The organism is Vibrio sp. B7, assembly GCF_963888765.1.
In the GTDB taxonomy this organism is placed as follows: domain Bacteria; phylum Pseudomonadota; class Gammaproteobacteria; order Enterobacterales; family Vibrionaceae; genus Vibrio; species Vibrio anguillarum.
The window spans coordinates 115,343-173,013 of record NZ_CAWPKR010000039.1 but is presented as its reverse complement, the minus strand read 5'-3'; the positions used below and the strand labels follow the sequence as shown (position 1 = coordinate 173,013).

Genomic DNA, 57,671 nt, shown 5'->3' with positions numbered 1-57,671 from the left:
TGCACTGTATGCCTTAGCCATGGGCATGGGGATTCCGCTGATTTTGGTCGCCGTATTTGGTAACAAACTACTCCCCAAAGCCGGTGGCTGGATGGAGAGAGTCAAAACACTATTTGGCTTTATTTTACTGGCTGCGCCGATCTTCTTACTTGAACGCTTATTGCCACCAGTGTGGTCAACGGCGCTCTGGTCCGCGCTTGGGATCGCCGCGTTTGGTTGGCTCTATCATTGTAAAAACAGCTTGCCGTTTGGTGGCTGGAAACAGAGCATGGTTGGCATTATTGCGGTATTGGGTCTGTTTGCTTCAGCGCAACCCGCACTGGATGTGTGGTTTAAGCCAGAACAAACCAACCTAGCAAGCCCTAGCCATGTCGAGTTCATTCGGGTGAATAATATTGCCGAGCTCAACTTGCAGTTGAGCCAAGCCAAATTAGCAGGTAAACCCGTCATGCTCGATTTCTACGCCGACTGGTGCGTGGCGTGTAAAGAGTTTGAAAAGTACACTTTCCATCAGCAAGAGGTCGCGCAGAAACTGCAAAACTTTGTGCTATTACAAGCGGACGTCACCAAAAATCAGCCACAAGATATTGAGCTGCTCAAGGCGATGAACGTGCTAGGGTTACCGACGATTGATTTTTGGAATGCGCAAGGTGAACGCGTTTCAAACGCACGTATCAGCGGTTTTATGCCAGCCGATCGCTTTTTAGCACACCTCATCGCCCACCAGCTTTAAGGTACCCGTTATTGCCGCCTGTTTGAGCAGCCATTGCAACAGTCGGCAATAATGGCGCGTGAACACCATCACTTCTTCTCGAACCGCCTGACATACACCACTCTCAGATCAGGCTCAGTCACTACTAAGTATCAGACAAAAAGTGGATACAGTTCAGACTTTTAGCGTATAAAGATTGTTCAGTGAGAGATCGCGGTCAATAATCGATTTAACGACATTGCTAAAAGTGTAAAACGTCATGGATTCGACCTACACCATCATCATTGCTGACGACCACCCTCTGTTTCGCAATGCGCTATTTCAATCGGTGCATATGGCGATAAGCGGTGCCAATTTATTGGAAGCGGATTCGCTAGATGCCCTGTTAGCCTTATTAACCAAACAGAGCGATGTGGATTTGCTATTGTTGGATCTCAAAATGCCAGGCGCAAATGGGATGTCAGGGCTGATTCACTTGCGAGCTGAATACCCTGATTTACCGATTGTGGTGATTTCAGCCAGTGAAGAACCTTCGGTGGTGGCGCAAGTAAAAAGCCACGGTGCCTTTGGTTTTATTCCTAAATCGAGTGACATGCGCGCGCTGATCTCGGCGCTCAATCAAGTCCTAGCCGGTGACCCATTTTTCCCTGAAGGGCTAATTGCCAATCACGCCGCATGCAATGATTTAACCAAGAAAATTGCCGCCTTAACCCCGCAACAATACAAAGTATTAGGCATGCTCTCTGATGGGCTACTCAACAAACAAATCGCCTATGAGCTTAATGTTTCTGAGGCAACCATCAAAGCGCACATGACGGCTATTTTCCGTAAACTTGGGGTTAAAAACCGCACTCAAGCAGTAATTTTACTCAATGAGTTGGGCGAGTAGTCGGCTACTCGCTCGCTTCATCTAACGTCTCTTCTAAAGGTAATCGCAAACCGACTTTGGTTGCTTGCCAATCGGCCACGTCCGCCACGACCAGATACAGACCTTGCCATTCAAAATGGTCACCCAGTACTTGTGTGGCTCCGAGCTCTTGGATCAGCAAATCGTTGAGCGTCATCTCTTGATTGAGGTGTTCAATCGTCAAACCATAATAGGCAGCAACGTCAACGAGTTTTGCATCCACATCCAAAAAGAAGTCACCAAAGAAGCGCTCTAACGAGGCTTTTTCTGGCGCTTCACTGAATAGGTTGCTCAGTGATTCGAGATCTTTCTCCTGTGCTAACACGCACAAGACATCGCCCTCTTGCAACTTAGTGCTGCCCGATGGGTGAAGCAGTTGTTCATCACGAAACACGGCGGTAATACGTGTTCCTTCAGGCATAGAGAGATTGCGTAATGGCTCACCAATACACCATTTATCTTGTTTGAGTTTATAGACCAACATTTCCCATTCGCTGCACGGGTATATCTCAACACCGGTACGTGAAATTGGCTCAGGTTTGGGCGGTAGTTCAACGCGAGCCAAAGCGGCCGCTTTCATCAAGGTTCCCCCTTGTACCACTAGCGACACCATCACCACGAAGAAGGCTAAGTTGAAATAGAGCTGCGCATTCGGTAAACCGGCCATCATTGGGAAAACCGCTAAAATAATGGGCACAGCGCCGCGCAGTCCAACCCAAGAGATAAACCACTTTTCACGCGCAGTAAATGCTTTGAATGGCAATAAACCAATCCATACAGAAATGGGGCGCGCAAACAAAATCATACCAAAGGCAAGCGCAAAGCCCGGCACCGCAATGGTCAGCAATTCAGAAGGTGTGACCAATAACCCAAGCACTAAGAACATACCAATTTGGCTAAGCCACGTCATCCCATCCAGTACGTTCAAAATGGAATAGCGGCAACGAGTCGGTTTATTGCCCAGCAATAAACCCGTCAAGTAGATGGATAAAATACCACTGCCGCCGAGTGAATTGGACAGCGCAAAGATAATCAAACCGCCACTGATGGCCAAAATGGAGTAGAGCCCTTCTGGAAGTTGATTGCTATTAATTAGCTTCCAGAGCAGCCAACCTCCGGCCAATCCAAATAAAGCCCCGAGGCCAAATTGCTGGATAAAACTCAGCAGCAAGAATCCTGCGTTGAGATCATCGCCTTGGCTACCCAGTACCGCAATTAATGTCACGGTTAAAAACACCGCCATTGGATCGTTAGTGCCCGATTCAATCTCTAACGTTGAACCGACGCGCTCATTCAAGCTTCTCCCTTTAAGCAGGGAAAAAACCGCCGCCGCATCGGTTGAGCCAACTATCGCACCCACCAAAATACCTTGCAGCAATTCCAAATTAAACAGCCACGCCGCCATCAAGCCGGTGAGAATGGTGGTGATCGCCACCCCAAACGTCGCTAACGAAACTGACGGCCAAAAGGCAATCCGAAAACTGGCAACACGGGTACGCATGCCGCCATCCAATAAGATGATGGCAAGCGCTAAGTTACTGACTAAATAAGCAATCGGATAATTATCAAATAAGATGCCACCGGGGCCATCCTCCCCAGCCAACATACCCACCAATAAAAAAACGAGCAGAATAGGAATTCCTAACTTAGAAGAGACTGGACTTAACAACACACTTAATGCAATCAGCAAAGCACCTACGAGAAAAAAACCATTGATAGCAATTGCATCCATATTCCTTCCTTATTGATTTAATTATTATTGATTGAATAACCAACATAAATTCGCGTTCCATTGTGCCTTAGTTTAATCCGTTTTTAAGACAACTTTATGTAAACATTGATCGTTTTTATCGCGGCATGAATAACCAACCACATAAAAAATCGTTAACTCGCCATGAGCGATTTTCCAATCAAGAGCTTATGATCTTATACTTTTGGCTAATTTAACATTTACTCAACATAAGAAAGGCCTTCTAAATTGAGGAATTTCATTTAGTTACAATGAATTGGAAAAAACAACCTCCCGACTAAAGTTGCACAGACCCACCCCCCTTTCACTGCTATCTTAATTTCGTAACATTAAATTAACACTACAATATGCAAACCGAAGGAGAAGGTCATGGCGTTCCAATCAACCGAACATGCTCAAGCCTACTGGAAGGAAAACTTGGGAATTATGGGCTCACTGCTGGCAGTGTGGTTCTTGGTATCATATGGTGCAGGCGTTCTTTTCGTCGACGCACTTAATACGATTCATTTAGGCGGGTTCAAACTAGGGTTCTGGTTCGCACAACAAGGGTCCATCTATACCTTTGTCGCCTTGATCTTTATTTACGTTGTGCGCATGAATGCGCTCGACAAGAAATACAACGTGCAGGAAGACTAAGAGGTTTACGAAATGGATATTCAAACTTGGACGTTTATTCTGGTCGGTATTACGTTTGCACTCTATATCGGCATTGCCATTTGGGCCCGTGCAGGATCGACCAGTGAATTCTATGTTGCTGGCGGTGGTGTTCACCCTGTTGCCAACGGCATGGCAACCGCAGCGGACTGGATGTCAGCCGCTTCATTTATCTCAATGGCGGGTATCATCTCGTTCATTGGCTATGATGGTACCGTGTACTTGATGGGCTGGACAGGCGGCTATGTGTTATTGGCACTTTGCCTTGCACCTTACTTGCGTAAATTTGGCCAGTTCACCGTGCCAGATTTTATCGGTGAGCGATACTACTCAAAGACCGCGCGTATGGTGGCGGTATTTTGCGCCATCTTTATCTCGTTTACTTATGTTGCGGGGCAAATGCGCGGCGTCGGCGTGGTATTCTCTCGCTTCCTCGAAGTGGATATTAACGTTGGTATCGTCATCGGTATGGGGATCGTGTTCTTCTATGCGGTACTCGGTGGCATGAAAGGCATCACTTATACGCAAGTTGCACAGTTCTGCGTGCTCATTTTCGCCTTCCTTGTTCCCGCCATTTTCACCTCGATCATGATGACAGGTAACCCTCTGCCACAAATTGGTATGGGCTCAACCATTACTGGTACCGATGTTTACCTACTCGATAAACTCGATGGCTTAACTCAAGAGCTCGGCTTCACCGCTTATACCGAAGGCAACAAGAGCAAGGTTGACGTGTTCTTTATCTGCGCAGCCTTGATGGTGGGTACTGCTGGTCTTCCTCACGTCATTATTCGCTTCTTCACTGTGCCTAAAGTGCGTGATGCGCGTATCTCAGCAGGTTGGGCATTGCTGTTCATCTCTTTGCTATATACCACAGCGCCAGGTGTTGCTGCTTTTGCTCGCGTGAACATGATTGAGACCATTAATGGCCCAGACATGCAAGGCGTACCCGCAACAGACGCGCCTACTTGGTTTAAGAACTGGGAGAATACTGGCCTTGTAAGCTGGAAAGATAAGAACAACGACGGTCGTATGTTCTACTCTGGCGATGAGCGCAACGAGATGAACATTAACCGTGACATCATCGTATTGGCGTCTCCTGAATTGGCAAAACTGCCAAACTGGGTGGTTGGCTTGCTCGCAGCTGGGGGTTTAGCTGCTGCGCTTTCGACAGCTGCAGGTCTTTTATTGGTTATCTCGACGTCAATTTCTCACGACTTATTGAAGAAAGGCTTCAAACCAAACATGACCGATAAACAAGAGCTGTTAGCCGCACGCTTAGCCGCCATCATTGCGATTGTGGGTGCTGGTTACCTAGGCATTAACCCACCGGGTTTTGTGGCTCAGGTGGTAGCGTTTGCCTTCGGCTTGGCAGCCGCCTCCTTCTTCCCGGCCATTATTTTGGGCATCTTCTACAAGAAGATGAATAAAGAAGGCGCGATCGCGGGCATGGTCGCAGGGATTATCTTTACTGCAACCTACATCATCTACTTCAAATTCATTAACCCGGCAGCCAGCACGCCAGATAACTGGTTGTTTGGTATCAGCCCTGAAGGCATTGGTACGTTAGGTATGTGTTTGAACTTCGTGGTATCGATTGTGGTGAATAAATTTACCGCAGAAGTTCCAACCGAAGTGCAAGAAATGGTGGAGTCAATCCGCTTCCCGAAAGGCGCGGGGCAAGCTCACGACCACTAATCTTCACCTGCGAGCGTCATGCTCGATGTTCGCTCCGCAGTGAAGTGTGATAACAACCATAAAGCCGATGCCCACGCATCGGCTTTATGCTGCATGCTTAACTGACTCGATTCAACAGCGCGCGCAGTTTGAGTGGTTTTATCGGTTTGGGAATAAAGCTAAAGCCATTGGATTTAATCGCATCCATCATCTCTTCAGTACGATCAGCGCTGATGATGACCCCTTCAAAGCTATCTCCAAGCCGCAAGCGACACTGCTGCAACACTTCTAAACCAGTGCGACCATTATCTAAGCGGTAATCCGACAAAATAACATCAGGCAACCAATTGTTTTCTAATGCTTTCAGGCTTTGCAGTAAGTCCGCTGCTACTTTGACATCACACCCCCACCTTACGAGCAGATCGTTCATGCCGACTAAAATATCAGCTTCGTTGTCCACACACAGTACGCGCAGATGATTGAGATCAGATGGGATACCTTGCTCTATCGCCAGGGTCGGAGCCTGTTTGACAGCTTCAGCGCGCGTCAAAGAGAGCGAAAACACGCTGCCTTTTCCATGCCAAGAGCGCATCGAAATTTCATGACCCAGCACATATGCAATGCCTTTTGAAATCGCTAAACCGAGCCCCAAACCTTGGTCAGAACGGACTTGACTACCACGGTTAAACTCTTCGAAGATTTCTTGCTGCTTATCTTGCTCGATACCAATGCCATTATCCCAAACATCAATCCTGACCTGATCTCGCACTCGGCGTACACCCAGCACCACTTTACCTTTAGGGTTGTAGCGAAAAGCGTTAGTGAGAAAGTTTTGTACCACGCGACGTAATAATTTAGGGTCAGACATCACATAGAGCGAGGATGGGATCACTTTAAAATCAATCCCTTGCTGCTTAGCTAAGGCGCTAAATTCAGCGTTAAGATTCGAAAATACATCATTAATAGCAAAGCTATGAGAATGCACATCGAGCTTACCGGACTCTAAACGTGAAATATCCAGCAAATCACCAATCAGATCTTCAGCCGCGCCCAGAGCACTCTCTATATAACCCGCCAACGTTTTCACTTCCGTCTCTTTGGCCACCTCCGAGAGCGAAGAGGCAAACAGGCGCGCAGCGTTCAACGGCTGCATTAAATCGTGGCTGACAGCGGCCAAAAAGCGCGATTTTGATTGCGATTCTTGGTCTGATTTTTGAGTTGCCGCCACCAAGCGTTTGTTGAGGGTTTCAAGCTCTAGGGTTCGTTGGTGCACGCGCTCTTCCAAGGTTTCATTGGCCTCTTTTAATGCCTGCTCCGCTTCGCGAAAAACGGTGATGTCGCTAAAGCTCATCACAAACCCGCCGCCCGGCATCGGATTGCCTTGCACTTCAATAACTCGTCCATCAGGACGAATACGCGCCGAGGTGTGTCTGGTTCCTTGCTCAAGGTGATACACCCGCCGCCGCACGTGATCCTCAGGGTCACCAGGGCCGCATAATCCGTGTTGCGCGTTGTGCCGTATCACATCCGCAATCGGCCGCCCCACTTGAATCAGCCCAGCGGGAAACTCAAACAGTTCGAGATAGCGTTGATTCCACGCCACCAGCCGTAGCTTTTTATCGACCACGGTAATTCCTTGACCAATATGCTCAATGGCCCCTTGCAATAAGCCGCGACTAAAGTCGTACAGTTCGGATGCTTCATCAACAATAGTCGCCACTTCCTCAAGCTGCATGTTGCGTCCTTGTAGTGCGGAAGTGAGCACCAATTTGGCCGAAGAAGCACCAAACACCCCCGCCAGCACTCTTTCTGTATGACGGATTAAGGTAGATGGCGCTTGTTGGTTAGGTAGTAACGTCTCTCTCTGCTGGCTCCAATATTGGCGAAAGGCAGTGCGAACGCGAGTGCGCCCCACAAAACGAGCGGCCAACATTTCAAGCTCAGCCACTGTCACGCGGCTTTGATACAAGCTGAGATTCTCACTCTCAGGCAGCGGCGTACCGACAAAAGAGGCCGATTGTAAACGCTCACTCAAACTCGGACGAGTCACCATAGAGACAATAACGTAGCAGAATGTGTTGAGCGCAACACTGAGCATCATGCCCCAATCTGAGTTTTTCAGCCCCATCTGCACCAACCAATCCGGCGGGGTGATCATCCATAACAGAACGTTAGTTTGTGCATCGCCCGCCAGCATGTCGGTTTGGCTCATTAAGGTTACTAGCCACACAGTAAAACCGACCGCCAATCCAACATAAACGCCTTTGCGGTTGCCTTCACGCCAGTACATGCCACCAATCAATGAAGGGGCAAATTGGGTAATCGCCGCAAATGAGAGAAAACCGATCGCCGATAAAGAACCAATCGCATCCAACGCCTGATAAAAGCCCCAAGCACCAAGCAGCAGCAACAGAATCAACCCGCGACGGATGTTGAGCAACAACCCAGATAAATGACGGTAGTTGCGCTGAGTTAAGCGCATGCGGCGCAGCAGAAGCGGCATCACCAAATCATTAGAAACCATGATAGCCAATGCGATGGTCGAGACAATCACCATGCCGCTGGCCGCTGATGTGCCACCTAAAAACGCCAGTAAGGCTATCTGCTCTGCGCCCACCGACATAGGCACGCTGAGTACATAAGTATCGGCAGGGCTGCCGCTTAACAAACTTTGCCCAACCCATGCAATAGGTAGAACAAATAACCCCATCAAAGTCAGGTAAAGAGGAAATAACCAGCGCGCCGTGTGTAGATCTTGCGCGCGTTCATTTTCTACCACCATGGTATGAAACTGACGCGGTAAGCAGATGATCGCCATCATGGTTAATACGGTGTGGATCAACAGCGTTGGCCAGTTGGGCGCTTGATACGTCTGCTGAGCAATCGCACTTAGATCAACCGTTTCACGGCTTGAAGCCAGATAAATGATGAAACCGCCCACGGTTAAAAAAGCGACCAATTTAACAATCGATTCAAACGCAATCGCCATCATCATGCCGCGGTGGTGCTCGGTGTTATCAATATGCCGTGTACCAAACAGCATAGTAAATAGCGCTAAAGCCGCGACCACAAACCACGAGACGTGATAATTCTGATAACCAAATTGCGTAGCGAGGTTGGGGGCGACAATCTCAAGCCCCATAGTGATGCCGCGCAGTTGCAAGGCGATGTAAGGTAAAATGCCCACCACGGCAATCAAAGTTACGGTTACCGCTAATCCTTGCGATTTTCCGTAGCGAGCAGCAATAAAATCGGCGATGGAGGTAATATGTTCGCGCTTCGCAATCAAAATCAGCCGCGCCAACATACGCCAGCCAAGGGTAAACACTAAAATAGGCGCAATGTAGATAGGCAGAAATGACCAAGGGTTGCTAGCCGCTTGACCCACAGTGCCGTAAAAAGTCCAAGAGGTGCAATAGACCGCGATCGATAAGCTGTAGATCCACGGTCGCCATTTCGCCAGCCATTGGCTTTGCCTATCACCATACCAAGCGACGAGAAACAGCACGCCTAAGTAAGCGAGCGAAACGGGAACGACGATCCATCCTTGCATTTGATATCCTTATCGGTTCAAAAAAGCCTCTTCAAAGAAGAGGCTTCATTTAACTAAGGATAATTTTTAATCTCAATCAGTTAAGGTTAATTCTGTGCTTCAGGCTCAGCTTTGATTACCTCAGTACCTGACTCATTGGATGATGTGGGTTCGACTTTAATCAACAGCGCCAAAATGCCCATTGCCGCCATCGCCCAAAATACATTCGCGCCCCAGCGTTCATAACCCCAGCCACTCAAGGTGGTCATCAAAGCAATAAATGCCCCAAGTGGAATGGCGTTATACAGCGCTTGCATAGCCACCATTTTGCTTTGCGGTGCGTGCTGAATGTATTGAATCGCCGCTATATGCGCCATCGCAAACGTCACCCCATGCAGCAGTTGAATCGTCCCTAGCGCAAGCAGCGCGGTGGTCGACGCCATTAAGGTCCAACGCACCACAACCCCAATCGACGCGACAACAAATAATGTGCGTAGTGACCAGCCTGAAAAAAGGCGTTTGCTGAGCGCAAATACCGCGACTTCAGCGGCAACCCCTAAACTCCATAAATAGCCAATCAGCTCTTCCGAATGCCCCGCCGCTTTCCAGTGAATCGAACTGAAACTGTAATACGCCGCATGACTGCCCTGTATTAGCGCCGCTAGAATCAAGAATTTTATCACTGGCCACTCACGCAATAACTGCGTCAGTTTCGGTCGGACGGCATGTGCATCACCAACCGTCACGGGCATTGGGTTGGGATTGCGCAAGCTAATCAATAGTGAAACAAACACCCCAGCCAAGGCGGTGTAGAGGATCATGTCAGAACCATAACGTGCCACAAGTACGCCAACCACAGTAGAACCAGCGATAAAAGCCACCGACCCCCATAAGCGAGTGCGACCATAATCGAGCATTTTTAAGCGTGCATAATAGTTAGCCATCGCATCGGATAGCGGCACCACGGGGCCACAGCAAAGGTTAAACAACACAGTAGCTAACGCCATCAGCCAGAAACTGCCGCCCGTAAAGAAGTGAAAACCAATAAATAAAAACGCCGCAAAACTTAACCAACGCAGTGCTGGTAGAAGAAGCTCGGCCTTATGGATACGCGGCGTAATCACCAAATTAGCGACGCAACGCGTGGCAAAGCCCATACCGATTAATACGCCAATATCGGTTGCAGACACACCTTGGGTTTCAAACCACAGCGCCCAAAATGGCAAGTAAACGCCATACGCAAAGAAGAAACCAATAAAGTACTGCGATATCCAACCATATGGAGAGGGGTTAAGCATGATTCATCCTGAACAAAACGAGGGAGAGAAAACGGCCGTATTATGCAGGCAGTTTAAGATTCTAAAAAGGGAAGTTTACTGATAAATCTGTTTCCTTATTCACAACCTTGCGGGTCATATCACTCATTAGACCAAAGTCGTCTGGAGGTAGTGGCGATTTTTGTCACACTTAGATAGGAATTTCTTCTGAGTGACGATCGTTATGCCTGACAAATTCAACATGCAGTCACCGCCCTTTGACCGCTTAACATTGCCGCAGCAACAGCGACTTCGCTCATCCTTGGATGTGGCGTATTTTCGTAGCAACGATCTGCTGCAGGCCAGTGACAGAGCCAGCTTGTATCTGCACGTACTGATCAAAGGCGCGGTCGAAGAACGCTCGCCAGATGGCAAAGAGATTTTTGCTCACTACGCCAACGATGACATGTTTGATGTACGCGCACTGTTTGAAGAAAAAGCCAAGCATCAGTACGTGGCGCTGGAAGATACCTTAAGCTATCTGCTGCCGAAAGCCGTCTTTCTCGAACTGTATAACGACAACGGCCAGTTCGCCGCCTACTTCGACAATAACCTTGCCAAACGCCAAGCTCTGCTTGATGTGGCACATCAGCAGAAGAATTTAGCCGAATTTATTTTAACTAAGGTTGATGACTCGATTTACCATCCACCGATGATTTTAAACCCAGATCAACCGCTCAACCAAGTGACACAGCAATTACGCGATAACGGAGTTGATGCGGCCTTAGTTCGTCTTGCTGAGCATGATCAACGCTTAATCGAAAACCCCAGTGCGCACCCCTATGCTATCGTCACGCGTACCAATATGCTTCATTCCGTTATGCTCGATAACCATCCGCTCGATACCCCTGTTGGGGAAATTGCTACCTTTCCTGTGCTGCACATCAACGATGGCGATTTTCTGTTTAATGCGATGATCGCCATGACGCGCAACCGCATAAAACGAGTGATGGTGTGTGATGGCCATCAAGCCGTTGGCATGCTGGACATGACACAAATTCTCAGTGCTTTCTCCACTCATTCTCACGTGCTGACATTAAGTATTGCTCGCGCCAACTGCGTGGAAGAGTTAGCTCTCGCCTCCAACAAACAGCGGCAACTGGTTGAAAGCCTAATCAACAATGGCATTCGCACTCGTTTTATTATGGAGCTGATTTCAGCAGTCAATGAACAGATCATCGAAAAAGCCTTTCATTTGGTTGTGCCGCCCGCGCTGCATGATCACTGCTGCTTGATCGTACTCGGCTCCGAAGGCCGTGGAGAGCAGATCCTCAAAACCGACCAAGATAACGCGCTGATCATCAAAGATGGCTTGCAGTGGCATCAAATGGGTGTGGTCATGAACACGCTCACCCACACCTTACAGCAGCTCGGCTATCCACTTTGTCCGGGCAATGTGATGGTCAATAATCCCAAATGGGTTAAAAGCCAAACTGAGTGGAAAACAACGCTTAGCCAATGGGTGAAAGCGGCCAAACCCGAGCAAGTGATGGACATTGCGATCATGGCCGACGCACACGCAGTTGCGGGCAACAAACACTTATTGGCCCCTATTAAACAGCACCTGAGCCATTTAATGGCCGACCAAGAATTGATTTTGATGGAGTTTACTCGCCCCGCGCTGAGCTTTTCTGTGCCGCTCACGCTGTTTGGCACCGTAAAACACTCCAAATCTGGCTTAGATATTAAACAAGGTGGCATTTTCCCGATTGTGCATGGCATTCGCGCCCTAAGCCTTGAACATCAAGTTCAACAAAACAACACCTTTGAACGCATCGAGGCGCTAGTAGAGCAACGGGTTTTGGAAAAAGAAACCGCCGATAATCTCAGTGAAGCACTCAAGCAGTTCTTTAAATTGCGCTTAGCTCAGCAATTGAGCAATCAACACAGCACCAATAAACTCGATTTAAAACAGCTCGACCGAACCGAGCGTGACCTGCTCAGGCACAGTTTACACGTGGTGAAAAAATTCAAGCAGTGGCTTGGCTATCACTATCAAATTCGCGAATAGTGGAGTCTGAAAATTGAATTGGTTTACACGCCATTATTGGTTTCACAAACTAAAAGACTCGCCTTATCAGCCGCTGTTTGCAACGCCGATGCAAGGGGAATATGTGTCGCTCGATTGCGAAACCACCAGCCTTGACCCGAATCGCGCCGAGTTAGTGACGATTGCCGCCACCAAAATTATCGACAACCGTATTTTAACCAGCCAGCCATTTGAAGTGCGTTTGAGCGCGCCACAATCGCTCGACTCGGGTTCAGTCAAAATCCACAAAATTCGCCATCAAGATCTGGTCGATGGCATCGACGAGCAAGAGGCCATCACTCACCTATTAGACTTTATCGGCAACCGACCTTTAGTGGGCTATCACATTCGTTATGACAAAAAAATCCTCGACCTCGCTTGTCGGCGACATTTAGGCTTTCCACTGCCCAATGCTCTCATCGAAGTAAGTCAGATCTATCATGATCAGTTAGAGAGAATGCTGCCGAATGCGTACATCGACCTCAGCTTAGAGGCGATTTGTCGCCATCTCGACTTGCCGATGCAGGATAAACACGACGCGTTGCAAGATGCCATCGCCGCGGCATTAGTGTTTGTGCGCTTGACCAAAGGTGATCTGCCTCCCTTCGTTGCACCTTACTCGCGCTAGCACTTACCCCACACTCATCCTAAAGTCTAATTGTAGAAAATCGCACTCTGACTGACAGTTACCCACATACAGATTTTCCTTTCAGCGCAATTTGATCGCCAATCAACAGGGAAATTGTTCGAATTCACAAGGAGAAAAGCAATGAGTGAAGCCCACGTTTATCCGGTAAAAGAGAACATTAAAGCCAAAACACATGCGGATAATGACACTTACCTAGCGATGTACCAACAATCAGTGACCGACCCAGAAGGCTTCTGGAGTGAACACGGCAAGATTGTGGATTGGATTAAGCCTTTCACTCAAGTGAAACAAACCTCGTTTGATACTGGCCATGTAGATATTCGCTGGTTTGAAGATGGCACATTAAACGTCTCTGCTAACTGCATCGATCGCCACCTTGCCACTCGTGGTGATGAAGTGGCGATTATCTGGGAAGGTGACGATCCGGCTGACGATAAAACCCTCACCTTTAAAGAACTCCATCAACAAGTGTGTCGCTTTTCTAATGTGTTAAAAGATCAAGGAGTACGCAAAGGAGATGTGGTCTGTCTTTACATGCCTATGGTGCCAGAAGCAGCCGTTGCCATGCTCGCTTGTACCCGAATAGGTGCAGTGCATACTGTGGTGTTTGGAGGCTTTTCACCAGAAGCCCTTTCCGGTCGCATCATTGATTCCGATTCCAAAATAGTCATCACTGCCGACGAAGGTGTACGTGGCGGTCGCGCAGTGCCCTTGAAGAAAAACGTCGATGAAGCCTTGACCCACCCTGAAGTGAAAAACATCAGCAAAGTGATCGTCTTTAAACGCACTGGTGGCCAAATTGACTGGCACGAACATCGTGATGTGTGGTGGCATGAAGCAACCGCAAAAGCTTCCGACCACTGCCCAGCCGAAGCCATGAAAGCGGAAGATCCCCTCTTCATCCTCTATACCTCGGGTTCAACGGGTAAACCCAAAGGTGTGCTGCACACAACCGGTGGCTACCTTGTTTACGCGGCGATGACCTTCAAATATGTGTTTGACTATCAACCGGGCGAAGTGTTTTGGTGTACCGCCGATGTGGGCTGGATCACTGGCCACACCTACTTGGTTTACGGTCCTTTGGCCAATGGTGCAAAAACCGTTCTGTTTGAAGGGGTTCCCAACTACCCAGACACCAACCGCATGAGTCAAGTGGTGGATAAACACCAAGTCAACATTCTTTACACTGCGCCGACCGCTATTCGCGCCTTGATGGCGAAAGGCAATGAAGCCGTCAAAGAGACGTCACGCACCAGTTTGCGCATTATGGGTTCGGTGGGAGAACCAATTAACCCAGAAGCGTGGGAGTGGTACTACAAAACCATCGGTAACGAAAAATCACCGATTGTCGATACATGGTGGCAAACCGAAACGGGTGGCATTTTAATTACGCCACTGCCGGGCGCGACGGCACTTAAACCAGGTTCGGCCACACGACCATTTTTTGGCGTGCAACCAGCCTTGGTCGATAACATGGGCAACATCATTGAAGGAGCTGCCGAAGGTAACTTGGTTATTTTAGATTCATGGCCGGGCCAAATGCGCACCGTTTATGGCGATCATGACCGTTTTGAACAAACCTACTTCTCAACCTTCAAAGGTATGTATTTCACCAGTGATGGCGCACGCCGCGATGAGGATGGCTACTACTGGATAACGGGCCGCGTGGATGACGTGTTAAACGTTTCTGGCCACCGCATGGGCACCGCGGAAATTGAATCAGCTTTGGTTGCTTTTGATAAAATTGCAGAAGCGGCAATTGTCGGCGTGCCACACGATATTAAAGGCCAAGCCATTTATGCTTACATCACCTTAAATGATGGCGTCTACCCCAGTGCCGAGTTGCACAAAGAGGTCAAAGATTGGGTACGAAAAGAGATTGGCCCAATTGCAACTCCCGATGTACTGCACTGGACCGATTCACTGCCCAAAACCCGTTCTGGCAAAATCATGCGCCGTATTTTGCGTAAAATCGCCACCGGCGACACCAGCAATTTGGGCGATACCTCAACACTGGCCGATCCTAGCGTAGTGGATAAATTGATCGCCGAAAAAGCAGAATTGTCTTAACGCTAACGATTCTACCTGCCGCGAGGCATTGAGATGATTAAGCCGTCACACTTGTGGCGGCTTTTTCTTTCCCTCTCAGTTCTTCTCATTCTGTTAACTCGGTTGCAGAATTAAATGAGTAAACTATCTGATAAGACCAGTAAATTGCTGCCATTTGCGCTGAATTAGCTATAATCTTGGGCAATTTCTTAAATTCAGGGAATTTTTGACGAAAAATTCACTCTGACCTAAGAATAATATGGGAATATTAATATTCGTTTCACGATATAGGGAGATGTCGACACAATGACTGCTAAATCTCGCATTCTGGTCTTAAATGGGCCAAACCTTAACCTGTTAGGGCTACGTGAACCTGCACATTATGGTTCTGACACCTTAGCGCACATTGTCGAGACATTACGCGAACAAGCGCAAAAAGCAGATATTGAGTTAGAACATCTTCAATCGAACCGCGAATATGAGCTGATCGAAGCCATCCATGCCGCTTACGGCAAGGTCGACTTCATCATCATTAATCCCGCCGCATTGACGCACACCAGTGTGGCACTGCGCGATGCGTTATTGGGTGTCGCCATCCCATTTATTGAAGTGCATCTATCCAACGTTCACGCACGTGAACCTTTTCGCCACCACTCCTATCTGTCGGATAAGGCGCAAGGGGTGATTTGCGGGTTAGGTGCACAAGGTTATGAATTTGCTCTTGCAGCCGCCATAAAAGCGCTACAGGCAAAATAACCCACAGACGATCAACGATAAACAAACACTCTACGGCCCAACCTTAAGGGCTGACGTATTCACAAGATAAAGAGAAAGAAAAGATGGATATTCGTAAAATCAAGAAGCTTATCGAACTGGTAGAAGAATCTGGCATTTCTGAACTAGAAATCTCTGAAGGTGAAGAATCGGTACGCATCAGTCGTAACACTGCGCCAGTACAGATGGCTCAGATGCATTACGCTGCACCAGCGCCAGCACAACAAGCCGCGCCAGTCGCTGCCCCTGCGCCAACGGCTGAAGCCGCCGCGCCTGTAGCGCCAAAAGGTCACCAAGTGCTTTCGCCAATGGTCGGTACTTTCTACCGCTCACCAAGTCCAGATTCAAAAGCGTTCATCGAAGTCGGTCAAAGTGTTTCAGTCGGTGACACACTATGCATCGTTGAAGCGATGAAAATGATGAACCAAATCGAAGCCGATAAAGCAGGTATCGTTACGGCAATCCTACTTGAAGACGGCCAGACCGTTGAATTCGACCAACCGCTTGTTGTTATCGAATAATCGAGGTTTGCTTTATGTTAGATAAATTAGTCATCGCGAATCGAGGTGAAATTGCACTTCGTATTCTGCGCGCATGTAAAGAGCTTGGCATCAAAACTGTTGCCGTGCACTCCACTGCCGATCGTGATTTAAAACACGTACTGCTGGCCGACGAAACCATCTGTATTGGCCCAGCACGTGGTATTGACAGCTACTTAAACATTCCACGCATTATTTCTGCAGCAGAAGTAACTGGCGCAGTAGCAATTCACCCCGGTTACGGTTTTCTTTCTGAAAACGCCGACTTTGCTGAACAAGTCGAGCGTTCAGGCTTCATTTTTGTTGGCCCGAAAGCCGATACTATTCGCATGATGGGTGACAAAGTGTCAGCAATCAGCGCAATGAAAAAAGCGGGCGTTCCTTGTGTGCCGGGTTCTGACGGCCCACTGGATGGCGATGAAGTCAAAAACAAAGCTCATGCGAAACGCATTGGCTACCCTGTGATCATCAAAGCTTCTGGCGGCGGCGGCGGTCGTGGTATGCGCGTGGTTCGTAGCGAAAATGAACTGACCCAAGCGATCGCAATGACACGTGCCGAAGCCAAAGCGGCGTTCAACAATGACATGGTTTACATGGAAAAATTCCTAGAAAACCCACGTCACGTTGAAGTACAAATTATTGCGGATGGTCAAGGTGGCGCTATTCACCTTGGTGAACGTGACTGCTCAATGCAGCGTCGTCACCAAAAAGTGGTTGAAGAAGCTCCTGCACCAGGCATTACCGAAGAGATGCGTAAATACATCGGTGAACGTTGTACACGCGCTTGTCTCGAAATTGGCTATCGCGGTGCCGGTACGTTTGAGTTCCTATACGAAAACGGCGAGTTCTACTTCATTGAGATGAACACGCGTATTCAAGTTGAGCACCCAGTCACCGAAATGGTCACTGGCGTTGATCTCATCAAAGAACAGCTTCGCGTCGCCGCAGGTCAACCACTGTCGTTTACCCAAGATGACATAAAGATCCGTGGCCATGCAATTGAATGCCGTATCAACGCGGAAGATCCGGTTCGTTTCCTCCCTTCACCGGGCAAAATTGAACGTTTTCACGCGCCGGGCGGTATGGGCGTTCGTTGGGAATCGCACATTTATGCTGGCTACACAGTGCCTCCGCATTACGATTCAATGATCGGCAAGCTCATCACTTACGGTGAAAACCGTGACGTGGCGATTGCGCGCATGAAAAATGCGTTAAACGAAATGATCGTCGATGGCATTAAAACCAATATCACCTTGCAGCAATCGATCATGCAAGATGAGAACTTCCAACACGGTGGAGCGAACATCCACTACCTTGAGAAGAAATTGGGTTTACAGCACTAATTTTCGCGTCGCGAGAGACCAAATGCTCACTTCGGTGAGCATTTTTGTTTTCGGCAGCCGAGTCAGTTTCTGCTAAACTCTGCGCCAACTGACGACATAACAGAGCAACTGACATGCCTTGGATTCAAATTAAACTGAACGCAACTAACGCCAATGCCGAGCCAATTGGCGACATGCTGATGGAAGAGACGGGCGCAGTATCCGTCACTTTTCTTGATGCTCACGACACCCCTGTTTTTGAACCGCTTCCGGGCGAAACTCGCCTTTGGGGCGATACCGACGTGCTAGCGCTATATGATGCCGAAGCCGATAGCGCATGGATCATTGACCAAATTCGCTCAAGCAAACTGCTGAGTGATGACTTTGCCTACAAAGTTGAACAGCTCGAAGATAAAGACTGGGAACGAGAATGGATGGACAACTTCCACCCGATGAAATTTGGTCAACGTTTGTGGATTTGCCCAAGCTGGCGTGAAATCCCAGAACCTGACGCTGTCAACGTAATGCTCGACCCGGGCCTTGCATTCGGTACAGGGACTCACCCGACGACCGCATTATGTTTAGAGTGGCTCGAAGGGCTCGATCTGACAGGCAAAACCGTCATCGATTTTGGTTGTGGTTCAGGCATCTTAGCCATTGCGGCGATCAAATTGGGCGCAGCCAAAGTCGTCGGTATTGATATCGACCCACAAGCGCTGCTTGCTTCTAACGACAACGCAGGACGCAATGGCGTAGCTGACCAACTTGAAGTGTATTTGCCACAAGATCAACCTGAAGGCTTAATCGCTGACGTGGTTGTGGCCAACATTTTGGCCGGCCCACTGCGTGACCTGAATGGTGTGATCAAAGGGTTACTTAAGCCCAATGGCCAACTTGCGATGTCCGGTGTTTTGGACACTCAAGCCGAAGAAGTTGCCAACCATTATCGTGACGAGCTTCACATTGACCCGATAATTGAGCTCAATGAGTGGTGCCGCATCTCGGGTCGCAAGCAAGGCTAGATAAGACTTTGCGTGCTAATAGACTGTATTTTATACGATTTACTAAAACAAATTGTAAATGCTCAAATATTAGTCTTTTCACGCAGTAAAAAAATGCGTAAAATGCGCGCCCTTGCTGGTACAGAACTGTGATGACGTTTTGAAAATCGGAAACTATCAACTTAAGAACAATCTTATCGTTGCCCCTATGGCAGGAGTAACTGACAGACCATTTCGAGAGTTGTGTCTTCGCTATGGAGCAGGCATGGCCGTCAGTGAAATGATGTCCTCTAATCCTGCTCTATGGAATACGTCAAAGTCGATGCAACGTATGGTACATGAGGGCGAATCGGGCATTCGCTCGGTACAAATTGCGGGAGCCGACCCACAGCTTATGGCCGATGCAGCCCAATTTAGTGTTGAGAACGGTGCTCAGATCATCGACATCAACATGGGTTGCCCAGCAAAAAAGGTGAATAAAAAGCTGGCGGGTTCAGCCTTACTCCAATTTCCGGAGACGATTGAACAGATCTTGAAAGCGGTGGTGAACGCCGTTGATGTCCCCGTGACATTAAAGACCCGTACTGGCTGGGACACGGACAACAAAAACTGTGTCTACATCGCTAAATTAGCCGAAGACTGCGGCATACAAGCTTTAGCCCTGCATGGCAGAACCAAAGCGTGTATGTACAAAGGCGAGGCCGAATACGACAGCATTAAAGCGGTGAAAAACGCCATCTCTATTCCGGTTATTGCTAACGGTGATATCGATAGCCCAGAGAAGGCGAAATACGTGCTGGATTATACCGGCGCTGACGCTTTAATGATTGGACGCCCTGCCCAAGGTCGCCCGTGGATTTTCCAAGAAATCCAACACTATTTGGAAAACGGCACCACGATGTCTGAACTTCCGGCTGCGGAAGTGAAAGATATTATGCTTGGTCATGTACAGGCTCTCCACAGTTTCTATGGTGAGTATTTAGGCCCTCGCATCGCTCGTAAGCATGTGGGTTGGTATCTGAAAGAACATGAACAAGCGAGTGAGTTTCGCCGTACCTTCAACGCTATTGACGCAGCACCGCTGCAAATTGACGCGCTCGAAGGTTATTTTGATAACGTTGCATCATAATTAAGAGAAGAGCTAGACCGCATATGTTCGAACAAAACCTGACTTCAGAAGCTTTCACAGTAACAACCGTAACTTCACAAGATCAAATCACGCAAAAGCCACTACGTGATTCAGTTAAAGCATCTCTTAAAAACTACCTTGCGCAGTTAAACGGCCAAGAAGTGACAGAACTATACGAGTTAGTTCTTGCTGAAGTTGAACAGCCACTACTCGACACCATCATGCAGTACACTCGCGGTAACCAAACTCGCGCAGCGACCATGATGGGCATCAACCGCGGCACTCTTCGTAAGAAGCTAAAAAAATACGGCATGAACTAATCTAGCTACTGCACAAATCTAGCAACTAGATACCATCGCTTTTAAAACCGAGCCTCTGCGCTCGGTTTTTTCATTTTCACCCAACGGATAACTAAAATATCAACGGGCTGCTTTACTTTGCATTAATGCAATAAAGAGATCTGATTGTTTGAGCGGGCTCTCTCTTCTTCTGTTGTCGCATTTACGCGACCGCAACAAACTGGTTACATTGTGCATGTGATGGAAATTTACCGACCGATCCCCAAATCACTTGTCGTGAACAGTGCATACAATGAGTAAGGCTTTATCCCCCCAAAAATGGAGTGACTAAGATGAGCTCGGCGACGCAACAATCTAAACACCAAGTCAAATGGGCCTATAATGATAAAACCACTCGGAAGATTGACAAGGAGTGACGTCAATGAGCTTACTGAACTTGCGCCAGACCAAAATTAGAACGCGTTTATACCTGCTGACCACGGTCACCACACTGCTACTGTTGATCCCATTTGTCTCCATGCTCAATAGTTATCAACACGATTTAATGCAATCAAAACAGACAAAAACTCGCCACATCGTCGAAACAGGATACGGCGTATTAAGTTACTTCCACCAATTACAAATCGATGGCACCTTGTCCGAGCAGCAAGCACAGACTCAAGCCAAACAAGCCATCGCGAAACTGCGCTACGAGGCTGATGATTATTTTTGGATCAACGACCTTCAGCCAAGTATGATCATGCACCCAATGAAGCCCCAATTGGACGGCAAAGATCTCTCCAATGCCGTAGACCCGACCGGAAAAAAACTGTTTGTAGAATTTACTAAAGTCGCTAAACAGCAGGGTGAAGGCTTTGTCGACTATATGTGGCCCAAACCAGGTTCTAGCGTCGATGTGGGTAAAATCTCTTATGTAAAATTATTTAAACCTTGGGGTTGGATCCTCGGTTCTGGAGTCTACATCGACGATGTCAATGCGTTGATTTGGCAACGCCTACAATCGATATTGCTCATTCTTAGCCTCGTTATTATTGTGATGCTGATTCTTTCAGTAGTGATAGGAAATAGCATCACTAAACCGTGTGAAGAAACCAAACAGGCACTCGAAGAAATCGCCAAAGGCGACGGTGATTTAACCAAACAGCTCTCGGTGCAAGGTAGTGATGAGCTGTCACACATAGCGCAAGCCTTCAATGAGTTCACAGAGAAGATTCGTCATACCATTACCAATATCACACCGATCACCGACAATGTTAACCACTCGGCAAATGAGCTTACTCAACTCTCACAACATGCCTCAATCAAAGCCTTAGAGCAGCAGCAATCCGTCGATACAGTCGCATCAGCAATGAACGAACTGCATGCGAGCAATCAAGAAGTGGCTAATGCGGCGAGTAGTGCCGCGAAAGCCGCGCATACGGCCAGCAGCAAAGGCAAAGAAGGCAGCTCGGTGATTGGCAAAGCTTCTGATTTTATGGACTCCCTGTCTGCACTACTGACCACCACTGACACCACCACTAAAAACCTCGCCAAAGAGACACAAGATGTAGGAGCGATACTGGCGGTCATCCAAGGGATAGCTGAACAAACCAACTTATTGGCCCTGAATGCGGCGATTGAAGCAGCACGTGCTGGTGAACAAGGGCGAGGCTTTGCGGTCGTCGCGGATGAAGTACGGGCGCTGGCAACGCGTACTCAAACCAGCACCAACGAGATAGAGCAGATAATCAATAGATTACAGGCTCGCGCAAAAGAGCTGGGAGAATTTATGGCTCAAACGCAGCAACAATCAACCGCCACACAGCAACAAGCCGTTTTAGCGCAGCAAGTGCTCAATGAGATCGACGAGCAAGTAAAACAGATTCTCTCACTCAATGAACATATTGCTGAGGCAAGCGCCCAGCAAACCACCGCTACAGAAGAGATTAATCGCAATCTGACTCATATTGCCGAGCACAGCTCCCAAGCTGCAGCCCAAGCCGATCAAGTGTCGACAGCCAGTCAATATCTCTCAGACAGCGGCCAACAACTGAAACAGAGCATTAGCCATTTTAAAGTGTGAGCAACTCACGCCTTATCGGCTGATGAGATCACTCCAATGCAGCTAAAATTGAGCAGTGGCTGGCGTTGTCGTCTATATGACCGCAGCACGCATCGTTGATTTTTTTTAGCGCTTGACGAATCGCCGTTAACTCGGCGATTTTTTGATCAATCACCACCAGCTTAGCGCTGGTGATCGATTTCACTTCCGCACAGCTGTGTTCGGTCGCTTCCAGCTTTATTTCCAGTAACTCTTTAATCTCATCCAAACTGAGCCCTAGCTCTTTGGCTTTGAGAATAAAACTCACCTGCTGCTGATTTTTTTGATTATATAAACGATAACCAGACTCACTGCGCCCCGCCGGTTTTATTAGCGCATTTTTTTCATAAAAACGCAGCGTATCGGTTGAAACTTTACAGCGTTTGGCGAGCTCTCCAATTTGAAACATCTCATTCTCCTTTAACGTTTTTATTACGTTTGATACCCAATATCACCATTTTTATAAAAAATTTTGCGATGCCAAACGATTGCGCGAGCTTTTTGATGATTGTTTGGTTAGAATGTGCGCCATCAAATTTCCTATTAACTCCATGATTTGAGGAAGACCGAAGCATGAATAACGCTCGTCCTATTCACCGCGCATTGATCAGCGTATCAGACAAAACCGGCATTGTTGAGTTCGCTCAAGCTCTCGCGAAGCGCGGTGTCGATATTCTTTCTACTGGTGGCACCGCTCGCTTATTAGCAGACCAAGGTATTGCTGTTACAGAAGTTTCTGACTACACCGGTTTTCCTGAGATGATGGACGGTCGCGTAAAAACATTGCACCCGAAAGTACACGGTGGCGTGCTGGGCCGCCGCGGTCAAGATGACGACATCATGCAACAACACGGTATTAAGCCGATTGATATGGTAGTCGTCAACCTTTACCCGTTTGCCGAAACCGTTGCTAAAGCAGGTTGTACCCTAGCTGATGCGGTAGAAAATATCGACATTGGTGGGCCAACTATGGTGCGTTCTGCGGCGAAAAACCACAAAGATGTGACTATAGTGGTGAATGCACATGACTACGACCGTGTCATTGCCGAGATGGATGCGAACGACCATTCGCTAACACTCGAAACACGTTTTGACCTTGCGATTGCCGCTTTTGAACACACCGCCGCTTACGATGGCATGATCGCCAACTACTTCGGCACTATGGTTCCGTCTTACGGAGCCTCTTTACTTGATGAAGAAGGAAAGAAGGCTGATGAAGAGAGCAAATTCCCGCGCACCTTCAACCAACAATTCCTGAAAAAACAAGACATGCGTTACGGTGAGAACAGTCACCAAGCGGCCGCTTTCTACATTGAAGCCAACCCAGAGGAAGCGTCAGTCTCTACTGCACGCCAACTCCAAGGTAAAGCGCTCTCTTACAACAACATCGCCGATACCGACGCCGCTCTTGAGTGTGTGAAAGAGTTCGCTGAGCCAGCGTGTGTGATTGTCAAACACGCCAACCCATGCGGCGTTGCCTTGGGCAGCGATATTCTTCAAGCCTACAACCGCGCTTACCAAACCGACCCAACTTCTGCCTTTGGTGGCATCATCGCTTTTAACCGCGAGCTAGACGCACAAACCGCAGCGGCGATTGTTGAGCGCCAGTTTGTTGAAGTGATCATCGCACCAACTGTTTCAGCGGAAGCGATTGAAGTGGTTGCGGCGAAGAAAAACGTGCGCCTGCTTGAGTGCGGTGAGTGGTCAGCGAAAACCACGGGCTTTGACGTGAAACGCGTCAATGGTGGCTTGCTAGTGCAAGATCGCGATCAAGGCATGGTTAGCCTTGATGATCTCAAAATCGTAACCAAGCGCCAGCCGAGTGAAGAAGAGATCAAAGATGCTCTTTTCTGCTGGAAAGTGGCTAAGTACGTCAAATCAAACGCGATTGTTTACTCAAAAGGTGACATGACTGTTGGCGTGGGCGCAGGCCAAATGAGCCGCGTTTATTCAGCCAAAATTGCGGGCATTAAAGCGGCCGATGAAGGCTTGCAAGTCGAAGGATGTGTGATGGCTTCTGATGCCTTCTTCCCGTTCCGTGACGGCATTGATGCCGCAGCGCAAGCGGGCATCAAGTGTGTGGTTCAACCGGGCGGTTCGATGCGTGATGACGAAGTGATTGCCGCCGCCGATGAACACGGCATGGCGATGATCTTTACTGGTATGCGTCACTTCCGTCACTAAAAACCTTACCCCACCCTAGCCCTCCCCTAGAAGGGGAGGGAATAGAAACCAAGTGACCTTACTTCCCTTTTAGGGGAGGGAGAATAGAACGAAGTGACCTCACCTAACTTTTAGGAAGAGGTATTGCTCTCCAAGTTCCTTCCCTTCAAGGGGAGATATTGTCATCTAAGTTCCTCCCCCTTTAAGGGGGGAGGTTAGGAGGGGGTAAATGGCAACAAACAAACTCTATACGTTAAAGGATACTCATAGATGAACATTCTGATTATAGGTGCTGGCGGTCGTGAGCACGCTCTGGGTTGGAAAGTCGCTCAAAACCCAAATGTTAAAACTGTCTTTGTTGCTCCGGGTAATGCGGGCACAGCGCTTGAGCCTAGACTTGAGAACGTCAACATTGCAGTGGAAGACATTACTGGTTTGGTCGCTTTTGCTCAAGAAAAACGTATTGAACTGACCATTGTTGGCCCAGAAACACCCTTAGTGCTTGGCGTGGTGGATGCTTTCCGTAAGGCGGATTTACCCATCTTTGGCCCGACGCAAGCAGCAGCACAGCTCGAAGGCTCTAAAGCGTTCACCAAAGATTTCTTAGCTCGTCATCATATTCCTACTGGGGCTTACGCTAATTTCACAGAAATTGAACCTGCTTTGGCATACGTCCGCCAGCAAGGCGCGCCGATTGTGGTCAAAGCCGATGGCCTTGCCGCTGGCAAAGGGGTCATTGTGGCGATGACGCTGCAAGAGGCTGAAGACGCGATTCAAGATATGCTCGCAGGCAATACCTTTGGCGATGCAGGCAGCCGCGTGGTGATTGAAGAGTTCTTAGATGGAGAAGAAGCGAGCTTCATTGTCATGGTCGATGGCGTAAATGTTCTCCCTATGGCCACCAGCCAAGATCATAAACGCGTCGGTGATAAAGACACTGGCCCCAATACTGGCGGCATGGGCGCTTACTCGCCAGCTCCGGTGGTCACGCCCGAGATCCATGAGCGCGTGATGCAAGAGGTGATTTATCCAACGGTGCGCGGTATGGCGGCAGAAGGCAACCCTTACACAGGTTTTCTGTACGCTGGGCTGATGATTGACGCACAAGGCACACCGAAAGTGATTGAGTACAACTGCCGCTTTGGTGACCCTGAAACTCAGCCGATCATGATGCGGATGCAATCGGATTTGGTCGAACTCTGCTTTGCCGCACTGGAAGGCAAACTCGATCAAGTGGAGTCAAAATGGGACCCACGCGCTTCTATCGGTATTGTTTTGGCCGCTGGCGGTTACCCTGCCGACTACGCGAAAGGGGATGTTATTTCTGGCTTACCAACGCAAGAAGTCGCAGGTGAGAAAATCTTCCACGCAGGCACAAGCGACCAAGCTGGAGAAGTCATCACCAACGGTGGTCGCGTGTTATGCGCAACCGCACTGGGTAACACGGTTTCACAAGCGCAGCAGCGCGCTTACCAATTAGCCAAACAGGTCAACTGGGATGGCATATTCTATCGCAGCGATATTGGCTACCGCGCGATAGCTCGTGAACAACAGACAACAAAATAACAACGACAAAGCTAGGTTATGATCCAATAAGGCGCTCATTGAGCGCCTTATTTTTATACTTCATGTTCATACTTCTGTATTAGCTTGGTGCTAAACCCACTTCGAGATGAACTTAATCATCACTTCAACAATTGCGGTTTGTCGACACAGCCATGATTCTCATCAGCAAGCATTAATAGCTCTTCAATATAGACACGGTTATTGCGGATTTTACCTAAAAATGCGATGTAGTTATCCAATGATGCTAAACGACTGACCACAAAACTGGGCAGCGTTTGGTTAAATTCCATCTGCGTGTATTCATGACCCGTGCAGGTTTCAAACACTTCGCCATCCCACACCCCTTGGATCAGTTCTAACCCTTGGTTGTCTTTATTTTTGGTTTCTGAGATCAGGTATTGTGCTTGTTGCAGGTAATGGGAAAGCTGCTCTTCATCGAGTGGCAGTATTTTTCCATCGACACGGTATTGTTGATAAATGGCCTCACCAGCGTCATTAAAACGTAAGTGAACCGAATAAGGTACGAGCGATTTTTTTTGTAGCTGCTCACCTTCGCGCTTGAGCTCTCTTAATGTCCCTTCATCCCAGCGATAATTGGTTTTATACCAACCATAATCACCTGATGCGACATAATCGGCGGCGCTGTTTGGAGAGGCTGAGCGCTCGATATACCAATAAAAACTGGTGGCATCACCCATGGTTTGCCCACTGGTATAATTGGAATATTGTTCGAGACTAGGCGTATGGCTAGAGGAAGAGCATCCCACTAAGACTAGGGGAAATAGAATGGATAAAAGAATTTTTTTCATGGGAGAAATCTACGCCGAGAGAGTATCTCGGCGTAGTATAAATTATTTCACTGAATCTTTCAGTGCTTTACCGGCTACAAATGCTGGAACGTTAGCTGCTGCGATTTGAATCTCAGCACCTGTTTTAGGGTTACGGCCAGTACGCGCTGCACGGTGGTTTACTTTGAATGTACCAAAACCAATTAGTTGAACTTGGTCACCCTCTTTGAGAGCGCCTTCAACTGCGCCTAAAGTCGCTTCAAGAGCAGCTTTTGCTTGTGCTTTAGATAAGTCTGCTTTTTCAGCGATAAAGTCGATTAATTGGGTCTTGTTCATTAGGTTTCCCTTCTCATGTGTTATCGAATTGACCTCACTCTAAAACATAAAGCCCCCGTCTGGCAAAGGTTTGTCGCTGATCTTTTGTCTCTATGCCGCACTTTTAACCACAATATGAGCAATAACTCACAATTTGTTACTGATTGACAAAGAATATCCGCTTGTTTTTGACGCTGTAAGCCCTTATTTATAGCGTACTTATGCTTGGATACCTGATATTTCAGGTCACTTAAGCGACCTAATATATCAGTGCAATCCTGCCCAGGCAGAGCAAATGCCACATACGCCAACGGTCTATACCCAAACAACTTGAAGTTGCAGGTAGGCGGCAAGTAAGTTCATCCCCATGAGCATAGATAAACTATGTGATTGGGGTGAGCGAACGTAGCCAACACCGCTGCAGCTTCAAGTGGGAAGGGTATATTGGTATGAGGCAAACTCAACGCAGTATTGATTTGGTATAGATTAAAACTAAGGAACAATCATGTTTTTGCTTACGGTTTATATTGCCGTTGCCATCGGTGTCTCTTTTATCTGTTCGGTTCTTGAAGCTGTGCTACTGAGCATCACACCAAGCTACCTTGCTCAGTTGCGCCAAAATGCTCATCCTTCAGCTGATAAATTAAGCAAGCTCAAAGCGGACATTGACCGTCCCTTGGCATCGATTCTCACGCTCAACACCATTGCTCACACCATCGGTGCCGCCAGCGCAGGCGCACAAGCGGCGGTCGTATTTGGTAGCGAATGGCTCGGCGTATTTTCTGCGGTGCTAACTCTAGGCATTTTGGTATTGTCGGAAATCGTACCGAAAACCATTGGTGCGACCTATTGGCGTCAACTTGCGCCAGCTTCTGCGGTGGTTTTACGCTGGATGGTGTGGGCGCTGACACCTTTTGTCTGGTTTTCAGAGCAGATCACCAAACGCTTAGCGCGTCACCATGAAGCGCCCAAAATGCGTGATGAACTCTCCGCAATGGCCATGCTGGCCAATGAAAGCGGTGAGTTTGCCGATGGCGAATCAAAAATACTCAATAACTTGTTGGCTATCCAACACGTCCCAGTGACTCAAGTGATGACACCGCGCCCGGTTTTGTTTCGCGCCAGCGCGCAACTCACTATCGACGAGTTTCTCGTGCAACATAGAGATACGCCCTTCTCGCGTCCGCTTATTTATGGCGAAAGCAAAGAGGACATCATCGGTTTTGTGCATCGCTTAGAGCTATTTAAACTGCAAAAAAAGGGCCAAGGCAGTAAACGTTTAGAAGAAGTCATGAGGCCGCTTCATGCGCTGCTCAATAAAATGAGCTTATTAAAGGCCTTTGATCAAATGATGCAAAAACGGCTGCAATTGGCGTTAATCGTTGATGAATACGGCACAGTACAAGGCATTCTGACCTTAGAGGATATTTTTGAGTACCTACTGGGTGAAGAGATCATTGATGAAGCAGATAAAACCACCGACATGCAGCAGCTTGCTTACCAGCGCTGGGAGCGTTGGAAGAAAACACACGGCGTCATTGAAAACAGGGATGAGGAATAGAAAATAAAGGAAATAGAATGGAATCTAATCCTAAATCGACAAAAATGCGGCGTAGAACATTGCGTACTAACGCTACAGCATCAGAACAAAGTGTGTGGGCAAAGTTACGATGCCAACAACTAGGCACTAAATTTCGCCGTCAGTTTGGTATTGGTCCTTATATCGTGGATTTTTATGCGCCAAGTCATCGGCTGGTGATTGAAATCGATGGTGACTCTCATTTCAGCGAGTCTTCTTATATCTACGACCAAGCAAGAACTGATTATCTAGAGCAATTTGGCATTCGTGTTTTACGGTATACAAACGAGGAAGTACGAATACAACTTGATGATGTTGTTGAGGATATTTGTCGCTACTTAAACACCCCACCCTAACCCTCCCCTCAAAGGGGAGGGAATTTAAAAGCGATCACTGTAATCAGCACATTTCAGCACCCAAAACGAACATGCTTTTAGTCTCACCCCTTCAAGGGAGACGAGGCCGCTTTTAGCCCCCCTTCTAGAGGAAAGTTAGGTAGATGTACGGAATTTAAAAGCGATCACTGAAATCAGCACATTTCAGCACCCAAAACGAACATGTTTTTAGTCTCTCCCCTTTAAGGTAGACGAGAGCGCTTTTAGTCCCTCCCCTTCTAGAGGAAAGTTAGGTAGATGTACGGAATTTAAAAGCGATCACTGAAATCAGCACATTTCAGCACCCAAAACGAACATGCTTTTAGCCTCTCCCCTTCAAGGTAGACGAGAGTGCTTTTAGTCCCTCCCCCTTCTAGGGGGAGGTTAGGAGGGGGTGCACTACAAACTCACGCCAATGTTGCTCACGCCTTCGTCGCGTAGCTCTTGGCGTAGGTCTTTAATCAAATCAATATCTCGCTCTACGACTTCACGCAGAGGGCGGAAAATAGCCCACTGCACATCCCATTCGGCGCAGACCGCTTCATTTTGTTTTTGATTGTCGTTGGTGATCTCTTCGCCCGTTTGCGCTTCTTCTAACTGCGCCACTGTCAGCACCGACACCTGACTTATTTTTTGCATGTTTTCATACAGATAATCGCGATCAAGCAGGCCGTGAAGTAGGTGAGACAAAGCCACACACGCATCAATTGCTGGATACACAGCGTAAACATCAAAATCTTCTGAGCTTGGAATGATCTCTTCCAACTTCTCCAATTGGTTCTCGAAATTGATTTTGGCACTTTTTACCGTGAGCAATTCCCAAACACTGTCGAGAATATCTCGATATACTCGCGTGTGAGCAAATTCAGTATTGTCGCAAAACATGGCATAGTTCGGGTACATACGTTCACACAAACACGCCATAAAAGTAATTTGTTGCCAAGGTTCAAATTTCTCAAGACGAACCTGCAGAGGGTTTTGTAGCATAATCACTCAATCGCAGCAGAAAAAGACAGCGGAAGTGTACTTGATAACCAACAGGGAAAAAAGCAAAGCCGATGAACAATTTCACTCATAAACTCTATATTCTGACCGAACACAACGATATTTATCGACAAGCGATTGAACAGGCGCAGTTGAGCGGCTTAGCCATCACTGACGATCGCAGCGAAGCAACCATTTTGCTGGCCGCGCCGCCACTGGCGGCAAAGTATTTGGACGATTTTCCGCAACTGGAATGGTTGCACTCGGAATATGCAGGCGTCGACACCTTAATGTCGCCGCAACTTCGTCAAGATTATGAGCTCACCAACGTTAAAGGCATCTTCGGCCAGCAAATTGCTGAATACGTTCTGGGCAACCTGATTGCACACTTTCGCCACTTTGCTTGCTACGCGCAGCAACAAGCGGCCAAACAGTGGCAGACCCACCCTTATCAATCGATCAATGATAAAACCATGGTTGTCCTCGGCACAGGCTCGATTGGCAGCCATTTAGCGAAAGTAGCCAAAGCCTTTGGTTTGCACGTGATTGGCGTCAACCGCACTGGCATTCCAGCTAAAAACGGGGGTTTTGACAAAACCTATCACATTAACGAGCTTGCTACTGCCCTCGCCCACGCGGAGATTGTGGTCAGTACGTTACCCAACACGCCGCATACCAAAGGCTTACTCAATCAAAGTACGTTGAGCCATTGCCACAATGCATTGCTGTTTAATGTCGGGCGCGGTAAAAACCTGGTTGAGAGTGATTTGATTGCACTGATTGAAGAGGGGCACATTCAACACGCCTACCTCGATGTGTTTGAAAAAGAGCCATTAAGCGAAGATCACCCGTTCTGGACGCACCCTGCCATTAGCCTTACCCCGCACATCGCGGCGGTGAGTTTTCCTGAGCAAGTGGTTGAGATTTTCACCCGTAATTACGGCTTGTGGCGAGACGGGTTCCAACTTGAAAACAGAATTGATTTTGAAAAAGGCTATTAGGTCAAATAGCGGTTAATAATCGGCACTAAGCCTAGGGAAACCTTAACTCAATGTTACTATAGACACGCAAACCACTTGCCATTGCTGTCGAGAATACACTGCCGCATCGAACACGGGTTAATGCGGTAAAACAGGAACGGTATCGCCTAATGACACAAGGAGCAAATCATGCCTTCAGCCATCACTTCGTGGCTACAATCACTGAACATTAATTTAGAACAACTGCTGCCGATTGCTGAAGCACTTGGGCTTATCGCGCTTATTTCTATCGTTATCCATTTAGTGTTGCACCGAGGGGTGAGCCTATGGCTACAGCGGCGCACAACGAACGCACAAGTTTTACAAAACATTCTGTTTAGCAAAAAGCTTTTCAGCCGCTTTGCCTTGTTAATTCAAGGGATTGTCATTTCAATCCAAACTCAGTTATGGCTTAGCCACGCCAGTGCGACTTACGAACTGCTGCATACATTGACCTTACTGTGGATTATCCTGTTTGGCCTGTTAAGCAGTTACGCTCTGCTCAATGTGGTGGAAACGTTACTTTATCGCAGCGCAACCAGCCGTAACATTCCGCTCAAAGGCATTATTCAAAGCATCAAAATCATCGCATTTGTTATCGCCGCACTGTTTGCGACGTCGATTTTAATTGGCAAATCACCAGTGCTACTGCTGAGCGGTTTAGGTGCGATGACGGCGGTCATCATGCTGGTATTTAAAGACCCGATTTTAGGATTAGTGGCGGGGATTCAGCTTTCAGCGAACCAAATGCTAAGCGTCGGTGACTGGCTCGAAATGCCCAAATATGGCGCAGACGGTAACGTCATCGACATTAGCCTGACCACAGTCAAAGTGCAAAACTGGGATAAAACCATCACCACGATTCCTACTTATGCCTTGATCTCCGATTCGTTTAAAAACTGGAAAGGGATGCAAGAATCAGGCGGCCGACGCATTAAACGCAGCGTATTAATTGATGCCAATAGCATTCACTTTCTGACGCCAGAAGAGCAAAGCTACCTACGCAAAGCACAACTCTTAGAGCCCTACTTGGCCGAGAAAGAGCAAGAGCTCAACGCCTATAATCAGATGAGCCAACTCGATTTAGCCTGCCGCATCAATGGCCGCCGCTTAACCAACATTGGCAGTTTTCGTGCCTATCTAGAACGTTACTTGCGTAACCATCCCCAGATTCACCAAGGCATGACATTAATGGTGCGCCAACTGGCCCCCACGCACGATGGCGTCGCGCTGGAGATCTATTGTTTCACCAATACGGTCGTGTGGGTCGAGTATGAAGGTATTCAATCGGATATTTTTGACCACATTTACGCCGTGCTTCCTGACTTCGGCCTACGCGTTTCGCAAGCGCCAACTGGGAGTGACTTTCAAGCTCTCGCAAGGTAAACATGACATTGCCTGAATTTCCTCCCCCTAATGGGGGAGGTTTAATCGTAAAGTGATCGAGAAGGGTTACAGTTTAAAGCGGTTAATTTCGTGTTGAAGCTCTTTAGATAAGCTAGAAAGCAATTCAGCTTGTTGGGAAGCTTCTTGCGCTTCTTTTGCCAGTTCATCAGACACATCGCGTATACCTTGGGTATTACGCGTAATTTCCTCTGTGACTGACGCCTGTTCTTCTGCGGCGGTTGCAATTTGGGTTGCCATATCGCTGATCGTGCCGACCGCTTCACCAATTTTCACTAAGCTTTGCGCGGCCACGTTAGCATCTTCCACGCTACTTTCGGAAAGCTTGCTACTCTCAGTCATGATGTTCACGGCCTGAGTCGTGGTTTTCTGCAACGTTTCAATCGTCTGTTGAATCTCTTGCGTCGAACTGTGCGTTCGTTGGCTGAGTACCCGAACTTCATCCGCTACCACCGCGAATCCACGACCTTGCTCACCCGCCCTTGCCGCTTCAATCGCCGCATTCAGTGCCAGTAAGTTGGTTTGCTCAGCAATGCCCTGAATCGCCGACAAAATCGTATTGATGTTTTGTGCGTGCTGGTTCAAGTTCTCAATGACTTCTTTGGCTACCGTCATCTCTTTCGACAACTCACTGATCGACTGTTGAGTATTTTTCACCTGCTCAACGCCGTGGTTAGAAATTTTCACCGTATCCAAAGACGTGGCCGCTGTATTATCTGCATTGCCTGCAATCTCTTGCGTTGCAGCTGCCATTTCGTTAATCGCAGTGGCCACCATGTTGATTTCATCTTGTTGCACCATAATGCGTCGGGTACGCTCATGGGCTTGCGCTGCGGTGTTTTCTGCTTGCAGTGTTAACCCTTGCGACACTTCATGGAAGCGCTTGATCATGCCGTGCATATTACCGACGAACTGATTAAAGTTATTCGCCAGTGCGCCTACTTCATCTTGATAACGTGGTTCAATGCGCTGCGTAAGGTCAGCATCACCGTCTGCAATTTCCGCCAATGCTTGGGAGACTCGGCCCAAGTCACGCAGTAAGAACCCAACCAATGCCGAAAACACGATCACGACCAAAATTGTAATGGCGACTGATATCGAAGTTAATTGCATAAAGAGCGCGCCAATATTGGTGTACTCCACCTCTTTATCGAGCTCAATGCCGAGCACCCAGTCAGTCTCAGGAACGGCAGTAAAGAATAATAATTTTTCAACATCACCAACCATCACAGTTTGTATTTTATTCTCTGCCATTGAGCGGTCGATGACTTGCTGCGTTAGGTTAGGGCTATAAGAAGCCAGCGGTTTGAGAATCAAATCTTTATTACGGTGTGCAACAATTAACCCCGTATCACGATTAACCAACATAGCGTTTGATTTTGCCCCTGCATCAATCGCAATGACATCCTTCACTAACTGATCAATTAACACATCAGCACCAATAACGCCCCAAAACTGTCCGTCTTTCTTAATCGGTTCAGCGAGCGTTACCATCAAAGCGCCCGTTATCGCATCAGCATAAGCGGCCGTCAGTATCGTGCCGGAGCTATTTTTCGCTTCTTGATACCATCCTCTTGTCCGAGGATCATAGCTTGCATTGTCTGCGCCTCGAGACGGAATAGAACGGTGCATGGTGCCTTGCTCAGTGCCGAAATAGAGTAAATCAAACTGTGCGCCTTGCTGAGCTTGCTGTAAAAAAGGCAGTGAATCTTCCTTCATCGTGTGAGGGATCACCGCGCTAATAACTTTGCTACGAACATCCAACCATTGGGTAATCGAACTCGTTGCCGATTTCGAGATACCATACACCCTTTCCTTGATGCCACTCTCCGTTTCATCTTTCAATAAATTTGCCGACAGTAACGTCAACACCACCGCCATCACAATAACAACAAGCAAACTTGTCATTATCAACTTACCTTTTAACGATAGATTCACAACTCACCCCCATTGGTGAAATAGATTAGGTTTTGTTTGTAAGAATCGCCCACTACACATGTACACTTTGCACTCACACCGCGTCGTAATTAACCGACAAAAAGTCCAAGCCACAATCTAAGCCACAAAGCGTTATCGTTTAGTTGCTAATGGATACAAATCTTTTACACCTATTAAAAGTAAGTTACTGCTATTAACAATGCAATTAACACGGCAAAACATTGCGCTCAATCTATCACCTCATAACCTAAACTGCGCAACGTAGCAGCAAAAGCTTGCTTTGTGGTGGGCTCTCCATGAATCAAATGAATTTGCTTAGGCTTAGTCGCAATGCCCTCAATAAAGCGCAACAAATCGGCTTGGTCGGCATGGGCAGAATAGCCCGACATACTGTGAACCTGTGCATTCACAAGCACGTCATCGCCATCGATCATCACCGAGTGATCGCCTTGCGCTATTGCTCGGCCCAGAGTGCCTTGAGCTTGGAAGCCCGCAAAGATCACATCGGTTCTTTTATCAGGCAACAGCGCTTTTAAATAGGCCATCACTCGCCCACCTTCACACATGCCAGACGCGGCCACCACAATCGCCGCTTCCCCTGTTGAGGCTAAACGGTTGACCAATGCTTGATGGCTTCGATAATCTTGAACGGTAATACACTGTTCAAACGCAAGCGGATGCCTTTGCGCATCCAAACGCTTTTTCGCCTCTTTTCCCCACAATTTTTTAAACTTTCGGTAAGATTTCGTCACCTGTTGCGCCATGGGTGAATCTAAAATAATCGGAATATTGCCATCAATTTCACCGCTGAAGATCAATTGTTCAATATCAAACAGCAGCTCTTGTGTTCGGCCCACACTGAATGCTGGAATTAGAATGGTGCCACCGTCTTGTAAAGAACGGTTGATAATGTCCTTTAAGCGCTGCGCCCGTAGCTGCACATTGTCGTGGGTTTTGTTCGCGTAGGTTGATTCAATCAGCAGATAATCAGCGCGAGGCGGAGAGACTGGGTCCGGCAATAACGGTGTGTTGCAGGGACCTAAATCCCCTGAAAACAGGACAATTTCATTATTTGGCAGTTTCACTTCAATAAACGCTGAGCCTAAAATATGGCCCGCAGGCGTAAAGCGAAAATAAGTATTGTCTAAATCACGAGAAATACGCTGCCACACGCCATAATTCACCGGCTTTATTTGTTTATTCAGCCTTTCTAATATTCTTGTACGCTGTGCTTGCCCTAAGCCAAGTTGAAGCTTTAAACCATCTTCTAACATTAATGGGAGTAATTCTGCGGTAGCGGGTGTGCAATAAATAGGCTGATGAAAACCAGCCGCTAATAACCAAGGTATACGGCCGATGTGATCAATATGCGAGTGAGTTAACAGCAATGCCTGCAGATGAGTTAATGGAAAATCAATCGCCATTGGTCGGCTATCACGCCCTTGAAATAAGCCGCAATCAACCAAAATCCCTTTCTTCCCAAGCCTCAGCTCATGACAAGAGCCCGTGACGGTCTCTTTTCCACCGTGGTGAATAATATCCATATTCTTCTCCTGAATTTATGTTTGCTCGCATATTTAGCGGTTAAATAAACAACACAACATGATTAATGTTTCGACAAAAAATATCACTCACTGTTGCAAAACGCGATGCCATCCTTATAAATTGATTTTATTAATTTCAAAATCATCAATATTGATTAATTTTCAACACCAAATACTCGGATATATATACATAAGAAGAATCGGTATACCGGGGATAATAAATGTAATTGGTATGACATATCAGAAAAATAGTCTATACTGCCCGCCCAAATAGGAATATTCCTACAAAGTAGGTATATCCTTTCAGGAAAGCATAAGAAATCAATGATAATATAATCGCGCTAGGTTATTAAATTAATAAACCAGAAAGACTAAGGCTATGACTGATATTTTTAATGAGTCAACACAACACCGCGAATCCGTTGCTGAACTCTCTGAATTAGGCCATTACGATGGACAAGATCAAACGATTGAGAGTTTGGCCAATGAGATAGTGTACATTTATTGTCCAGATGAAGATGCGAGCAAAATTCACACAGTGCTCTCTCGTCATCCAATTCACTACCAAGTAAACAACTACAACTTAGTCGATTTTAAAAATAAAACACTTTGTCATTTTAAAAGTGCGAATTTGTCTAAACGTCAACAGCTATTTTTAATCGCTGCGACCGAGTTTGGTGCATGGGTTGAGCCACTGGTCAGCTATTTTGACCGAAAAGTAGGCTATACAGAAACAGAGCTACTGCACAGCGGTTACTTCTTGCACCAAAAAGCCTTTTCTATTTTATCAAACAAAAGACATAGCCGAGAAAAACGTTTTATTGATCTCTTTTTTGTTTTCAGCTTATCGACTGTCGCAATACCTGTTGGGCTAATCACCGCGCTTCTCATTAAACTAGAATCACCCGGTCCTGTTTTTTTCAAACAACGACGGACAGGACAATACAACAAAGAATTTGAAGTGATTAAGTTTCGCTCAATGCGTAATGATGCAGAAAAAAATGGCGCACAGTGGGCAACAAAAAATGATGCACGTGTGACCAAAGTGGGCAAATTCATTCGTAAAACACGAATTGATGAGCTTCCTCAATTAATCAATGTATTAAAAGGGGAAATGTCGATGGTTGGCCCACGGCCAGAACGTGAAGTATTTATTGATGAGCTTGAAAAGCAAATTCCCTACTACCGTTTTCGTCATGCGGTGAAACCGGGAGTTACAGGGCTTGCTCAAGTGAAGTACCCTTACGGTGCATCAGTAGAAGATGCCGTATGGAAACATAAATATGATGTGTACTACATTAAGCACCAGAACTGGCGCATGGAATTGAAGATTTTGTTGTTGACCGTCAAGACAGTTTTGTTTGGGATGGGAAGGTAATAAAATCACTTAGAATAAAAAAGGTTCCGTAAGGAACCTTTTTTATTAGAGCTTAGATTTGATGAATCCAGAATAAGCATAATTTAAAAAATAGTAGATGCTAGGCTTAATACTAAGTTTTTCAATTTCACGATAAACTCGCCATTGATATTTAGCTGCCACCATCTTGTTTGACGAGACACTATTAGCTTGAACAGCCAAATAATCAGCCAATACTTCATCCATTCCATACGCAAACTCAATTTTCTTTAAAATGCGTAACCATAAAGCAAGATCTTGTCGCTTCGAGATATTAGGCATATATACTTTACCTAACATATCCGTATCATAAATGGCCGTTAAGCAACCAATGCTATTTGTTTTCAATAAATCATAATAAGATAGCTTAAGTTTAGGCCTAAATGTACTTAAATATTTCCCATTATCATCATATTTATCATAAGCCGTGTAAGATAATGTGACATTATTATCACGCATAAAATCAATTTGCTTAGCTAATTTCTCTACATGCCATTGATCATCGCTATCAAGAAATGCAATGTACCGACCGCGTGCATTTTCTATGGCTACATTTCGGGCGATTGCAGGGCCAGCATTCCACTTTCTTTTTAGCAGCTTGATTCTTGGCTCATCTTTAATTAGTTCCTCTATAATATTGCAGGAATTATCTGTAGAACAATCATCTACAATAATCATCTCCCAGTCTAAAAATGATTGATTGATGACGGAGGAAATCGTTTTGTGGATTTGCCTAGAGCAATTATACGATGGCGTAATTATTGATACTAAAGGTGTACTATTCATGATCAATCATTTCCAAATAGATCTCTGGTATATACTTTATCCATTACATCAGAGAGTTCATCAGCCATGCGGTTAGACACGATAACATCCGACATTTTTTTGAACGCCTCTAAATCCGTAATAACCGCTGAATGGAAAAACTGTTTATCTTTCAGTGCTGGTTCATAAACAACGACTTCTATACCTTTAGCTTTAATCCGCTTCATAATTCCTTGAATACTAGACGACCTAAAATTATCAGATCCTGATTTCATAACAAGACGGTAAATGCCCACTCTTTGTGGATTTTTGTTAAGAACTGAATTTGCAATAAAATCTTTTCGCGTAGTATTCGCATCGACAATAGCACTGATGATACTGTTCGGTACATCTTGATAGTTGGCGCGTAATTGCTTGGTGTCTTTCGGTAAGCAATAACCACCGTAACCAAAAGAAGGGTTATTATAATGCTGCCCAATGCGTGGATCTAACCCGACACCTTCAATAATTTGCCGTGAATCTAACCCATGAGTTTCGGCGTAAGTATCTAGCTCATTAAAGTAGGCCACTCGCATGGCTAAATAGGTGTTGGAGAAAAGTTTTACCGCTTCTGCTTCGGTTGAATCAGTAAACAGAACGGGTATATCTTCTTTCACGGCCCCTTCAACCAACAGGCTTGCGAACACTTTTGCCCTTTCGCTACGCTCACCAACAATAATGCGTGAAGGGTGAAGGTTGTCATACAAGGCTTTGCCTTCACGTAAAAATTCAGGAGAGAAGAGAATATTATCGCAACCATACTTCTCTTTCACGCTTTGGGTAAAACCGACCGGAACGGTTGATTTTATCACCATAACCGCAGATGGGTTGATCGCCAATACATCTTGAATGACGGATTCAACAGAACTGGTATTAAAGTAATTGGTTTTTGGATCATAGTCCGTTGGGGTAGCGATGATCACAAAATCCGCTTCTTGGTAAGCTTGTTGCTTATCAGTAGTGGCATAGAAATTAAGCGGTTTTTCTTTTAGAAAATGTTCAATTTCGTTATCCACAATCGGAGAGATTTTATCATTCAACAAATCAATTTTTTGTTGAATGATATCTAAAGCAATAACATCATTATGCTGAGCTAATAGCATTGCGTTGGATAAGCCTACGTAACCAGTACCTGCCACTGAAATTTTCATTTTTATTCACCACAAAATGAATTAATTAAAAGATAGAAAAACATTCTTAATTGCTTTGTTTTTTATAATTATATGTAGTTTCTTCAATAAAAATGCAATGTAAAGAAAATTACCAAACATACTTCCATGTGCTCTAGAGAACATGATTTTTTTTGCTTTTAGCTTATTGGGAGTAGAGAAAAAGTCCATTCCAGATGTGATAGGAGGATGATAAGAATAGACCTCTTTAAATTTCATTATTTTTAGTTTTCTCTTTAAAAAATCACTAGAAAAAATATACTCTTCACCAGAAGGATATGGTGTACCTAATCCTAACTCTTCATCAAAGCGTATCATTCCTAAACTAGAGCGTTTAACTAGCATATCTATTGATGAAATAGAAGCAATATCTTTCCAGTGTAGAAGTCTTTCTTTTACATCATTTTTTTCAGACTCTCCTGATGACGAGTGATTTAAAATAAACATATCTACATCTGGATATACTTCAATTTTTTCATTTAATTTTTCATAAGCATCAGGATAGATATTGACATCGTCATCCATTATCCATAGGAAATCTCCAATTGCATTCTCTAAAGCAAGGTTTCTACTTTTGGATAATCCAGTGTCAAAGCTTCTCACATAATTAACATTATCTAATTTTTCGACAAAAGCATCATATTTATTTAAGTTTTCAGGCTTTGATATTTGATGAACAATGGTATATCTTAATGAACTATCAATTGTAATCCCTAGTAATCCATCATTAAGAGTTGAAACTAAAACCTCAATATTAAACATTACAGACTACCCATTTATTAATTCATTATAAAATCTCAAAGATTTATCAAAACATGAATGCCAAGCGAATTTATTAACAACGTTATTGTATGCATTATTACCCATTACATTTCTCACCGTTTCATCTTTAAGATGTGACAATCCAGAAAGATAATCATCGAGACTATTGCATATTATTCCAGAATGGAAGTCTTTAATAATCTCCTTAGCTACAGGGATATTAGAACATAGCATTGTTTTCTTATGTGACATTGCCTCAAACCAAGAAAGAGGACAGTTTTCAAATTTGGTTGGAAATATAAAAAAGTCAAAATTATTCAATTTATCTTGAAGTTCAGCGTAATTAATAGGGCCAAGATATGTGTAATTTTTTAGTTCACGGTAGCAACTTTTATTAGATAATTCATTAAAATAGTCACCAGATTTACCAATAAGAGTAAAGTGTATATCTTTATCATCTCGAACATGTAGCATTATATCAAACAACATATCGATCCCTTTTCCATCCGATAACGTACCAAAATAGCATACGTTAATCTTACCAGGCAATTTCACTGGCTTAAAACATTCTCTAGCATAAGGATGAATATAATTATAAGCCAAGGTGGATTTCTTATTTAACACAAAAGAAAAGGATTCGGACAAATATTTTTTACTTGCTTCAGATATGTAGATAACCCCATTACAATTTCTTAATGCTATCTTTTCATGAAAACAAAGTCCAACATGTCTCTTTTGGACTTTGATATCACTCAATACTTTATTGGTTCCATGAGTTCTAATAACAATTGGTATCTTTACACCGATCAACTTAAATAATGATGAAACCCCTTTATAATCTGGCGCCTCAATTATATCTATTGCATGTTTCTTTACATAATTTTTCACTAAAATAGAATATCTAAGTCGAATAAAAAAATCCAATGGAAACATTAATACAACAACAAAAAAATTAGGGTGTGAACATAACTTCCTGATGAAGGATGTATAATAAAAACCAAAAACATGCTTTTTATCATCAATTTCTATATATTTTTCCGAACACCCTAAAAAGTGAGTGTCTATATTTTCTTTATTCATATCGGAGATATAACCATTATAAAATGAGCCAATACCTCCAGTCGGTGGCAACCTTGAATCTGAGAATTCAAATGATGTAACTAATAACTTCATGTTAACTTTCTTTTTAAAGATATAATTCGTTTAGGTGCAATATAATAAATAATCAAAAGAATTAAATAAAAATATTTCTTACGTTGAGTCAGCTTTAAAGCAATATCTTTGAAATATTTTCCGTTACCATTAAATGCGTTAATTTTACCAAACTTATAATACCTATGATTAAGATATTCATCTAGTTTAGCGAATTTGCTAATTTTCAGTAACTCAGGATAAAACTCCTCCATGAAAATAATTTCAGGAGTAACTCCATCGAATCTACTGTTAGATAAAGATCCGTTCACATCTGCTTTATATGTCGTAGAAATAATACCTGTATAATAAAAATCAAACATCGAATATAATTTGAACCAAACAAATAGATCTTCTCCAAATTTTATATCTTTAGGGAATCGAATATCACTCATTGCATCTTTGTAGATACATATAGCACCTGTAAATACAGGACTAATATCAGAAATCATCATTTCCAAATAATTTTCGAATTTCCCCGCAGGAAGATCTTTCATCATGGGTGTCTGTTTTCCATTTATTTCAATTAAATAATTTGAAAAATAGATATTCTTAAAACCTGATGACCGAATATAACTGTAAAGGTTTTTTAAATAATTAGGATGCATCTCATCATCAGCATCGAGAAAACAAACATATTGACCATTGGCAAGATCTACGCCTTTATTCCTTGCTTCAGAAACGCCTGAATTTTTTTGAGAGAATATTTTTAACCTTTTATTACAGATACAATTCACTATAGACAATGAATTGTCTTTTGAACCATCATCAATAACAATAATTTCATAGGATTGAAAATTTTGATTAAGAACGGATTGTAAAGTAGTAAATATATACTCTTCTTTATTATATAGTGGTATTACTATTGAAAATAGTATTTTTTCCTTTTCCATTATTAGCCTTTATTAGGAAATACAATGTTATTAATATGGAAACAACTGACACAAAAAGAAATGAAAATGGTATGTATATATATGGAAAACCCATTGAGATAATCATAAAAACACTAACTATATAAATTAAATTTATAGATACTTCGTGAAAAATAAACAACCTCGATAATCCATGAGAAACCATAAATAAACCAAGATAGTAGGAAATTATTTTAATCAATACAGCGAATATATGAACATTGAATATTTCTATATATTTCAAAAGTTCAGAACCAATAAAATATGTTATTATAATATTGTTAAGAGAAACATAGCAACAATAGCCAAGAAGACCTATAAGTATGATTATTGGTATAATCTTTATAATTTTATATCTAACCTCATTGATGCTCAATGAGGAAAATTTTGGCAAATAATATAGTCCTAAAACACCTGTTGTAGCTGTTAATAAAGCATCCCCCAAACGCCATGCCCCTTGAAGTGCTCCGGCAACATTGTGACCAAATGCATCATCAGTCAAGCTTCGAACTGTTAACAATGTGATTGGAGTTATAGTAGATGATATTATGGTCATTAAAACATAAGGTTTCATCTGGTTAAGACAAGTAGAAAGATCTCCAATAGAGATCTTTATCTTCGAAGAAAAAAATAAAAAGAGTACATATAGGTTTGTGGCACAGAGATAATATATATATATATCTTGAATATTATACTCACTGCCGAAAAAGCCAGAATAAAGCATTATTGGTAAGATAGAAACATCTAATAGTGTAAACCACATCATTAAGCTCATTTTTCTCAGTCCATTAAGTGTTGATAGGACTATAGATTTTAATGAGAATAGAAACGTACAAATAACGATATAAAAAAATGAAGGTTTAAAATAATTAGTTATATATATGTCTACAATAGAAAAAAAATATAAAATACATGTAAGAACTAATAATATAATTGTTGTAGATATAAGAACTAGGAAAACTATCGTAAATGGTTTAAATTTATCTTCACCAATAACTTTAGATGTAATTGTTATTGTTGCCGTTACCATTCCTGCTGTAGCTAATGTCATCGTTATCTGAAGAATATTGATAATACTTCCAGTTATTACTAACCCTTCAGAACCATATTTATAAAAAATGATCTTTGTTAATAATAATGCTCCGATAAGCTTAAAAAATGTGATAAGTATAGAATTAAGCATTACTATCCTTATAGTTTTTAAGACTCGAAAGCATTAGGAATGATAGTCCCATCATCTCAGGTCTAAAAAATAACGGGCGTTGATAAAAATATAAAAAAAGGAACAACAGCATCACAATAGCAAGCCTTACACCATGTTTTGAATAAATATAATATGCATAAAATAAAGAAAGGGACAATAGACTCAAATATCCGACTTCTAAGATATAATTTCTATATGATAATCCTGTCCAATGCGAATAAATGTTAAATATTAGTTCTCTTGTTCCGAATAACTTATCTAAGAAATCCAATCTATTGTAGAAGCTTATAAAATCAATATCAGTCCTATTATCAACGATTCCAACAATAATACTATAGTCATTATATACAAATCTTTTTTCAAAAAAGTATGTGATAAACTCAATATCTATAAATGCCACTAACGGCTTTATATTTAAGTATAACAACACGACAAAAGCAGTAACTATGGCAAAGTATCTGATGTTAGACTTAGATAAGTAATTTAATGAAAGAAAGATAACTATGTAAACAAAGAAAAATAAAGAAAATGTTGTAAACCCCAGGAAAAGCAATATGTATCTATATGTGTTCGGCATTATATTCCATAGTATGGAAATAGTTATTGATATAAGACCAGCTAAGGTTCCTGGCTCGTCAAAAATAAATGAAAAACGCCACTCATTATTTACTTCCAAACAAGAGAACATAATATCACAATAATAAACTCTTGCATCATCATGAATAATGTTATACGTGGGAAGATCAATAAACTTTCCACATATAAAAATTAAATACGAGATTGATATTGCTATGATAATAAACTTAAAAAAACTAATAAAAGAATCGTTTACTCGGTCAGAAGCCAAATATAATGCGTATATTGGTATTACCAATAACAGTATTTTATTTATTGTTGTATAAGGTGATGCATAAGTACATGAAAATATCAATATAAAAAGAAAAAATAATTCCATATACCGTATCTTTAATGAAAACTCATATATTATATAAGAAAATGCCAAAACCACACTAGTAATATATATTATTTTAATTAATTCAAAATGATATAAAATGCTATATGAATTAAAAAAAGCAAAAATCACACCAATACAATTAATTATGCTTTTCTTTTTGATTGTAATCATATTAATCACTTTCAATAGCTATAATTATAATACCCATAACTACTAGACGCTTTCTTCTCTACCGCATTAAAGATCACTCCTTTCACTTCAATACCTGCTTGTTCAAAACGGTTTCTGGCGACATCAATCTCTTTGGCGGTATTTAGGCCAAAGCGTGCAACCATTAACGTTGTACCAGCGTGGGCACCCACAATGCTTGGGTCAGTCACCGCAAGTACTGGCGGGGTATCAATAATCACTAGGTCATAATTTTGTGAAGCCCATTCAACCAAAGCTTTAAAACGTTGGTGCATAAGCAGTTCTGAAGGGTTGGGTGGCACTTGGCCGCGCGTCATAATGTCTAAGTTATCTACTTGGGTGGTTTTGATCGCTTGCGCGTAATCAATTTTGCCACTGAGCAGGTCTGAAAGGCCATTTTCCCAGGTTACGCCGAAAGGTTGTTGTAAGTAGCCTTTGCGCATGTCGGCGTCAATCAGCAGCACTTTTTGCCCAGTTTTGGCTACAACCGCAGCAAAGTTGGTGGAAACAAACGATTTACCAATGCCCGGCGCAGGGCCAGAAATCATCACCACGTTGTTTTTGGCTTCTAACATTGCAAAGTGCAAACTGGTCCGCAGGCCACGTAGCGCTTCAATAGAAAGGTCCGCCGGGTTACTTTCCGCCAGCAGCATCATCTCTTGCAGGGATTTACGCTTTTTATTAATTTTTTCCGCAAATTCCAACTGCAGAATCGACTTAGGTACACTGGCGTAAACCGAAAGGCCAAGCTGTTCAATATCGTCTGGGTTTTCTACACCACGGTGCAGCGCCGCTTTCACCAATACCCCGCCAACGCTGAGCATGCCGCCAAGCAAGGTCGCGAGTACAACAAGCAGTGGTTTTTTCGGTTTCACAGCTTTTGCGTAGGTGGCTGCGCTATCTAAAATGCGCACATTACCGACCGTTCCGGCTTTAATGATGTTCAGCTCTTGCACTTTGTTCAGTAATTGAATGTAAATTTGCTGGTTTACTTGTACGTCACGCGTCATGCGTAAAATTTCGCGCTGGGTTTTAGGCAGCTTTTGTACTTGCTGATTTAAGCGGTCTTTTTCACCAAGCAAGATTTGGCGTTTATCCAATAGTGATTTGTACGCCGGGTGGTCAGTGGTGAAACGCTGGCTCACTTCACTCTCTTTAAACGTGAGCTCGTTAAGCTGCGCTTCTAGCTTCACCATCACTTCTAAGGTGGATTTCGCTTCTAAGCTTAAATCAATTGAATCATTGGCTTGGCGGTAGCGGTTTAATACATCTTCCGCGCTGTCTAATTCGGTTTTAATGGTTGGTAGGTGGCCTTTTAAGAAAGCTAAACTTTTTTCAGCTTCTGCCGAATTGCGCTGCACGTTCTGCAAAAAATAGTTTTGGCTTATGTCATCCAAAATGGCTTGAATTTGGCTAGGGTTTTCACCGGTGAAAGAGAGCTCAACAATGCCGGTTTGTTTACCGCGTTCAGTCACTGATAAGTTATCTTTCAGCCATTTAATCGCATCTAACTCGCTTTGTTTGCTGATGTTAAATGCAAAACCGCTATTGGCATCTAAATCGGTGACAAACAGTTGGTAATCATCACTTTTTGCCAGTTCGCCTACTTTACCGCTGAGTATTACGCGGCCATCTTCACGCACTAACTGGTAGGTTTTTTGTTCTGCATCCTGCACCACTATTTGGTGGCCCGTTTGCCATGCATAACTTGGCAGTTCAAAGCGGCTGACTTGAATGCGATTTATTTGCCCGCGAAGGCGCGCAATGCCTTTACCAATAACGGGAAAGTAATCCGGCTCAACTAAGGTTGTTAGGTTAAATTTATGAACGGTGTCGCCTAAAATCATCCGTGATTTGATGATTTCAATTTCAGTGGTGGCGGATGATTCAGAAGAGAAGAGATCGCTCATTTCCCCGCCGACTAATGATGAAATACCGCCAGAGCCTTTTTGTTCGATTTGAATCAAAGCATCGGCTTTGTATATCGGTGTTGAGAGCAAGGCAAAGGCAATGCCAAAGATAGCAAAGAAAGTGGTCGTCGCGAGAATGATCCATTTGCCATCCAGCAGAAGGCCAAACAATTTACCGAGATCGATTTCGTCAGAAGTGGTGTCGACGCGTTGTTTAATCTGTTGTGCTGTCATTGTGTTTAAAGTCCTAACGGCCTGTTTTGGCTTATGGTGATTACAGCTTTTTGGCCCAAGCTTGCGCGGCTTGGTCAATTAACTGGTAGGCATGGTCAAATGCTTCTTTGCTTTGGCGATATGGGTCGGGGATCTCTTGCTGGCCTATCCATTGCCCAAATAACATGGCTTTGCCGCGTGCTTCAGGGGCTATCTCACTTAATGCACTAATGTGCCCCTTTTCCATCACGAGAATTAAATCATACTGGCTGCAAAGCGCTGACGTGAGCTGCTGTGATGCATGGCCAGATAAATCAATGCCATGTTCGGCAGCAACTTGGCTAGCCATGGCATCGGCGGGTTTGCTCTCAAGATGGCTTTTGGCGCTAGCAATACCAGCTGAAGCCACTTCTTTATTTGGCAATAGCTTTTGTAATACTCGCTCGCCTGTTGGTGAACGGCAGATGTTGCCGACACACACCACTAATATTTTAGAAAACACGTTTTTTCTCTTATTTACTGTTCAGTTATGGCCAATTTTTCACCCGTAACGCACCTTCAGACAGCTCATTAAAGCCGCTGATGGTTGGCAACAATTGCCTGATCAAACGGTTCCAGCGCCCAACGGGCGTGGTGGTGACATACACCACATCATAAGGTTGCAGTTCAAACTCTGTGCCCATGACTAACGCCGTCGCATCTTGCATATTGAGCTGGTAAATATTGGCGATAGGGTCATCTTGGTTGGGCGCTGCGTGGCTTAACACGGCTTGCTGTTGTTGCGCGCCGCGAATCACAAAAATACCCGTGGCATCGGCTTCGTATTCATTAATGCCGCCGACTGTGCTCAAGGCTTCGGTCAGGCTCATACCTGTACGGTCAATTTTCAGCATTTGTGGCTGTTTGACTTCGCCCATCACAAACACTTTTTGCCCGTCGTTACGTGGCACATGCACGATATCGCTATCGCGCAGTAAGCGGTTTTGCGTTAAATCGCCTTTCTGGATCAAAGCATAAAGAGAAAGAAGTTCCTCTTTACCATTACGAGTCAGCGTCACATTGCGCCAATCTGCATCCGTGGTAATACCACCAGCACGGTTAATGGCATCTAATAATGTTAAGGGAATATTTGAGATGGCTTGCTGACCCGGCGTTTTAACTTCACCAGTAATGTAGGATTTTTGCGAGCGAAAAGAAGCGACGTTGACATCTACCTGAGGCGATTCAATGTACTTAGCTAACTTTTCTGAAATCACTTGGCGGATTTCCGTTACGGTTTTGTCAGCCACACTCACTTCACCAATGTAAGGGTAAAAGATGGTGCCATCCGCATGGACCCAGTTACCCGCTTCTGCCGAACTGCGGTATGAACCGGCAGGAATGGTTAGCTCTGGGTGATCCCAGATGGTGATATTAAGCACATCACCAGGGCCGATATAATATTCGTAGCGAGCAATTTCTTGTTCTAACGGAGCATTGGGTTGAGTAATAGGCTGATTTTTATATTTTTTCAGCTCTTTAATAAAAGCAGGAGTAAGGGGGTAGACATTCACTTGAGAAGATAAGGATTCGTTGCTTTCTGCTTCCCATGCGGCATTTTTTTCGCCTGTAGGTAGGTGTGAACCCGGAATGGTGCACCCCGTTAAAACTACTGAGGCGATAATCAAAGGCAAATACTTTTTTGACACGCGAACGTTCCTGCTATTTCAATCACAGTCATGACCAAGGTGCTTATATGAAGCCAAGGCACATGAGTAATGTGTTTATATATCAATGTGCTAGAAGTCATAAATAAAAACTTGCTGGCACGCTACCGCCCTAGGGCGCTCCCTATGACGGTGTTAAATACGTTTAAGCCGATGATAATTGAAAATAGGTTATTCATTAAAATGCAGCACAGCACCCACTAATCAGACTTTCAAATTACAATATAGTCAATAAAGGAGTAATAAAAATAAAATTTGATTTATCAATTTTTTGTACTATCAAAGGCTGCGGAATGATACATAGGTTACTATTGAATGTGAAGTAAGTATTTTCCTACCCTGTAAGTATTTTCCTTATTGGTTTCGCTTTATTTACTATTAAGTTAGTTAATAGCTGATTATTTTTTAATCTTAATTGAAATAGTCGATTCGCCTAGAGTGCAACTTGTTTACATTGACATCAATAATGTTTATTGTTGCGACGCCCAATCTATATTGGGCATACATCGATGTAATTAAACTTCATGGGGAATACTATGAAAAAAACAGCAATCGCACTATTAGCATCTTTTGCTTTTGGTGGCGTAGCGATGGCTGCTGTTGAAGAGACAACAGCAGCGTCAACCACTGGCGGAGCCGCTGGCGGTACAGCAGCGACAACGGCAGCAGTAGGTACAGTAACGGCAACGTCTGTAGCTATCGGTGGTGCACTTGTAGCGGGTGTAGTAGTTGCAGCAAGCAATTCAGGTACTTCTACTACCACTACAGTAACCGCAGCGCAATAAGCGCCTGCTTAATTCACAACCGCCATTGGCGGTTGTTTTTTAAATATTCAAATGACGAATTTTTATTATTAAGCCCCTATTATGAAGTTTGCTATTCGCTCGTTATTTATTTGTTGCGGTTTTTTAATTACAGGCTGTACACAAAACACTCAATATTTTACTGATTCTTTAAATCTTGCTCTATTTGGCCCTGAATCATTAAGTATCTCGCAAAATAAAATTAATGAGTTGCCCTACGCTAGTATTTATGTAAAGCAAGGTGATAACCCTCAAGCATTAATGATATTGGCTTGGGCCGAAAAAGAGTCTAGCCAATTTCAATCCAACCCGCTGGCTTTAAAATATTTATCCGCAAATCATGAGATGATCGTTACCTCTGCAGGGCGAATCACTAAAACCGTGAATTTGCTGGATGCGAATTTATCCAATATTCGATCGCAGCAGCCTGATCCTCTAGCGATTGGTTTGCATGACTCCAGCACCCCGCGCTACTGGGAATATGAGATCAGCTGGCAGCCGGGCTATCACGCCCAATATCACGCTCAATCTCGCTTTGTTGTACAAGGTGAGGAGCAAAAGCTATTGCCACAGGGCGCTAGAAATTTATTACATGTGGTGGAAAATGTGACGATTTTAGCGATTGACCAACATTACACGAATCACTATTGGCTTGAGCCAAGCAATGGCGAAGTCGTCGTTAGCGAACAAACGCCAGCTCCCGGCATGGCGCGCTTTGAACTGATTGTTGCTAAACCTTTCTCAGGAGCGAATAAGTCATGATTCTATGGCCTAACTTAATACGCTACGTTTGGCTAGAAAAACGCGCGTTACTGAGCGCATCAGTGCCAAAAGCTACATTAATAAAACCTACATTAATGAAGCATTTTCTGCTGGGCGTATTATGCGCACTATCACCGGCTGCCTATAGTGCACCAGCTAGTGTGGTTGAAGTGAGAAGCGCAGATACACCTGCCCTCTCCCTCTCTTTTGCATCTGTGCCAAGAGTGGATGAGTTAGTCATCAATGCGCTAAATGCCAGTGCGCAGTTACCTGCCGATATCGATTGGCTAAGTAGCGCCTTGTTTGATGTGACTAGCCCGTATCAAAAAAAGCAGCAGGTTCTGCTTGCGATCACCCATCAAGAAAGTTTGGCCGCATCGGCTCACAAAAAGCGCTGGCGTCAGCTGAAAGAGCAGCTACGCGCGAATGCTTTTGCACAGCGTATTTTTACTCCGCTTGATCCCGACATCACGCGCATCACGGCCAGTCAGAACCCGAAATTACAAGGTCAATGGCTGCTGTCACTCAATGCGTTACCCACCACAGTATCAGTTTTGGGGAATGTTAAACAAGCTGGTGACATGGCTTGGAAACCACGCACCGATGCGGGTCATTATGTTCGCTCGGCAGGCCTTGCTGAGGCGGATATCTCGCAAGTATGGGTGATTCAACCCGATGGTCACACCTCACTGCATGATATCGCCTATTGGAATCACGACTTTCAAGATATCGCGCCCGGAGCGACACTTTACGTGCCTTTCCCTATCGAAACGACGTCACTTTATCCTCAATATTCACTACACAATGTGAACGACATTGTCGTTGAACTGCTGCGAAATCAATTGCCATGATGAAACTGAGTTATCTTTCGTCTTCGACGATTCAACCACCTCGCGTCACTTGTATGGCGTGCTGCATTGCGTTTAGTTTGGCGTTACCGAGCCAAGCTGACGAATTCAGCTACCCGACGCTGGTGCATTCTCAAACTGATTTTGGTGGTACAGGCTTAATACAGATGCCCAGTGCCCGCATGATGCCAGAAGGCCAATTCAGTTTAAGCGTCACAAACAACGATGATTACATTCATTACGTCAGTTCACTCCAACTCTTCCCATGGCTAGAAGCGACAATTCGTTACACGCAAGTGCATGAGCTACTTTACAGCGGCGATACCAGCTTTAGCGGTGATACGAAATACACGGATAAATCGATTGATGCCAAACTGCGTTTGCTAGAAGAGGGATATTGGCTGCCAGAAGTGTCGGTAGGGTTACGTGATGTTGGCGGTACAGGTTTGTTTGATGGCGAATTTATTGCAGCCAGTAAACGTTTTGGCCCATTGGATGTCACACTCGGCGTTGGCTGGGGTTATTTGGGTAACAACGCGAACTTAACGGGTGATAAATCCTCAACACCAGATTGCGGTCGCGATGGTAGTTACAGTGGTAAAGGCGGCCAATTTGATATTGGACGGATGTTCACGGGTTGTACGTCGCTGTTTGGTGGGGTTGAATACCAAACACCTTGGCAACCACTGCGTCTAAAAGTGGAATACGATGGCAATGATTACCGCAGTGATTTTCCCGTCACCCGTGGTGATGCAGTAATGCCCGTTTCAACACCGTGGAACTTTGGTGTGGTATACGCTCTTGCTGATTGGGCCGATTTACGCCTTAGCTATGAACGCGGTAATACCTTTACCGCAGGCATTACCTTGGGTACGAACTTGGCGACCATGCAACCAGTGTGGGTTGATGAACCCAAACCCAGTTATGCTCCGAAATCGAAATCACATGAGTTAGACGATGCTGAATGGCAAACGTTACTTCATGACCTTGATGTAATCGCCGGTTATAAACAAGCGACTTTGTACCAAGATGATGCCACCCTCACGATTGAAGCTGAACAATATAAGTATCGCGATCGCAAAGAAGCGCATGAACGCGCCGCATTGCTGCTGGCGAATCAAGGCATTGATGCACAGACATATCGCATCATCGAGACGGCCAATAATCAGCCTCTCACTGAAACCAGAATAAAAGCGAATGCGTTTGCCCGCGTTGCTGACCGTGATTACCCTAACGCTCACATCACCGATGCCAGTGCGCGTGGTAACCCTGTCGCGATCAATGGCGAAGTAAAAGCGCAGCAGTATGATGCGTGGCAATTTGGTTTAGCGCCTGTGTTGCAGCAGTCTTTTGGTGGCTCTGAAGATTTTTATTTATACGCGCTTGGTGTCAGTGCCAATGCCAGCGTACAAACACGAGATCATTGGCTACTCTCTGGCAGCCTTTATGGCAACCTTGCCGATAACTACGACAAATACAAGTACACCGTACCGCCAGATGGTACTGATTTGAAACGGGTTCGTACCTTGTCTCGACAATATTATGAAGATGCCGTTCGCCTTGATAGCCTGCAACTGACCTACTTTGATACTTTCGGCCAAAGTTGGTTTGGTCAAAGCTACGCAGGGTATCTCGAAACCATGTTTGCTGGTGTCGGCGGTGAAATACTCTATCGTCCATTAGGCAAAAATTGGGCGGTTGGGATTGATGGAAACTATGTAAAACAGCGCGACCCTGACACCGCTTTCGGTCTGTATAAAGAAGAAGTGCATTATGATCCACAAACGAAGAAAAACTATCGAGTACAGACGGGCACAGTAACAGGCCATGCAACGCTCTATTGGCAGCCTAAGTTTTGGTCATTGATAGACAATACCTTACTCAAGGTCAGTACGGGGCGTTACTTAACCGACGATATCGGTATGTCGGTCGATTTTTCTAAGCAGTTTGATAGTGGTGTGATTGCCGGTGCGTTTATTTCTAAAACGAACCTTTCTGCAGAAGAGTTTGGTGAAGGCAGTTTTACCAAGGGATTTTATGTTTCAATTCCTATGGACTTGATGACCATTCGGCCGAGTACACAGCGCGTGACCGTATCTTGGTTACCGATTCAACGTGATGGTGGGCAAATGCTGAACCGACAATATCGCTTGTACGATATGACGGATGCACGCTCCCCTTGGTATGGTCGCCCTATCTCAAGCAACTAGCTTAGACTATTGTTACTAATAAAAAGAGAGCTCATTTATGGGCTCTCTTTTCAATACCGGCCTAAAGAATATCCCTACTTTTCAACAAGAAACAGCCATTCCACTATTGATTAAGCTATCCGCTATAACTATTTTTTATGTGACACATGGCAATGTAATCCATTGCATCTATACTTTATTAGGTAAACACATTTGATCTAGATGCGCATCAAGATCTCGGTATTGTTGGCTTTGAATAGGAGGTTCTTATGTTCCTTCAGCCTGTTATCGGATCTCATTTCTGTTGGTTATCTCGTTACTCAATGTTAGTACTTACTTTCATTTTAGTGGGTTGCGCAGGCTCTAACGGGCGAACTATGAAAGCGCAAAATCCCCCAGCGATTAATTATGAATTCACTGGTATTCCATTGCTGTATTTTGGTTATGGATCGAGTGTGCCCTTAACTCCAAATTTAAGCTTAACTGCAGCTCATGTGGCAAAAATGAATTATGCCAAAGTGGTGGCTTACCATCCCACTTGTGATGTGGCTTTGATCGAGTCAGACAACCAACATGTTGTACTTCCAGAATTAGGGCTAGTTTATCAAGGAGAAAAAATAGAGGCGTTTGGTGTGAGTGGTAGTGGTGATGTGGTGATGGGAAAAGGGACGTACCATTTGGACTTAAACTTCGTCAATAGCCGTTACTTCAGCAAATGCCCAGCCAGCATTACCGACGCCCCAATACGTTCGGGCATGAGTGGCGGTGGTGCATTCAATGCACAAGGCGAATTGGTCGGTATATTAGCGGCTATTGCCAATAAAACAGATACGAGGCTTGTGAACGGAGAAGAATTAGATATCGAACGCTTAAGCATTTTTGTTTCGATCAATTTCATCCAACCGTGGTTGAAAACACAAGTGAACACTTACCACCACGGAGAATATCAATGGCCAAATGTAGAAACGAACGAAACAAGGTTAGCGCGGCAGCAGTAAACTCAATAAGCAGAATGGATAGCCGATAGAGATTATCTGTTCGGCTATATTTTCTAGGCTTCATCGCTTATTCTGTTTTCAGTCTTCTTCTCTTCAGATTTAGCCAATTTTTTCCACACCAAATCACAAATACCATCACTAGGAGTAAAACCTGTCGGTGCTTCAAGCAGCAGCTCACGGATCCGCTCGTGGTCAAAGTTATGGCAAGCGATGTCGAGTTCTTCCAAAAGATGCATGTATTGAGGTAACGGTAAGTTTACTTCTGTCGCAGTCATAATTCGCTCATGCGCCGTATTCTCAACATTGTCACCTATCAGAAGCTCTTCATACAGCTTCTCACCGGGGCGTAGGCCTGTATAACTAATTTCAATATCACCGTATGGGTTAGATTCGTCTTTCACTTCCAACCCAGAAAGCTGAATAAGATTTTTGGCAAGATCTGAAATACGCACAGATTCCCCCATATCGAGAACGAAGACATCACCACCTTTGCCCATCGCTCCTGCTTGGATCACTAACTGTGCGGCTTCTGGAATGGTCATAAAATAACGCGTTATTTCAGGATCAGTAACAGTTAAAGGGCCGCCTGTTGCTATCTGTTTTTTAAACAGTGGCACCACGGAACCAGAAGAACCCAACACATTACCAAAACGCACCATACAAAAACGGGTACCTTTAGGCTTCTCATTTTCTTGCTCTGCCAAGGCTTGTAAACCTAATTCAGCCATACGCTTAGTCGTACCCATTACATTAGTCGGCCTAACTGCTTTGTCTGTAGAGATAAGTACAAAAGACTCAACTTGAGCTTCTACTGCAGCTTTTGCGGTGTAGTAAGTACCAAACACATTGTTTCTTACCCCTTCAACGACATTGAACTCAACCAAAGGAACATGCTTATAGGCGGCGGCATGGTAAATGGTTTGAATGCTAAAGCTTTTCATCACCATTGATAAACGATTAATACGCTGAACAGAACCAAGCAGAGGTACGATTTCAATATTTAGTTTTTTGCGGACAATAAGTTGACTAAGCTCTCGATCAATTTGGTATAGCGCAAATTCAGACAACTCAAAAAGAATCAACTTTTTCGGCTGGCTGAGAATAATTTGTCGACACAATTCTGAACCAATCGAGCCCCCAGCCCCGGTGACCATAACGACTTTATCTTTAATGTTTGCTTCCATTAACGAGCGCTGTGGTGTAACCGGATCTCGCCCAAGTAAGTCCTCAATCGCAACGTCTTTTAGCTCATCAATACTCGCCTTACCTTCAACAATATCTTTCATATCTGGTACGGTAAGTACTTCCGCTGAAAGGTGAACCAAGGACTCCAGTATTTTCTTTCTTCGAGCACGTGAAGCACTTGGTACTGCAAGTAGTATCTGCTTTACATTATGTTTAGCAACTAGCCTATCTGCATGACCAACATTATGTACACACAACCCCATAATCACGGTATTTTCAAGGGTTTTATCTTCATCAATAAACCCTACTACTTTATGAGTTTCCGAATTTCTGAGCGCTAGTGCAAGCTGCCTTCCCGCTGAGCCCGCCCCATAAATCAGCACTGGCTTGTTTCCTTGACCATTAAGTTGAGCAACGAGCACACGAACAATAAGCCGTGAGCCCCCACACAAAAGGCAGAGAAAGGTTCCGTAAATAATGGGTAAAGAACGCGGAATAGGCGCACTAAAATAAAATGCAAGAACAGCAACAGAAGCCGCTGAAATCACCGTGCCAATACTGACCACCGCTAACGCATGAAAAGTAAGATAACGCAATACCGCACGGTAGAGCCCAAGCCGTGTGAAAGAAAGGATGGTGATGATAGCAACACAACCCAGAAGGTAAGGAACCGTTGGTGATTTTATCAAAGCAATTTCACCAATTCTTACCCAATAAGCGGCATAAAAAGAGAAGACGATAAAAAGAAGGTCAATAATGACGCTGATAATGCGCTTATTAACCCGCGATAAGTTCCAGATAAAGTTCAGCCTAGCCATATTATTTCTCTATATAAACCAACGCCAGTATTATACTGGCGTTAATTTTAAAAGTCTGTTGTAGATAAATTGAAAACTGCCCTACTTTACAGCATCACCGCTACCACTCCCCATTGCAGTCATAATGATGTATTTGAAGTAATCTTTAATGGTAAGCGAATCAATCATTTGTTTGTCTATTTTTGCCAATAACCGTGGTGTAGACATATCGATATTCTGCACTTGCGCAAGGCCAGTGATACCTGGTAGAACATCATATACTCCTAACGCATCACGTTCTTTAATCAATTCCTCTTGATTAAACAAGTTAGGACGTGGGCCCACTAAGCTCATTTCACCTTTTAGAACATTGATCAACTGTGGCAACTCATCGATTTTAGTTTTACGAAGAAAAGCGCCAAGTTTTGTAATCGATGTATTACTCGCTAAGTGGCTTGCTACAGACTTGGTTTCTACCGACATAGTACGAAACTTAATCAACTTGAATGGCTTTTTATTACGCCCCACACGTTCTTGCACAAAAACTGGAGAGCCGGTGTCAAACAAACCAATAATGATAACAATCAATAAGACTGGCCACAAAAATAGCAAGCCAAAGAAGGCAGCTAGGAAATCTAAAAGACGAATCATATTTTACCACTGTTCTTTTTTGACTGAAGAAAGGCTTCTGCCGTTTTTTTAAAGCCTTCCTCTAACGTTTGGGGAGGTGTCCAACCTAAGATTTCTTTAGTATGAGAGATATCAACCTGCAATGAACCTATCAACCTATCCACGACATTTGATTTATTAAATAATTTACCGACTAACTTGTAGCACCAGATAGGTACTGGCAGTTGCCATCTAGGCTTATCTAGCGCCCTTGCCATTTCACGGATCATTTGAGAAGTCGATACATCACAGTCATCCGAAACAAGAAATGTCTGATTAGCCGCTTTAGGATGATCAATACAGGTGATGATTAAATCAACAAGATTTGTAACCGATACGAAACTACGTTTATTTTGAGTAATGCAAGCAAATGGCAGAGGAACGCCTTTAGAGACCAGATTCATTAATGACGCAAAATTTGCTTTTACTCCAGGTCCATAAACTAAAGTAGGCCTAATGATAACCACTTCCAACCCGGTTTCCTGTGAAAGCAATCGTAAGTGTTGCTCTGCTTCAAACTTACTTAAACCATAAGGATCAGAAGGCGCAGCTAAAACATCAGACTTAAACGGTGACCCACTATCAGTAGTCTCGCCGTTAACTTTGATTGAACTCACAAACACAAAGCGTTTTACACCGGCTTCTGCCGCTTGACGAGCTAACACGAGCGTCCCTTCTGTATTTGCTCGACGATATATATCAATTTCCGATACGCCTTTCATTTGATGTACGATCGCCGCACAATGCACAACACATTCGACACCTTTTAAGGCTAGTGACCAGTCAGTTGAACTGGATAGATCTGCAAGGAAAATAGTGTTATCGCTTTCACCACTTAATGAACGTCTTTGCTTAATGCATACATCACCTCGGCTCTCAGCAAATTCAACAAAAGCACTGCCAACAAAGCCTGAGCT

At 44.6% G+C, this 57,671-nt stretch carries 48 protein-coding genes (2 of these 48 running past the window's edge); 26 read left to right on the top strand and 22 right to left on the bottom strand.

What is annotated here, in order from left to right:
* Both AACV32_RS16695 and AACV32_RS16690 read left to right on the top strand, forming a co-directional pair.
* Positions 1–733, top strand: the end of a protein-coding gene (locus tag AACV32_RS16695) for a protein-disulfide reductase DsbD (protein WP_170895444.1). It extends 1,070 nt beyond the left edge of the window; the window shows 733 of its 1,803 coding nt (coding positions 1,071–1,803); the start codon falls outside the window, past its left edge; the stop codon is at positions 731–733.
* A gap of 238 nt (positions 734–971) precedes the next feature.
* Positions 972–1,601 carry a response regulator transcription factor gene (locus AACV32_RS16690; RefSeq protein ID WP_013855820.1) on the top strand — a complete coding sequence of 210 codons (630 nt, stop codon included), beginning with the start codon at positions 972–974 and terminating at the stop codon, positions 1,599–1,601.
* Positions 1,602–1,605: 4 nt separating this feature from the next.
* Here AACV32_RS16690 and AACV32_RS16685 read toward each other — a convergent pair whose 3' ends face one another.
* Complete coding sequence (locus AACV32_RS16685) at positions 1,606–3,351, bottom strand: potassium/proton antiporter (protein WP_170895445.1); 1,746 nt, start codon at positions 3,349–3,351, stop codon at positions 1,606–1,608.
* Positions 3,352–3,738: 387 nt separating this feature from the next.
* Here AACV32_RS16685 and AACV32_RS16680 point away from each other — a divergent pair, with 387 nt between their 5' ends.
* Positions 3,739–4,005: a DUF4212 domain-containing protein gene (locus AACV32_RS16680; RefSeq protein WP_013855818.1), complete on the top strand. Its 267-nt coding sequence runs from the start codon at positions 3,739–3,741 to the stop codon at positions 4,003–4,005.
* Between the two features lie 12 nt (positions 4,006–4,017).
* Positions 4,018–5,721 (top strand): sodium:solute symporter family protein, encoded by a 1,704-nt coding sequence (locus tag AACV32_RS16675; protein ID WP_017048884.1) that lies wholly within the window; start codon positions 4,018–4,020, stop codon positions 5,719–5,721.
* 97 nt (positions 5,722–5,818) lie between these two features.
* Here AACV32_RS16675 and AACV32_RS16670 read toward each other — a convergent pair whose 3' ends face one another.
* Both AACV32_RS16670 and AACV32_RS16665 read right to left on the bottom strand, forming a co-directional pair.
* The gene (locus AACV32_RS16670; protein ID WP_170895446.1) at positions 5,819–9,253 is read right to left on the bottom strand and encodes a PAS domain-containing hybrid sensor histidine kinase/response regulator; all 3,435 of its coding nucleotides are present in this window, start codon (positions 9,251–9,253) and stop codon (positions 5,819–5,821) included.
* 86 nt (positions 9,254–9,339) lie between these two features.
* On the bottom strand, positions 9,340–10,530 hold the full coding sequence (locus AACV32_RS16665) for a 3-phenylpropionate MFS transporter (RefSeq protein WP_170895447.1): 1,191 nt from the start codon (positions 10,528–10,530) through the stop codon (positions 9,340–9,342).
* Positions 10,531–10,732: 202 nt separating this feature from the next.
* On the opposite strand from AACV32_RS16665, the gene AACV32_RS16660 reads away from it, so the two are divergent.
* The 10 genes from AACV32_RS16660 (at position 10,733) to AACV32_RS16615 (ending at position 22,401) form a co-directional block, all read left to right on the top strand.
* A complete protein-coding gene (locus AACV32_RS16660; protein WP_170895493.1) occupies positions 10,733–12,559 on the top strand; it encodes a DUF294 nucleotidyltransferase-like domain-containing protein in 1,827 nt (608 codons plus the stop codon).
* A 13-nt stretch (positions 12,560–12,572) separates the two neighbouring features.
* Positions 12,573–13,205, top strand: coding sequence for a 3'-5' exonuclease (locus tag AACV32_RS16655; RefSeq protein ID WP_026027882.1), 633 nt, complete (start codon positions 12,573–12,575; stop codon positions 13,203–13,205).
* Between the two features lie 141 nt (positions 13,206–13,346).
* Positions 13,347–15,296, top strand: coding sequence for an acetate--CoA ligase (gene acs, locus AACV32_RS16650; RefSeq protein WP_026027881.1), 1,950 nt, complete (start codon positions 13,347–13,349; stop codon positions 15,294–15,296).
* Positions 15,297–15,581: 285 nt separating this feature from the next.
* Positions 15,582–16,031, top strand: coding sequence for a type II 3-dehydroquinate dehydratase (gene aroQ / locus AACV32_RS16645; protein ID WP_013855811.1), 450 nt, complete (start codon positions 15,582–15,584; stop codon positions 16,029–16,031).
* An 83-nt stretch (positions 16,032–16,114) separates the two neighbouring features.
* The gene (accB, locus tag AACV32_RS16640; RefSeq protein WP_013855810.1) at positions 16,115–16,570 is read left to right on the top strand and encodes an acetyl-CoA carboxylase biotin carboxyl carrier protein; all 456 of its coding nucleotides are present in this window, start codon (positions 16,115–16,117) and stop codon (positions 16,568–16,570) included.
* Between the two features lie 14 nt (positions 16,571–16,584).
* Positions 16,585–17,931: an acetyl-CoA carboxylase biotin carboxylase subunit gene (accC, locus tag AACV32_RS16635; protein WP_013855809.1), complete on the top strand. Its 1,347-nt coding sequence runs from the start codon at positions 16,585–16,587 to the stop codon at positions 17,929–17,931.
* A gap of 113 nt (positions 17,932–18,044) precedes the next feature.
* Positions 18,045–18,932, top strand: coding sequence for a 50S ribosomal protein L11 methyltransferase (gene prmA / locus AACV32_RS16630; protein ID WP_013855808.1), 888 nt, complete (start codon positions 18,045–18,047; stop codon positions 18,930–18,932).
* A gap of 139 nt (positions 18,933–19,071) precedes the next feature.
* On the top strand, positions 19,072–20,040 hold the full coding sequence (gene dusB / locus AACV32_RS16625) for a tRNA dihydrouridine synthase DusB (RefSeq protein WP_010320339.1): 969 nt from the start codon (positions 19,072–19,074) through the stop codon (positions 20,038–20,040).
* Positions 20,041–20,063: 23 nt separating this feature from the next.
* Positions 20,064–20,360, top strand: coding sequence for a DNA-binding transcriptional regulator Fis (fis, locus tag AACV32_RS16620; protein WP_010320338.1), 297 nt, complete (start codon positions 20,064–20,066; stop codon positions 20,358–20,360).
* Positions 20,361–20,760: 400 nt separating this feature from the next.
* A complete protein-coding gene (locus AACV32_RS16615) occupies positions 20,761–22,401 on the top strand; it encodes a methyl-accepting chemotaxis protein (RefSeq protein ID WP_170895448.1) in 1,641 nt (546 codons plus the stop codon).
* A gap of 28 nt (positions 22,402–22,429) precedes the next feature.
* On the opposite strand, the gene zntR is transcribed toward AACV32_RS16615, so the two are convergent.
* Positions 22,430–22,828 (bottom strand): Zn(2+)-responsive transcriptional regulator, encoded by a 399-nt coding sequence (gene zntR / locus AACV32_RS16610; RefSeq protein WP_017046798.1) that lies wholly within the window; start codon positions 22,826–22,828, stop codon positions 22,430–22,432.
* Between the two features lie 164 nt (positions 22,829–22,992).
* Here zntR and purH point away from each other — a divergent pair, with 164 nt between their 5' ends.
* Both purH and purD read left to right on the top strand, forming a co-directional pair.
* Positions 22,993–24,603: a bifunctional phosphoribosylaminoimidazolecarboxamide formyltransferase/IMP cyclohydrolase gene (gene purH, locus AACV32_RS16605; protein WP_170895449.1), complete on the top strand. Its 1,611-nt coding sequence runs from the start codon at positions 22,993–22,995 to the stop codon at positions 24,601–24,603.
* A gap of 249 nt (positions 24,604–24,852) precedes the next feature.
* Positions 24,853–26,148 carry a phosphoribosylamine--glycine ligase gene (gene purD / locus AACV32_RS16600; RefSeq protein WP_170895450.1) on the top strand — a complete coding sequence of 432 codons (1,296 nt, stop codon included), beginning with the start codon at positions 24,853–24,855 and terminating at the stop codon, positions 26,146–26,148.
* Between the two features lie 119 nt (positions 26,149–26,267).
* Here the strand turns inward: purD and AACV32_RS16595 are convergent, their stop codons facing one another.
* On the bottom strand, positions 26,268–26,957 hold the full coding sequence (locus tag AACV32_RS16595) for a DUF1481 domain-containing protein (RefSeq protein WP_017046802.1): 690 nt from the start codon (positions 26,955–26,957) through the stop codon (positions 26,268–26,270).
* A 42-nt stretch (positions 26,958–26,999) separates the two neighbouring features.
* Positions 27,000–27,272, bottom strand: coding sequence for a nucleoid-associated protein HU-alpha (gene hupA / locus AACV32_RS16590; RefSeq protein ID WP_010320328.1), 273 nt, complete (start codon positions 27,270–27,272; stop codon positions 27,000–27,002).
* 484 nt (positions 27,273–27,756) lie between these two features.
* Between hupA and AACV32_RS16585 the strand changes: the two genes are divergently transcribed.
* On the top strand, positions 27,757–28,812 hold the full coding sequence (locus tag AACV32_RS16585) for a CNNM domain-containing protein (protein ID WP_170895451.1): 1,056 nt from the start codon (positions 27,757–27,759) through the stop codon (positions 28,810–28,812).
* A 17-nt stretch (positions 28,813–28,829) separates the two neighbouring features.
* Positions 28,830–29,186: an endonuclease domain-containing protein gene (locus AACV32_RS16580; protein WP_017042616.1), complete on the top strand. Its 357-nt coding sequence runs from the start codon at positions 28,830–28,832 to the stop codon at positions 29,184–29,186.
* A gap of 417 nt (positions 29,187–29,603) precedes the next feature.
* On the opposite strand, the gene AACV32_RS16575 is transcribed toward AACV32_RS16580, so the two are convergent.
* Positions 29,604–30,191: a YjaG family protein gene (locus AACV32_RS16575; RefSeq protein WP_170895452.1), complete on the bottom strand. Its 588-nt coding sequence runs from the start codon at positions 30,189–30,191 to the stop codon at positions 29,604–29,606.
* Positions 30,192–30,262: 71 nt separating this feature from the next.
* Here AACV32_RS16575 and AACV32_RS16570 point away from each other — a divergent pair, with 71 nt between their 5' ends.
* Both AACV32_RS16570 and AACV32_RS16565 read left to right on the top strand, forming a co-directional pair.
* Entirely contained in the window at positions 30,263–31,189 is a 927-nt protein-coding gene (locus tag AACV32_RS16570; protein ID WP_170895453.1) for a D-2-hydroxyacid dehydrogenase, read from the top strand.
* Between the two features lie 168 nt (positions 31,190–31,357).
* Positions 31,358–32,593, top strand: coding sequence for a mechanosensitive ion channel family protein (locus AACV32_RS16565; protein WP_013855795.1), 1,236 nt, complete (start codon positions 31,358–31,360; stop codon positions 32,591–32,593).
* Positions 32,594–32,659: 66 nt separating this feature from the next.
* Here the strand turns inward: AACV32_RS16565 and AACV32_RS16560 are convergent, their stop codons facing one another.
* On the bottom strand, positions 32,660–34,549 hold the full coding sequence (locus AACV32_RS16560; protein WP_170895454.1) for a methyl-accepting chemotaxis protein: 1,890 nt from the start codon (positions 34,547–34,549) through the stop codon (positions 32,660–32,662).
* A 227-nt stretch (positions 34,550–34,776) separates the two neighbouring features.
* A complete protein-coding gene (locus AACV32_RS16555; RefSeq protein ID WP_170895455.1) occupies positions 34,777–36,093 on the bottom strand; it encodes an MBL fold metallo-hydrolase RNA specificity domain-containing protein in 1,317 nt (438 codons plus the stop codon).
* A 379-nt stretch (positions 36,094–36,472) separates the two neighbouring features.
* On the opposite strand from AACV32_RS16555, the gene AACV32_RS16550 reads away from it, so the two are divergent.
* Positions 36,473–37,471 carry a sugar transferase gene (locus tag AACV32_RS16550; RefSeq protein WP_170895456.1) on the top strand — a complete coding sequence of 333 codons (999 nt, stop codon included), beginning with the start codon at positions 36,473–36,475 and terminating at the stop codon, positions 37,469–37,471.
* Positions 37,472–37,516: 45 nt separating this feature from the next.
* Here AACV32_RS16550 and AACV32_RS16545 read toward each other — a convergent pair whose 3' ends face one another.
* Genes AACV32_RS16545 through AACV32_RS16500 form a run of 10 tightly spaced genes read right to left on the bottom strand, consistent with a single transcriptional unit; the run spans position 37,517 to position 48,485 of the window.
* Positions 37,517–38,275, bottom strand: a complete 759-nt coding sequence (locus tag AACV32_RS16545; RefSeq protein ID WP_170895457.1) for a glycosyltransferase family 2 protein — start codon at positions 38,273–38,275, stop codon at positions 37,517–37,519.
* A 2-nt stretch (positions 38,276–38,277) separates the two neighbouring features.
* Positions 38,278–39,444 carry a nucleotide sugar dehydrogenase gene (locus AACV32_RS16540; RefSeq protein ID WP_088721377.1) on the bottom strand — a complete coding sequence of 389 codons (1,167 nt, stop codon included), beginning with the start codon at positions 39,442–39,444 and terminating at the stop codon, positions 38,278–38,280.
* Between the two features lie 21 nt (positions 39,445–39,465).
* Positions 39,466–40,224 (bottom strand): glycosyltransferase, encoded by a 759-nt coding sequence (locus AACV32_RS16535; protein WP_088721378.1) that lies wholly within the window; start codon positions 40,222–40,224, stop codon positions 39,466–39,468.
* A 6-nt stretch (positions 40,225–40,230) separates the two neighbouring features.
* Positions 40,231–41,397, bottom strand: coding sequence for a glycosyltransferase family 4 protein (locus AACV32_RS16530; RefSeq protein ID WP_170895458.1), 1,167 nt, complete (start codon positions 41,395–41,397; stop codon positions 40,231–40,233).
* Positions 41,394–42,308: a glycosyltransferase family 2 protein gene (locus AACV32_RS16525; protein ID WP_088721380.1), complete on the bottom strand. Its 915-nt coding sequence runs from the start codon at positions 42,306–42,308 to the stop codon at positions 41,394–41,396. The genes AACV32_RS16530 and AACV32_RS16525 overlap by 4 nt, the downstream gene beginning before the upstream one ends.
* On the bottom strand, positions 42,262–43,509 hold the full coding sequence (locus AACV32_RS16520; RefSeq protein WP_170895459.1) for a hypothetical protein: 1,248 nt from the start codon (positions 43,507–43,509) through the stop codon (positions 42,262–42,264). Before AACV32_RS16520 ends, AACV32_RS16525 begins: the two co-directional genes overlap by 47 nt.
* Complete coding sequence (locus AACV32_RS16515; RefSeq protein ID WP_088721382.1) at positions 43,502–44,656, bottom strand: hypothetical protein; 1,155 nt, start codon at positions 44,654–44,656, stop codon at positions 43,502–43,504. The genes AACV32_RS16520 and AACV32_RS16515 overlap by 8 nt, the downstream gene beginning before the upstream one ends.
* 11 nt (positions 44,657–44,667) lie before the next feature.
* Positions 44,668–46,818, bottom strand: coding sequence for a polysaccharide biosynthesis tyrosine autokinase (locus tag AACV32_RS16510; RefSeq protein ID WP_170895460.1), 2,151 nt, complete (start codon positions 46,816–46,818; stop codon positions 44,668–44,670).
* A 40-nt stretch (positions 46,819–46,858) separates the two neighbouring features.
* Positions 46,859–47,299: an arsenate reductase/protein-tyrosine-phosphatase family protein gene (locus AACV32_RS16505; protein ID WP_170895461.1), complete on the bottom strand. Its 441-nt coding sequence runs from the start codon at positions 47,297–47,299 to the stop codon at positions 46,859–46,861.
* 25 nt (positions 47,300–47,324) lie between these two features.
* On the bottom strand, positions 47,325–48,485 hold the full coding sequence (locus AACV32_RS16500) for a polysaccharide export protein (protein ID WP_017045429.1): 1,161 nt from the start codon (positions 48,483–48,485) through the stop codon (positions 47,325–47,327).
* A 554-nt stretch (positions 48,486–49,039) separates the two neighbouring features.
* On the opposite strand from AACV32_RS16500, the gene AACV32_RS16495 reads away from it, so the two are divergent.
* The 5 genes from AACV32_RS16495 to AACV32_RS16475 all read left to right on the top strand — a co-directional run bounded on the left by AACV32_RS16495 (position 49,040) and on the right by AACV32_RS16475 (position 54,103).
* Positions 49,040–49,288, top strand: coding sequence for a hypothetical protein (locus AACV32_RS16495; protein WP_064626008.1), 249 nt, complete (start codon positions 49,040–49,042; stop codon positions 49,286–49,288).
* Between the two features lie 81 nt (positions 49,289–49,369).
* Positions 49,370–50,068, top strand: a complete 699-nt coding sequence (locus AACV32_RS16490; protein ID WP_170895462.1) for a YjbF family lipoprotein — start codon at positions 49,370–49,372, stop codon at positions 50,066–50,068.
* Complete coding sequence (locus AACV32_RS16485) at positions 50,065–50,919, top strand: capsule biosynthesis GfcC family protein (RefSeq protein ID WP_170895463.1); 855 nt, start codon at positions 50,065–50,067, stop codon at positions 50,917–50,919. Before AACV32_RS16490 ends, AACV32_RS16485 begins: the two co-directional genes overlap by 4 nt.
* Entirely contained in the window at positions 50,916–53,126 is a 2,211-nt protein-coding gene (locus AACV32_RS16480) for a YjbH domain-containing protein (RefSeq protein ID WP_170895464.1), read from the top strand. Before AACV32_RS16485 ends, AACV32_RS16480 begins: the two co-directional genes overlap by 4 nt.
* 248 nt (positions 53,127–53,374) lie before the next feature.
* A complete protein-coding gene (locus AACV32_RS16475) occupies positions 53,375–54,103 on the top strand; it encodes a S1 family peptidase (protein WP_017050173.1) in 729 nt (242 codons plus the stop codon).
* Between the two features lie 53 nt (positions 54,104–54,156).
* Here the strand turns inward: AACV32_RS16475 and AACV32_RS16470 are convergent, their stop codons facing one another.
* The 3 genes from AACV32_RS16470 to AACV32_RS16460 form a co-directional block, all read right to left on the bottom strand.
* Positions 54,157–56,106, bottom strand: a complete 1,950-nt coding sequence (locus AACV32_RS16470) for a polysaccharide biosynthesis protein (protein ID WP_017045888.1) — start codon at positions 56,104–56,106, stop codon at positions 54,157–54,159.
* An 81-nt stretch (positions 56,107–56,187) separates the two neighbouring features.
* Entirely contained in the window at positions 56,188–56,736 is a 549-nt protein-coding gene (locus AACV32_RS16465) for a sugar transferase (protein ID WP_017045889.1), read from the bottom strand.
* Positions 56,733–57,671: the 3' portion of a UDP-glucose 4-epimerase family protein gene (locus AACV32_RS16460; protein WP_017045890.1), read on the bottom strand. Its footprint extends 21 nt past the window's final position; only the last 939 of its 960 coding nucleotides appear in the window; its start codon lies beyond the right edge, outside the window; the stop codon is at positions 56,733–56,735. The genes AACV32_RS16465 and AACV32_RS16460 overlap by 4 nt, the downstream gene beginning before the upstream one ends.

Bases quoted from the DNA above. Each gene is read 5' to 3' on its own strand.
- AACV32_RS16540 (WP_088721377.1), bottom strand. From the start codon at position 39,444: ATGAAAATTTCAGTGGCAGGTACTGGTTACGTAGGCTTATCCAACGCA.
- purD (WP_170895450.1), top strand. From the start codon at position 24,853: ATGAACATTCTGATTATAGGTGCTGGCGGTCGTGAGCACGCTCTGGGT.
- AACV32_RS16555 (WP_170895455.1), bottom strand. From the start codon at position 36,093: ATGGATATTATTCACCACGGTGGAAAAGAGACCGTCACGGGCTCTTGT.
- AACV32_RS16660 (WP_170895493.1), top strand. From the start codon at position 10,733: ATGCCTGACAAATTCAACATGCAGTCACCGCCCTTTGACCGCTTAACA.
- AACV32_RS16570 (WP_170895453.1), top strand. From the start codon at position 30,263: ATGAACAATTTCACTCATAAACTCTATATTCTGACCGAACACAACGAT.
- AACV32_RS16550 (WP_170895456.1), top strand. From the start codon at position 36,473: ATGACTGATATTTTTAATGAGTCAACACAACACCGCGAATCCGTTGCT.
- AACV32_RS16470 (WP_017045888.1), bottom strand. From the start codon at position 56,106: ATGGCTAGGCTGAACTTTATCTGGAACTTATCGCGGGTTAATAAGCGC.
- AACV32_RS16520 (WP_170895459.1), bottom strand. From the start codon at position 43,509: ATGCTTAATTCTATACTTATCACATTTTTTAAGCTTATCGGAGCATTA.
- AACV32_RS16685 (WP_170895445.1), bottom strand. From the start codon at position 3,351: ATGGATGCAATTGCTATCAATGGTTTTTTTCTCGTAGGTGCTTTGCTG.
- prmA (WP_013855808.1), top strand. From the start codon at position 18,045: ATGCCTTGGATTCAAATTAAACTGAACGCAACTAACGCCAATGCCGAG.
- fis (WP_010320338.1), top strand. From the start codon at position 20,064: ATGTTCGAACAAAACCTGACTTCAGAAGCTTTCACAGTAACAACCGTA.
- AACV32_RS16575 (WP_170895452.1), bottom strand. From the start codon at position 30,191: ATGCTACAAAACCCTCTGCAGGTTCGTCTTGAGAAATTTGAACCTTGG.
- AACV32_RS16665 (WP_170895447.1), bottom strand. From the start codon at position 10,530: ATGCTTAACCCCTCTCCATATGGTTGGATATCGCAGTACTTTATTGGT.
- AACV32_RS16585 (WP_170895451.1), top strand. From the start codon at position 27,757: ATGTTTTTGCTTACGGTTTATATTGCCGTTGCCATCGGTGTCTCTTTT.
- aroQ (WP_013855811.1), top strand. From the start codon at position 15,582: ATGACTGCTAAATCTCGCATTCTGGTCTTAAATGGGCCAAACCTTAAC.
- AACV32_RS16495 (WP_064626008.1), top strand. From the start codon at position 49,040: ATGAAAAAAACAGCAATCGCACTATTAGCATCTTTTGCTTTTGGTGGC.
- AACV32_RS16675 (WP_017048884.1), top strand. From the start codon at position 4,018: ATGGATATTCAAACTTGGACGTTTATTCTGGTCGGTATTACGTTTGCA.
- AACV32_RS16485 (WP_170895463.1), top strand. From the start codon at position 50,065: ATGATTCTATGGCCTAACTTAATACGCTACGTTTGGCTAGAAAAACGC.
- AACV32_RS16545 (WP_170895457.1), bottom strand. From the start codon at position 38,275: ATGAATAGTACACCTTTAGTATCAATAATTACGCCATCGTATAATTGC.
- AACV32_RS16475 (WP_017050173.1), top strand. From the start codon at position 53,375: ATGTTCCTTCAGCCTGTTATCGGATCTCATTTCTGTTGGTTATCTCGT.
- AACV32_RS16535 (WP_088721378.1), bottom strand. From the start codon at position 40,224: ATGTTTAATATTGAGGTTTTAGTTTCAACTCTTAATGATGGATTACTA.
- accB (WP_013855810.1), top strand. From the start codon at position 16,115: ATGGATATTCGTAAAATCAAGAAGCTTATCGAACTGGTAGAAGAATCT.
- AACV32_RS16580 (WP_017042616.1), top strand. From the start codon at position 28,830: ATGGAATCTAATCCTAAATCGACAAAAATGCGGCGTAGAACATTGCGT.
- AACV32_RS16680 (WP_013855818.1), top strand. From the start codon at position 3,739: ATGGCGTTCCAATCAACCGAACATGCTCAAGCCTACTGGAAGGAAAAC.
- AACV32_RS16525 (WP_088721380.1), bottom strand. From the start codon at position 42,308: ATGGAAAAGGAAAAAATACTATTTTCAATAGTAATACCACTATATAAT.
- AACV32_RS16490 (WP_170895462.1), top strand. From the start codon at position 49,370: ATGAAGTTTGCTATTCGCTCGTTATTTATTTGTTGCGGTTTTTTAATT.
- AACV32_RS16595 (WP_017046802.1), bottom strand. From the start codon at position 26,957: ATGAAAAAAATTCTTTTATCCATTCTATTTCCCCTAGTCTTAGTGGGA.
- accC (WP_013855809.1), top strand. From the start codon at position 16,585: ATGTTAGATAAATTAGTCATCGCGAATCGAGGTGAAATTGCACTTCGT.
- AACV32_RS16565 (WP_013855795.1), top strand. From the start codon at position 31,358: ATGCCTTCAGCCATCACTTCGTGGCTACAATCACTGAACATTAATTTA.
- AACV32_RS16615 (WP_170895448.1), top strand. From the start codon at position 20,761: ATGAGCTTACTGAACTTGCGCCAGACCAAAATTAGAACGCGTTTATAC.
- AACV32_RS16670 (WP_170895446.1), bottom strand. From the start codon at position 9,253: ATGCAAGGATGGATCGTCGTTCCCGTTTCGCTCGCTTACTTAGGCGTG.
- zntR (WP_017046798.1), bottom strand. From the start codon at position 22,828: ATGTTTCAAATTGGAGAGCTCGCCAAACGCTGTAAAGTTTCAACCGAT.
- hupA (WP_010320328.1), bottom strand. From the start codon at position 27,272: ATGAACAAGACCCAATTAATCGACTTTATCGCTGAAAAAGCAGACTTA.
- AACV32_RS16530 (WP_170895458.1), bottom strand. From the start codon at position 41,397: ATGAAGTTATTAGTTACATCATTTGAATTCTCAGATTCAAGGTTGCCA.
- AACV32_RS16480 (WP_170895464.1), top strand. From the start codon at position 50,916: ATGATGAAACTGAGTTATCTTTCGTCTTCGACGATTCAACCACCTCGC.
- AACV32_RS16465 (WP_017045889.1), bottom strand. From the start codon at position 56,736: ATGATTCGTCTTTTAGATTTCCTAGCTGCCTTCTTTGGCTTGCTATTT.
- purH (WP_170895449.1), top strand. From the start codon at position 22,993: ATGAATAACGCTCGTCCTATTCACCGCGCATTGATCAGCGTATCAGAC.
- AACV32_RS16510 (WP_170895460.1), bottom strand. From the start codon at position 46,818: ATGACAGCACAACAGATTAAACAACGCGTCGACACCACTTCTGACGAA.
- acs (WP_026027881.1), top strand. From the start codon at position 13,347: ATGAGTGAAGCCCACGTTTATCCGGTAAAAGAGAACATTAAAGCCAAA.
- AACV32_RS16690 (WP_013855820.1), top strand. From the start codon at position 972: ATGGATTCGACCTACACCATCATCATTGCTGACGACCACCCTCTGTTT.
- AACV32_RS16515 (WP_088721382.1), bottom strand. From the start codon at position 44,656: ATGATTACAATCAAAAAGAAAAGCATAATTAATTGTATTGGTGTGATT.